This window comes from Vibrio sp. CAU 1672 (assembly GCF_029223195.1).
GTDB lineage: Bacteria > Pseudomonadota > Gammaproteobacteria > Enterobacterales > Vibrionaceae > Vibrio.
On sequence record NZ_JARHUF010000008.1, the window covers coordinates 1 to 57,671 of the forward strand.

Below are 57,671 nucleotides of genomic sequence, written 5' to 3' on the forward strand. Positions count from 1 at the left end.
TAATACTGATCGTCAAATCGATCCATAAGTCATTGCATTTTTTATGACATCACTGTAGAAATGAGTAAAAGTAGGCTCTCACTTAGGCCTTATTCCACAAGAGTTTTTCATGATCTTGCCCTGTTTTGAGACAGCTTAATTTACCTATCCCTCTGTGGTTGTACGTTTCTTCTAATTTTTCAAATCACCCCAAATACACTCTAAGAAGGCTGATTCAAAACCTAAGCCTTAGCCTCGAGAACTACAGTTTCTGTATCATCCTCTTTTCGAAACGCAAATAGGACTAACACAATCGCAATCCCAGACACACCGCCCAGTAGCGTACCTAAAACACAAATTAGTGCACGCTTAGGACCATCTTTAATTTCAGGCACTACAGCTGGGTCTACAACTTTGAAAATAAACTCTTCTTGCACCTCTGCCAACATCAAGCTTTTCGTTTGCTCTTCAATTAACTTATAAAAGGTGCTTTGCATATCAGCAACGGCTGTTTTTTGTAGCTGAGCGTTCAAATAAGCAAGGTTTTGTGAAGTTTCTGCAATCGTCCGCTCACGCATCACTTTATTTATATCTTCAACCAGCCAATTCACCCATAGCTGGGCAATGTATGGTGAGTAATGTTTTATCGACACAGTGTATAAACCACTCTCTTTATCTTGGCTTATACTCAACACCTCTTTATTGAATACTTCAGATGCTTCCTGGGCAGTTGGTTTTGCACCGCGCAAGCCTTTTGGCTCACGTAACCATATATCTTTGTTTGAATCATAAATCTCATCATCCAAAATAAGTTTATTATTCGCAAGATCCCACCCTTTCACTGCCATAAGTGGCACGAGCAAATCATGTTTATTAATAAAAGCTTCAACAAATTGACGAGACTTCATTACTTGTACCGCAAGATCAGTTTGAGATGTTTCACCTCCACCAATATTTACACCAGCAAGCGCAGCTAACCCACCCAGTTGACTTGCCATTTTGGCCAAACCACCACCGTTTGAGCTTTCCGCTGGAGCAAGTAGTGTATCTGCTTTGTAAATATTTGGTAAGTTCAATGCATAAACAACTGAAGCTACAATAAAAACAATTGTGGTGACAATTATGACCCATTTCCCTCTCCAGAGTGCTTTAAACAGTTCACGGAGATTAATTTCGCCATCTGTAAAATGAGTTTGTTGTTGCGAGGGGGGCGATATGTAATGTTGATGTGGCTCTTTTTGTAATTCCATACGTTTTAGATCCTAAGCTCCGAACTTAGTACCAAAGCTCTAAATTCGGAGATTTGTGAAATTTGATAATACGTTTGTACAGCAGTTAATAATTGAAGAGTAATATCATCCAGCAATCGGGTTGTAAGTACATTCCTCTCCTCCCCTCGGCTTGCGATGTAATGTCGGAATTAAGCTAACTCCTCCGTAAACAAAGCACTCTGCAATGTTTACTCTTCCATTTTAATCTTCTGTATCTTCTGAGTTCTAGGGCTTTCGTATGCTTACTTCAACGCATTAATCGCTACACCAGTCTGGTAAAGTATCTGTGTAGCGGCAGTCCAGGTACTCAGAGCATCACGGTAATCTGTGTCGATTGGTACAACGATCGTATCACCAGCTTTAAGCTCTTCCTTGTTGTTGCCAAACCAGTAACCCGAAGCCGGTTTGTAAACCGAACCATCAGCTCGTACCACAAAAATACGATCTTCGTCTGCCTGCTTCTTCGCACCACCCGCTTTATTGAGGTAATCATCCACACCGAGTTTGTTGTCTAACAGGTAAGTAATTGGTACCTGAACTTCACCCATGATGGATACCGTGTTGCGGAAGGTTGGGACAAACAGGAAATCGCCATCCTCGAGCATAAAATCAGCAGAACGCTCTTCTTGTAAGATGCGGTTAAGCTGCACTACCATTCGGCCTAATGCTTTACTGCGGCTTGCTTCTTGGACAAATGCTAATGTCTTGTCTGGGTCAGATATGACTGATCCTAAATTGCTGTCTGCGCGGAAGGTTTTCTTCGCTGTTTCTTTACGCATGTCTGCTGCGTATTGATTTAGCAGCTTCTGCTCTTGCAGGCGCAGTGCCTCACGCGTGAAGATCGCTCCTTGCGGGTGCGCAAATTCTGTCAGGCCGCCGGCTCGTTTCAACAGTTCATTCAGGGTTTCACCTTGGCGCACGGTATAGGTACCCGGAAAACGTACTTCTCCCTGCAGAGTTACCGTACTTTGCAGTTTCACATTGGGCTTTTCCAGAATGTTCAAACGGTCACGCCCCACAATGGCAATAGCATCTGCATCACCACGTATCGCTTTACGCAGGTCTATCCGTTCCACTTCGACGTAAGCTCGCTGATCAAGATTGCTGATCGCCGTACGGGCTAATTCGGCATTAATGGTAAAGGCGTTGTAAGTCAAACCACCGGCGGCGGCTATCAACGTCGATACCGTCATATCCGCTGTAATAGGGTAACGACCGGGATGCTTAACTTCACCAAAGACTTCCGCAATTTGTGGTGCTAACCCTAAGCGAGACTGCTGTTGCAACTGCAACAATACTGGTGCCAGTAAAGAGCGACGTGTGCTCTGTTTCATAAGTTCAAACTCTTCACGAGTCAACTCTTTACCTCGGAAAACTAAGATATCTTTTGCAGCACGGCCTTGCTTATCAAACTGCGCAGAACTAGTCGTGACCGATTTTTCAAGAACTCGCTCTTGTTTTTGCTGCTCTTCTTGGGCTTGGGCTTGGGCTTGCTCCAGCGTTTTCGCTTTAGTTACCACCTCTTGCTCTGCAACCGCATCCAGATCTTCATTATTGAAACGGTTAAACACCAGTAGTCGGTCGCGAGATTTTAGCTCCAGATTATCTTCACTAGCGGGCTCCAAAATAGCCTTCGCCAGGTTGATTTGCTGAACCTCAATGTCGCGCTGCGGGTTGATCTCCCGCACCACCACCGCGTAGTTTACGTCTGCAGTCGATTTGAATGCGGTATCAACCGACTTAAACAAATCAGCAACTTTAAGCCCAGCTCGCCACTCAACATATCCCGGATGACGAACATCACCTTCAATATGCACGTATCGTGTCAGCTCTTCGCTCTTCTTCAGCACATTAACTACGTCGCCATCCTTAACCTTAAGCTTCTGATCGCCAGCCTGGCTGAAATTCAGCGTCAACGCTTCACGGTGCCCTTTTACCGCATAGCGTTTAACTTCAACCTGACTAGTGTAGGCGTTGGCAGAGAACCCTCCGGCCATTTGAATCGCTTGCTGGTAACTCTGACCCGGCTTAACTTCATAGATCCCTGGTCGGTTGACTTCACCGCCGATAGAGATGGAACTCCCCAACGAGCCGATAAAGACCACATCCCCGGACATAAGACGCACATCGTTGCTTGTATCTCCCTTCAGCAACAGATCATACATGTCCAACTGACGAATAAGCTTACCGTTACGTTTCAGTTGAACATTACGCAGTGCACCGCCCTCGCCAAAGCCGCCACTGTAGTAAATGGCTTGTGAAATCGTGGTCAGGGCACTCACCGTATACGCACCTGGCTTATATGCATCACCCATAACAAACACTTGCATGGTTCGCAGCTCGCCTAGTGAAATATCACTGCGAACACCGATCATTTGCTCTTTGACTCGCTGGCTGAGTGACTCACGCACTTCTGAGAACGTCATACCCGCGACTTGCACCGGACCGAGCGAAGGAAAGTTAATCACTCCCTCGCGGTTCACGCGTAGACGATGGGTGGTATTCTCTTTACCAAACAGCTGAATAACAATTTCATCCCCTGCTCCTACGGTATAGTCAGCCGGGACAGGGACATCACTGATCGGGGCGAAAGTGGTTGGTGAGCCGGCAAACAGCTCCAGACCAAAACGTTTTAGCTCTTTACCGGCCTCCTGTCCTGTTGCATCCTGATTTTCATCAACTATACCAGCAAGCTTCTCAGAGCGAGGCGCAACGACCTGCGGATTATCATAACCCGCAGATTTGGATGACGAACTTGGCAGGGTAATGCCATACTTACTCGCCAGCGCTTGCTGTTGGCTGGCTGGTAAGCTTTGAAACATTTGGATTTGTTCTGGTGTCGGAGTTTGTGCCAAAGCAGCCGTTGGCATCAATGCGCTTGCCAGCATACAAGCGGCAAGGGAGAAGTAAGCTTTAAGCATGGTATTTCGCTATCAAAATAAGAATGAGAGGGTGCAGGTGAGAGTTTTCGCAGCTCAAATTGCAGCAAACGAAACTACGGAATTAAAATTTATGTTGAAAGCCAAGTGATATGGCATTAAGGCGAGCTCGCGTTTCTGAAACGCTGTCCACAAATTCGAATACCACAGCATTGTTTTGATCAAGTGCGTAGTGCATTCCGATACCAAAGCTAAAGCCTTGGTCTTTTCCTGAGCCAGCCTGTTGCTTGTCGATGGTCAGGCTGGAATATCCGGTCAGCCCATACAAGGCAACACGCTCGGTCACAGGCATATTGAACTTGATAAAACCGCTCGCGAGGCTATCGACCGCCAAACCACCAGAGCGTTCTACTGAGGTCCCATAGCGGGCTTCCACGGCAACATAGTCATTAATGAAATAACCTGCCTGTGCCTGTAACAGGAAAGGATTACCTTCTGAGAAAGATGATGAGGTGGTGTCTTGGTACTCTGCATTGGAATAACTCGTTAATACACCGGCATAAAAATCAGCCGACGCAGAAACAGAGTATAAACTAAGACCTAGCAAACCAAGCCTTTTTAGCCATAACCGTTGTTTTGTCACGTAAATGTTCCTTAGAAAAGCTTCATTGAAACCGTAATTAAGTCATCCAAATTTGCGATACGATTGTGCTGGCACGCATACCTGTACTCTCCTGTACTCTCCTGTACTCTGCCAAGCTACCGCCCTGCGGCATTGCGCGTTAGCCACTGTTCGCAAGATGTTCAACTGTGTATCTCGACAACCTATTTTATTTATAAATCCGTTTGCTTTAAGCAGTACTTTTGAGGTGTTAATGCCGATAATTGCAGATAATTTCTCTGGTACAAAAGCTCGCAAATTATGCATGGATTGGGTTTAAACGGCAAGGAGGAAAATCGCCCTGTCAGCTTTCATTCCCCTTAACTATAGAGATCAAACAAATACGAAACTATTTACATGCAGGCTGTTTTTTATCTAAAATATGGCTAGATGTGTCTCATAGACGCATCTAACATCGATGTTAGAAAAATGAATATTCAAGGATCAATAATGAAAAACACAGCTCTAGCTATTCTTATGGCTCTAAGCGCATCTACTGCATTCGCAGCATCTGAAGCTGGTACTACTGGTACTGCTGCAGCAAGTGCAACAGGTACTACAGCAGTGGCTGTAGGTACAGTAGCAGCGGTAACTGTAGTAGCGGTGGCAGCGTCAGACAGCGACTCTACTTCTACTTCTACTTCTACTTCTACTTCTACTTCAGTAGCTAAGTAAGAACTCCAGTAGATTGCTTATATTTCGCCCTGATTTATTCAGGGCGATTTTATTTGTACGAGGAAATAATGGATCGCACTCGAATCAATAGGTTGGTGCACTTTGGGTTAGCCCTTCCAGTTTTTTGCCTTATCGCAGGTTGTACTCAAAAGTTTAATGATGTTTCTGCAACGGTTCAGGAAGCTTACAGTAACTATGTCGATATCGAACTAACAGAGCAAGAAATTGAAGCGGTTCCGTATGCCAGCGCCTACTTGAAAATTGGCACTCAAAAACAGGTTTTTGTTGTTCTCGCTTTTGCTGAGCCCAATCCAAAAACGGGCCACACTCAGCTAAAATGGGTTAGCGCCGACAAAGCTATGATCGTGACCGAAAATGGCCGGATTGTAAAAACACTGGGACTGCAAAAAGAGAATTTAGCTGGTGTTTATGGTGATGTACCGGAGTACTCAGAGTTAAACACTCCATTTTCACTCTCCTATGACTGGCCACAACAATATCGCTACGGTTTTCCGGCCAATGTAACCCGAAAACTCGTAGGGGCAGAAACGGTGATTACACCAATATCGTCAACAGAGACGCGCGTTTATCGTGAGCACATCTCCTTCCCAACCCTATCTGCCGATATAGAGAATACCTACTGGGTCGATGACAACAATAAAGTAGTTAAAACTGTGCAATTTTTGGGGCCAAACATGACTCCGATAGAGTTAACGATTCTGAAAGGGTACAGCAAGTCATGAAAAATCGAGTCCTATTTTTGCTGAGCGTGTTTTGGCTCACGCTGACAAACAGCTATCCTATTTGGGCAAACGAGCCCCCGCTGCGCGTTAATTTAATTGGCACTGGCAAGCAATTACAATTTGATGCTCCAGCTCGCCTAGCAGATATAATGCAAGCCAGTCAAGGAAATGGGCTGTCGCTGTCTTACCCTATCGCGACAACACTCTTTGATGAATCTAAAACAGCCAAACAACAAAGTGAGACTCTTAAAAACGCGGTGTTGAATCAGATGATGCAACACAACTTGGTATCACACCCATTATACAAGTTCATTAAACAGCAGCAGTTTGCTCCGCGACTGATGTCTGAGCTGGATCTGGACAAGGTACGCCTAGATAAGTTTAATAACCCGCTATTGCATGGCACACTATCGCTGGCCTCACCAGAACGGAACCAATATGTGTTCTATTTAGGTAACACCAACACTGTTCATAAAATAAAGTCACAGCAAGGAGTATCACTTTACCAACAGCTCGATAATCTGGAGCCGGTTATCGGTAGGGTAGCCCAATCACCAGTCATTATTTATCCCAACGGTCAAGTGGTATTGCCACACGACGGGGCATGGTTAACCACTCAGTACTATTTACCCCCCCTTACCATGGTGTACCTACCTTTTGAGCGTTATACCGAATCCGAACTGGATCAAAACATTGTCAGCCTACTGGCTCAGCTCAAACTAACCCAGAGATAAATACCCATGAAACTTATTAAAAACAGTGTATCTCTCGCGTTGATGACTCCAACATTAGTTTGGGCACAGGATATCCCCTTTGAAGCACCGCCGCTGCAACCATCACAAATGGACTTTGGCGGTGTCGGCCTTATGCAAATGCCGACCGGACGGATGGCTCCCGAAGGTGAATTTAACTTTGCTGTCAACAGCAACAACGAATACTCATTCTATAATGTAACTCTGCAAGTTTTGCCTTGGTTAGAGACAACTATCCGGTACACAAAAGTACACGACCTGCTCTATCATCCATCATTTCCTGTTGATAACGAGTACACTGACAAGGGCATAGATTTTAAGATTCGCTTGCTAGAGGAATCACGCTATCTACCTGAGCTTTCTGTCGGTGTGCGTGATTTCGCTGGCACAGGGCTGTTTGATGCTGAGTTTGTCGCCGCAACTAAACGTTATAGCATGCGCCATCTGGGTACTCTTGATATCACCTTAGGCATGGGCTGGGGATACTTGGGAACCCGAAATAACATTTCTAACCCCATGTGCAAACTCTCCGATAAATATTGCTCCAGACCTGCTGATTTTTTATCCACAGGGGGCACCACAAACTTTGACCGCGCCTTTAAAGGTCCGGCAGCACTTTTTGGCGGTATTGAATATCAGACCCTACATGAACCGCTGCGCTTTAAGCTCGAGTATGACAGCAATAACTACAGCGAAGATTTCCCAGTGGTTGACGGCAATGTTGATATGACCCCGCATACACCGTGGAACATCGGTTTTCTATACCGCCTCGGAGATATGGCCGACCTGCGCATCAGTTATGAGCGCGGTGATACCCTGGTTGCCGGGCTGAGCCTGTATACCAACTTCAACCGCATGCCCTCTTTCTGGCGTGACACGCCAACGCCAGAAGTAACCGACCAACACCCTGAAGATATTTCTGATGTCGACTGGCAACGTGTCAGTGATGAACTGGATAAAATCGCCGGTATTGAGGCAAACCAGATTTTTGTCGATGATAACCTGGTCGCTGTAGTAGGTGAACAGAAAAAATACAGGGATCGGGATGAGGCATACGAGAAAGCGGCAGCGGTGCTGTATAACCAACTGCCCGAAAGCATCAACTCGTACTCCATTAGCGAACGCAATAAAGGCCTGGGGACAGCGCCAACCACGATTTCTGCTGAGAAGTATGCTGATGTGGCTCAGGTGAACTACATCAACCCAAGTATTCAGGATGCACTATTGCAATCAACCCACATTCCGGGTGGCACTCCGGTATACGATGGCTTCAAACGTTTTGACTGGGGCTTTGCACCTAAGCTGGCACAAACTTTGGGTAGTGCAGAAGACTTCTATTTATTCAGTCTTGGCTTAAGTGGCAGTGCGTCATACTGGTTAACCGATAATTTGGAACTGGGTGGTTCGCTGTACTGGGACTGGTATAACAATTACGACAAGTTTATTTACGTAACTCCACCAGACGGCACCAGCGTTCCCCGTGTGCGCACTATGTTCCGGGCTTATCAGAATGAGCATAACGTGACCATGTCTAATTTGCAGCTAACCTGGATGCAAAACTACTCCAACAGCATGGATCAGCAATTCTACGCGGGTTATCTGGAAAGCATGTTTGCCGGTATCGGTACGGAGTTCTTGTACCGTCCTCAAGGAGCGAACTGGGCTATCGGTGCCGATGTAAACTTGGTGTCGCAACGCGACCCACAAAGCTATTTCGGGGTATACGATGAACAATGGCAGTATGTACCCGAGTACGGTGCGCCTTTCCAAGTTATCGACAAGGGTTTCACCGGCTTTGTTTCCGGCTACTACTACCCGCAGTGGAGCTTTCTGTCAGATTTGATGATTCAGGTTGATGTAGGACAGTTCCTGGCAGGTGATGTGGGCACTCAGGTGAATGTATCTAAACAGTTCAAGAGTGGTGTGATTGCCGGCGCCTTTGCCTCGTTTACGGATTTGTCAGCCGATGAGTTTGGCGAAGGCAGCTTCACCAAGGGGTTCTACATTTCGATCCCTTATGACATCATGACGGTGAAACCGAGCAACAACCGGGCTAACTTTAGCTGGCAGCCTCTTACCCGTGATGGGGGGCAAAAGCTGGGACGGAAATACAACCTGATTGAATTGACCGATCAACGTAACCCTTGGTATCAAAGGCCAAACCGTTCTGACCTGAAGTAACCATGCATTGCTGTCTTGAAGTAGCAATGCAATTAATACAGGGAGCTTAGGCTCCCTTTTTACTATTGAAAAACGTAGGTAACTGATATCAGTAAGTGTAAAGAATTCTGGTTTACGCCACTAGCCCCGCAATATTGGCAGGCAAACTCTGAATCACCAATCGCTATCTTTTCCTGCCACCCGATAGCACCGTAATGCGTTTCTTGCTAAAATTCCGGGGATAATTTTAACCTATGGTGGAAGTTCTATGATCATCGTAACTGGTGGTGCTGGCATGATCGGCAGCAACATTGTTAAGTCACTCAATGCAATTGGTATTAACGATATTCTGGTTGTCGACAACCTGAAGAACGGTAAAAAGTTTAAGAACTTGGTCGATCTGGACATCACCGACTACATGGATCGCGATGACTTCCTGACCCAAATCATGGCCGGTGATGACTTTGGCCCGATTGAAGCGGTTTTCCATCAGGGTGCCTGCTCTGCAACCACTGAATGGGATGGCAAGTACATGATGCTCAACAACTATGAGTATTCCAAAGAGTTGCTGCACTACTGCCTGGATCGTGAGATCCCATTCCTGTACGCCTCTTCGGCGGCCACCTATGGGGATACCGAAAGGTTTGTCGAAGAGCGTGAGCATGAAGGAGCATTAAACGTCTATGGCTACTCCAAGCAGCAGTTCGACAATTATGTGCGCCGCCTGTGGCAAGATGCGGAAGAACACGGCGAGAAGCTGTCTCAAATAACCGGCTTCCGTTACTTCAACGTCTACGGCCCGCGTGAAGATCACAAAGGCAGCATGGCATCGGTTGCCTTCCACCTTAACAACCAGATCCTGGCCGGTGAAAATCCAAAACTGTTTGAAGGCAGCGGCCAGTTCAAGCGTGATTTCGTTTACGTTGGCGACGTATGTAAAGTCAATCTGTGGTTTATGCAACACGGTGTTTCCGGCATCTTTAACTGCGGTACCGGCCGCGCAGAAGCTTTTGATGAAGTGGCCAAGGCTGTCATCGCCCATCATGGCAAAGGGGAGATCGAATATATTCCTTTCCCTGAGCACTTAAAAGGCGCGTACCAGGAATTCACCCAAGCAGATCTGGCCAAGCTGCGTGCGACCGGTTGTGATGTTGAGTTCCAGACTGTCGCCGAAGGCGTCGCTGAGTATATGGCGATCCACAACGCGTAAATCCAGTGTTAGCTGACGGATTTTAGGCTCTCCTCGGTGTAGCCTAAAATCCTGTCCCTCAAAATATCGTCTGAATTTATCGTGCACTCGATCTTATCGCCCAGTAAGGTAATTTAAATTTTTCATGACCACTCAACGCGACGACTACGATCCGAAAGCCTATCAGCCAAAGTTTAAACGCGAGTTTCTCGCTCCCAAGCATTGGGGAACCTGGCTGGGTGTCATACTGTTTTTACCCGTGACCCTGCTACCTCTGAAGCTACAAAAATGGTTAGCCCAACTCATCGCCGCCAAAATGGCCAAGTCGCATACAGGACCGGCCCACCGTTCTCGGGTGAACTTTGAACTCTGCTTCCCTGAAAAGAGCTTTGCTGAGCGTGAAAAGCTGATCGAAAAAACCCTGTTCACCGCCACGTTGTTTTTCCTCCGCTTTGGCCTGTTAAGCCTGCGATCTTCTCAGTGGTTACGTAAACGCTGCAAAATTAAAGGCATGGAGATATTGCAGCAGTATGTCGACAAACATGAAAATGTGATCCTCCTGACCCCTCACACCTGGGCGATTGACGTGCCGGCCATTTTGCTGGCGTCCATGGGAATGCCGGTCACTGGATTTGCCAAAAAACAGAAAAACGAAGTAGCCGACTGGCTGATGCACCGCCAACGCATTCAGTATGGCGGACGCATCTATGAGCGCTCGGTGGGCATCAAACCCTACCTGAAAGCTATCCGAGAGGGCTACATTGGCTATTATCTTCCCGATCAGGATCACGGACCGGAAGGCAGTGTTTTTGTAGACTTTTTTGCAACGCGAAAAGCCACCCTGCCCGGTTTAGGCAAGCTCGCAAAACTGACCAAATCTACCGTTTTGCCACTGTTTGTCGCGCTCAATCCAGACAATGGCGACTTCGAGATTGAAATATTACCGGCCCTCGAAGTAGGCCAGGGCGAAGAACAAGATGCCCGCACCTGCAACCGAACGATTGAACACTTCGTCGGGGCACAGCCTGAGCAGTACATGTGGGTACTGCAACTGCTTCACTCCCAGGAAGACGGTAACAACTACTACAACCTGTTTAAGCCCCGATACAACACCGACTGGCGAATTGAAAAATGAAAAAAATCCTTGTAATTGGCCCTGCATGGGTCGGTGATATGGTGATGTCACAATCACTTTACACCACTTTGAAACAACAGCATCCGGATTGCATCATTGATGTCATTGCGCCAGGGTGGTGCAAACCCATTCTGGAACGGATGCCGGAGGTCAACCAAGCGATTGACATGCCCATCGGCCACGGCGAATTCAATCTGTTAGGCCGGCGTGAAATCGGTAAGTCACTGCGAGAAAAGCACTACGATCAGGCCTATATATTGCCGAAATCAGCGAAGTCTGCCCTAATCCCCTGGTTTGCTAACATTCCTGTTCGCACCGGCTGGAAAGGTGAAATGCGCTATGGCCTGCTGAATGATCTGCGCCCGAACATGAAATCGTTCCAATATATGGTTGAGCGCTACGTTGCGCTGGCCTACCCTCAGGCTGAGATGATTGATTCAACCTCACTGGGTGGATTAGATACCCTGCCCCGCCCAAGCCTGACGATTGTGCCCGATGCACAGCAAAAAACACTGCACAAATTTACTTTATCGACCGACGAGCCAGTGCTTGGCCTTTGCCCCGGCGCTGAGTTTGGCCCGGCAAAAAAATGGCCTGAGCACCATTACGCGGAAGTCGCAACCAAGATGAGCCAGTCTGGTCACCACATCTGGCTGTTCGGCTCACAAAAGGATCTTGAGACCTGTAACAATATTAAAGCGCAGGTGCCTGAAAACTTACACCAGCGCATTCACGTACTAGCCGGGCAAACCAGCTTGATTGAAGCGGTCGACTTATTGGCGGCATGTCAAACGGTGGTGGCCAATGATTCCGGCCTGATGCACGTAGCGGCAGCCGTCGGTTGTAATGTAGTGGCGGTCTACGGCTCAACATCGCCGAAATACACCCCACCGCTGGCAGAAAAAGTGGCAATCGTCCATACCGATATTGAGTGTCGCCCGTGCTTTAAGCGCGAATGCCAATACCAGCATTTGAAGTGTCTGACGGAACTGGCTCCCTCTCAGGTTCTGGCCAGTATCCAAAAACTGGAAGCCATCGCGGTAGACGCATGCTGATCCGTGCCTGTTACACCCTGCTGCTAACCTTAGCCGCACCGCTGCTGTTATTCGGCTTATACAAACGTAAGCCGAATAAGCCCAGATTTGGTCGGCGCTGGAAAGAGCACTTCGGGATTACACCAAAATCAGAAGCCCGCGAGCGCCCCATCTGGATTCATGCGGTTTCCGTCGGTGAAAGCATTGCAGCAACGCCCCTGATCAAGGCTCTAAAAAAGCAAAACCCAGAACAACCAATTTTGGTCACCACTACGACCAGTACCGGCGCTGAACAGATTGCGAAATTAGGTGATTTAGTCGAGCACCGTTATATGCCGATCGATTTCAGCTTTGCGGTAAAAGGGTTTCTTCGTGCGGTCAAGCCGAAACAGATGCTGATCATTGAAACCGAACTGTGGCCAAACACCCTGCATACGGTCAACCAGGCTGGCATTCCGATCACTGTGGTCAATGCCCGCCTTTCAGAGAAATCCTGCCGCAACTACGCCAGAGTGCAACCGCTGTTTGATCTGCTGCATCCCAATTTGACCCAATTGCTGTGTCAAACCGATGCCGATGCCGAACGCTTTGCCCGCTTAGGCGTCGCAAGCGACAAACTGCAGGTCACCGGCTCAATAAAGTTTGATATCCAGATATCAGATGACGTCAAAACACAAAGCCAAACGCTGCGTGGCACGCTGGGAAATGAGCGCCCGGTCTGGATCGCAGCCAGCACCCACAAAGGCGAAGACGAGCAAGTCCTCAATGCCCACAAACAAGTTTTAACCTCCCACCCTGATGCATTACTGATCTTGGTGCCACGTCATCCTGAGCGCTTTGATTCAGTATTTGAATTGTGCCAACAGCAAGGGTTTGCCACAGCCCGACGCACCTCCGCGCAGCTGGTTACGCCGGAAGTCCAGGTGTACCTTGGCGATACCATGGGTGAGATGCTGGTACTGTTAGGTGCCGCAGACATCTGCTTTATGGGCGGCAGCCTGATTGGCAACAAGGTTGGTGGGCATAATGTACTGGAACCGGCGGCGCTGGGCGTACCGGTGATCACCGGGCCAAGTTACTTCAATTTTGAGGCGATTGTTGAGCTATTGGTACAACACTCGCTATGCGAAGTCGCGGAAAACCCGGATGAGCTCCAGGCCAAACTATGCCAGCACCTGGCGGAAGAGCCGGCTCCACAATCCACGCAGAAAAAAAATGCCGAGTTCATGTCCAAGTATACCAACGTCGCCAATAATGTGGCCAAGATGATCTTAGAGAAATAAAATGAAAAACATCATTACGTATAAAAGAGTCACTTCTGATTACAATAACGTTTGTTACGTAAACTCTATTTTTGCTCTGTTCCTTTATTTGTATATTAATAAAGGGGATAAAAACACATTGTTTGTCAGCCATGTAGACTTTGAAGGCTTGCTGAAAGAAAGCCGTTTAGACAATGTCATTATTGTTGATACCAAGAGAAACAGAAACTGGGATTCACTACTGCATAAGTTTGGCTTGCTAAAATATGACCTGACGGAGTTTATTCAAGGCAAGTTGTTCTTTGGTCATGACCATCTAACCTTTGCGTTTCTTTTTGATTTCGATAACGCGTCCGTACTGGAAGATGGTACCGGTAATTACGGCGGCCCAATTGCCTTGAAAAAGAGAATCAGGCGGGCGTTAAAAGGAAGAGTGGTGTCCCCGCTCGGCTATGGCAAACAGGTCAAAACCGTTTACCTCTCCAAGCCAGAGCAAGCTGACCGCAGACTGCAAAAGAAAGTCGCGGCGTTCAGTGTGGTGGATCTCTTAGACTACACGCGCAACCACAGCCTGAAAAAAGTACTCACCCATGATCATCAGTCTCTGAGCAACCAGAATATTTTATTCACCCAGCCTATCAGCGATCTGATCACAGAAGAAGGGAAAATCAAGCTATACCAGCAAATCGTTGATGAGTACCAGATCAGCGTAATCAAACCCCACCCAAGAGAAACCACCGACTATGCAGCACATTTTTCCTGTGAGGTGCTGGATAAATTCATCCCGGCTGAAGCGTTAATCGCGCCGGATGATCAGAATATCAACCTCTACACATTAAGCTCAACGTCGGTCTTAAACCTAAAAGAAGTGAACAATAACCTTCATATTGAATTGCTGGCGCCAGACTTACACAACTACTTATCTCAATGGCAAGCGAGAAATCATAAGTAAGCGCTGTTCTGCCCACTAAAATAAGCCAGAGCCTTCCCAATCGGAAGGCTCTGGCCCGTTCACTTATTCGCTAGCACTGGTATTTTTGTGCATAAAAAATTCCGCCAACTCAAAATCCAATTGGGTATCGATATCGAAAGAGTATCGATTTTCCATGAGGTAAGCGAACGTTTGATTACTGTAGCAAATCTGTTTTTGCGTTTTCAGTATTTGAGCATCAAAGACATACACCGCCCCATTAAGACGGTAAAATTCACCGAGATCCTGCGAGCGATTCAACGCTTCAGGCTTCAGGAAACTCCCCATAGAAGCATCTGATGGCAAGGTGTTGGCCCACAGTGGTGAATGCTCACAAGGGGTAACCGACACCACCGAATCGGCCTGCTTTTCAATAAAGAGCTCTAATGCTTCATCAATATGCTGCGCCGTTCGCAAAGGTGATGTTGGCTGGAGTAAAACCAAAATATCGGCATCACTGGCCAACGTTTCTAAAGAGTAAACCAGAACATCTTCCGTCTTTGCCGTATCTGAAGCCAGATGAGCTGGCCTGAGTTCCGGCACCTCTGCCCCGAGCCCGACCGCCACATCGGCAATCTCCTGATCATCGGTACTCACCAGCACCTGATCGACATATCGACTGTTTGAAGCGGCATCAATTGACCAGCCAATGAGTGGTTTACCATGCAGTGGTAACACATTCTTTCTCGGTAAGCGTTTGCTGCCGCCTCTGGCAGGTATCAGGGCAAGTACTTTTTTACCGTCGATCACTACAGCATCCCCAAGGTATGAATATCCGCTTGTGCCCGGTTAAAATCGTCCATACGGCCGATATCAAGCCAGTACTCATGAATCGGGAACATTAACACTTTTTCACGTTCAATCATGTGTTGCTCAAGCAAGGTTGGCATATCAATACGATGGTTCTTCGGTACCGACTGAACGACTCGAGGAGATACGACGTAAATACCAGCATTGACAAAAAAGCGCTGAACCGGCTTTTCGACCATGCTGGTGATTTTGTTGCCTTCGCCGTTGATCACACCATAAGGGATCTGGTAGTCATACTCTCGCACACACATGGTCGCATCCGCTTGGTTTTCTGTATGAAATTCAAGTAAACGCCGGAAATCCACTTTAGTTAATACATCACCATTCATCATGATTAACGGCAGGTCTTGCGGCAGATCTTTTGGCAACAAACCCAAAGCACCGCCAGTACCAAGTGGTGATTCCTCATGAACATACTGGATGCTGACCCCCAGTTCGGAGCCATCCCCAAAGTGCGCTTCGATCTGCTCTGGCATGTAGTGGGTTGAGATATAAAAGTTAACAAACCCCGCTTTAATGAAGCTGTGGATCACCGTTTCCAGAATCGGTTTATTGCCGATTTTCAGCATCGGTTTGGGGCAGGTATCAGTTAAAGGACGCAGACGAGTACCAAACCCACCAGCCATCAGGAACACTGGGTTTTGATAGGTCGGCTGACGAAGCACACCATGTAGGGTTTCCAAACCCACTACTTTGCCTTTATCTATCAGCGGAATAGATAAAACACTTCTGTTTTCCATCGCCTCGATCAAATCTTCACGCGGCGTGTTCACGTCTGCCGTCAGTGGGCTGGTGTTCATCACTTGCGCGACATCGGCGGTTAACGGCAGGTTCTTGAGCAAACCACGACGGATATCCCCATCAGTCACGACGCCCAATAACGCACCGTCATCATCCACCACCAATACGACACGCAGTGCCTCATTGTTAATGATTTCCAATGCATCACGTAGTGTACTGGTTGGTTTAATTAATACGTTTTTCCAACAATGACTCATGGTAAACCTATATCTTGTGTAATTATTTAGAGCTTTTGAATGTCACGCGACCCGGGTAGCAAACCTGGCTTGGCAACACGTTCTGGTTAATCACCGCGCCAGCACCAACCACGACATTTTCCGCTAGATTGATATTTTGAATAACCGTGGCACCCGCGCCAATATAAACATTGCCGGCGGTTTGGACCTGGCCACATAACGTCGCCCGTGGTGCGAGATGGTTGAACGGACCAATCACACAATCGTGTTCCACGATCGCGCCGGTGTTAATAATGCTATGACTGCCAATCATAACACCAGCCTGGATGACTGCGTTGGGGAAAACCTGCACGCCTGCTTCCAGTTTTGCATACGGAGAGACCTGTGCGCTCAGCGCAACCACCGTTTCGAATCGATAACCATGCGCGATAAAATACTCGCTGAGCTTTTGTCTCAGGGTTGACTGCGGAAGCGCCCCAATCCCATTGACCAGCAACACCTCTTCAGGTGAAAACTGAAAAACATCATCATCGTCGGTAAAATGAGTCAGCCCGGCAAACGCCGCCCGGGCGCCTAAGTCATCAGGGCAGATAACTGCGCGTATTTCTCGCTGCTGGGCGCGCAACAGATCCACCAGCACACTGGCGTGACCACCACCACCAAGCACCACCAGCGGCTTCAAGTTGGAGTTACTCAACGATAAGGTCTCCAAGCTGATAAACTCGACTTGCGGGCTTATCAAGCAAATCCCAAAAACGGTAGGGTGACATCCCCGTGCCCGGACGCTTGATAGTCAGGTTATCCTCCGTGAACACTTCACCGGCCTGGATTGACCTGGCGGCAACCAGACTCTTACGGGCGACTGCTTTATTTTTAACCTCTGAAACCGTCGGGCTTTTGACCCCGCTCCCCAGCGCGACTTCAACCTGGCGGATCGCGCTGACCATCGCTGCCAGCTCATGCGGCTCCAGTGAGGCTTTATGATCCGGGCCTTCCATGTTTTTATCCAGAGTGAAGTGTTTTTCAATCAGGACCGCGCCACGCGCAACCGCAGCAACGGGAATGGTGATCCCTTCACTATGATCCGAGTACCCCGCCGGCAGTTCGAATGCTCTGGCTAACGTATCCATCGCCTTGAGGTTAATCTCAGCCATCGGGGCCGGATACTCGGTGGTACAATGCAAGATGGTCACTTTTTGCTTAAGGGCTTTTTGCCCGACCTCAGATGCGTAGGCTTCCTGAAACGCCACTTCGCTTGGCAAAGCATTTTCATCCGCAGTGTAACCAAAGGCAATCACCCCAAGTACCGATTCAATTTCAGACAGTGTCGCCATGCCGGTTGATACAATCAAATCACAGCCGGTCCGGGCATGTTCAAGAACCAAAGGTGCATTGGTGATTTCACCGGATGGGATTTTCAGGCGGGTTAAACCGAGATCATGGACTAGAAAGTCCAGGCTTTCCGAATCAAATGCCGTCGACAAAAATTCTATCCCCAGAGACTGGCAGTGCTCGACCAGCTGATGATGCACATCATAGGAGAGCTCCAACCGACTGAGCATCGCTAACTGAGACTCTTGTTTCTGAGTATTGGCGACTTGATATTCAGCCTGCTCAGCCTCAGCGGTGACCAGATTTTTGGCTTTAAAGGTTTGGAATTTAACGATGTCAGCCCCAGCTCTGTGCGCGGCATTAACCAGTTCAAAAGCCAAATGTTCATCACCATTGTGGTTTACGCCAGCTTCAGCAATTATTAACGTCATAGGGTCTCTTTCTATCGTCAATTGGTCTGTATAACGGTCATTATATATCATCGACATTCAAGTCAAAAAAGGCTTTGCAGCGCTCAAAGCGCAGGGATTTGATCATCTCAATAACTTGACCGCTCGTATCCCCCTGACCGTATGGGTTATGAATGGTTTCGTTATCCTGTTGGTAAGTACGGTTAACCGCTGCGCTTATCGCCTGAGCAATATCTCTCCGGTTTGGCTGGCAGTTTAAGACACTTTTTGCCGCCAAACGGCCTTTTTGCCGGGCTCCGATGTTGACTGTCGGCACGTCAAAAGCGGGCACCTCGATAACCCCGCTTGAGGAATTACCGATCACCGCGCTGGCATGCTTAACAGCACTTAAATAACGTACTTGTCCGAGCGAAGGGATCGCCAGTACACGTTGCGGGTTATCCTGTGCATACTGCTCCAGCAACGGAATAATCCGCCGCCCGCCATCATCCGCATTAGGATAGGTCAGGATCACCTGATGATCCGGAAACTCATCCAGCGCTGCCAATAATGCCTGAAAACTGGCTTCCGGCTGCTCTTCACCCAGCGTCACAGGGTGGTAAGTGACGACAAAGAAAGGCTTTTCAAGCTTAAAATCCAAAGATTGAGCCAACTCATCCACACTCATGAAGGTTGCTCGTTTTAAATGATCTAAGCCAATCGCCCCGACATTTTTCACCCGCTCAGGAGCTTCGCCTAACTGGATTACACGCTGGCGATACTGCTCGGTTGAAGTGCCGTGTAAATAGCTAAGCTTGGTAATCGCATGACGAATCGCATCATCATAAGCGCCTTCCGTGATCTCTCCGCCATGTAAATGGAGGATCGGGATACGTAAAATCATAGCGGTCTGCGCTGCAGCTAGCGCTTCAAAACGATCCCCTAAAATCACCAGCACGTCAGGCTGTAAACGAGCTAACGCATCGGCAAAGCCAAGTACGCCCAGCCCCATGCTTTTTGCGGTACCAACGGCCGAATCCGAAGAGAGTAAAATCTCAATTTTCTCGTCGATGACAAAGCCATCGCGCTCAATCTGCTGATAGGTTTCGCCAAACTCTGGAGACAAGTGCATACCGGACACGAGCAACTGCAGCTGCAAATCAGGATCAGTTTGGATGTCTTTTAGCAGCCAGTAGAGCAGTCCATATTCTGCCCTTGTACCGGTGAACACCGCGACTTTTTTAAGGGTCTGCGTCATGATATCTGTTCCTGCTTTAACCATTCAGGTCGATAGGAGTGCTGGGTAGGTTGACCAAATGTGCCTCAATACGCTCAGAACAACTCAGGTCCCCACGCAACGCATGTGCGAACATCGGCAAGCGGTGCATCAGTTGCCAGATTGGCCGGGTCATCACACCAGCATCATTGGTTTTTTTCAACAACTCATCACGAGCAGCCACAGACGGACAGATCACGGCATTTAACCAGTAGTTCGACTGTGCATACTCCGGTTCAACCACAAACTGAAAATCGCTGCCGGCAAACAACGCCTGATAACGAGCCGCCAGCGCTCTTTTTTGTTGCAGATATAGTGGCAGGACTTCCATCTGGGCACAGCCTAATGCAGCGTTGAGATTAGGCATACGGTAATTAAAGCCCGCCTCATCATGATAAAACTCGTAAGGGTGAGGCACTTTAGCCGTAGTGGTCACGTGCTTGGTGCGCTGGCCTAGCTGCTGCGTTTTGCACAGCACCATACCACCACCACCCGTGGTGATGATTTTGTTGCCGTTGAAGCTCACCGCACCAAAATCGCCAATGGTCCCGGTGTGCTGTCCTTTATAGAAGGAACCCAGGCTTTCAGCGGCATCCTCAACCAAAACCAGATGCCATTTGAGGCAAACGGCCACGAGTTCATCGAGGTCAACCGGGTGACCAAAGGTATGCATTGGCACCACCGCTTTAATCCGCTGACCGGTAACTTTATGCACACACCCTTGTTCTGTCACTTGTGCGTGCTCGGCAAGATAGGCCTCGACCGCCTGCGGACACAAACCGAGGCTGACCGGCGAGACATCGACAAACACTGGTTCTGCCCCCATATGGTAAAGCGCATTACATGTCGCAACAAACGTTAGGGCCTGAGTAATAACCAGGTCACCACGCGTGACGCCGGCCATATAAAGTGCCGCGTGCAATGCAGCCGTACCGTTAACGGTGGCTACCGCCTTGGCAGTCCCGGTAAAGGCTTCAATTTTGTGCTCAAAGTCATCGACGAACTTACCCACACTGGAAACGAAGGTGCTGTCAATCGTCTCGTTCACATAGGCTTTTTCATTACCAGTGAACGTCGGTGCGTGTAAAGGAATGAAATCTTGGCTTTGATAGGTATCGCGGACAAACTCCACAATGGTTTCAGGTTTCATCGTATTCCCTTACATCTTGCTATCAAGATATTTACCCGTTTCTTTATGGCCGAAATCAGGAATCATGGTGAAAAACAGCTCAACCAGCTGCGCTTTAGTCCAGGCTCGCTGCGTCTTCATCCCGGTAATCTGTTGTTCAAACAGCTCCAGCAACTTCTGCTCGTACAAAGGATCATTTTTGATGATACCCAGGTTATCAAAGCGCGCCATATCCAGCGTTTCTTTGTCGGTAAAGAACTCTTCAAAGTCTTTTTCCCCGGTGGTATCACTCTCGGTAAACAGGCATGGCCACTTACCCTGTTGAGGCAAAGTTTTTGCCAGCTCACGGGCTTCATCTTCGCTGCTGCATAAATGTGGCTCATAACCCAGTTGGGCCAGGTATTTCACGGCGATGTCGGCAAACGAAATAAGGTGCAGCGCTTCACTCAGTTTCGGGAAGAAAATATCGCGGTTTTCACCAAAAATACACGACATCAGGCACAGTTCACCGGATTCTTGCGGTGTGACGAAATAGCGTTTGATGTCATTCGGTGCCACGATAGGCTGACGCTTTTGAATGCGCTGGTTAAAGCCATGCAGTAGCGAACCATCAGAGAAAGCGACATTGGCGAAGCGTGCGGTTGAAATCGCAATCTGCTCACTCTTACGCATTAAGAACATTTCCATAATGCGCTTTGAGGCACCCATCATATTGACCGGGTTGGCGGCTTTATCGGTGGAAACACAGAAGTACTTCTTCGCTCCGGCATCAATAGACTGCTGAATCGTTTTATCGGTATTAAACACGTTAACATCGATCATGCGCATCAAGGTAAACGGGTCTTTTTCACTGCGGACATGTTTTAAGGCCGACAGGTTTAACACGTAGTCAAACTGACCATCCGCTTTAATAAAAGCGTCGTACTCCAAAGAGCCGATGTCTAAAGCAAAGGTTTGAAAATCCCCGTCAATATAGCCAAAAGAGCTGCGGATATCGCGCACCAGCTCAACCATGTTGTTTTCACTAATATCAACAACATGCAGTTTTTTAGGATTACGTTTAAAGATTTCTTTGGTGACGGCCTGGCCAATAGAGCCCGCCCCGCCCAAAACAAGAAAGCGAGATTCCGAAACGATTCGTGATAACTCCGCTTCATGCGTGGAAATATCTTGGGTAAACAGGGGATCGGTACGACCGATGAGAGAGAGTATGTTGCTCATAACAAAGCCTTAGATAATTTCGGAATTCAGATTAACTGTACAACGCAGCCAGGACGGTAAGTGAACGCTGTTCTTCCTGATTAATTTTAACCGCGTTGCCCTCGACATCAATATGTTTATCAATGTTATCTGCCAGCTCTTCAAACGTTACAAAGCTCAGCAAGTCGATGGCCTGGGCATCTTTAAAAAACAGCTCATTGTGGCTGTTCTTAGCAACGCAGACTTTCCCCTGCCCCCACTTCATTAGTTGGCGAGCGCTACTGGCTCCACCTCTGGATTGAAGAATGAGATGAGTACAAGACATGATCATCGCTGTATAAGCAAGTGGCGGTAAAGAAGTGATGATGGACAGATCGAGTATTTGCTTTTTCACCTTACACAGATACAACAGGTGCAGTTCCAGCAACACTCTTTTCTTCCATTGCTTATACGGCCACATGACAATGAACTTGTATCGAGTGTGTAGCCCCCGATCAATAAACGCATTCAGCAACGCTTTCACATCTCGGAACTTAAACGCACTGGGCTTAGTCCCTAACAGTATCGTTGGTTTTCGGTTAGAAGATTCCGTTGCCACCGATATCGCCAGAGCTTCAGCAGCCTTGGTCGGCAGCGTATCAAAGATCACACTGGCATCGACAGCACAAAAGTCTTGATGACCCAATACGCGAGCAAGCTTATCTTGAAAAGCACTTTTAAGCGCAATAAATCGGCACTGCTGGCTTAATACCCAAACATCATCTTGGGTGAGATTAAAGTGGGGATCGGGAACCAGATTTCCATGTTTTTTCTGGCACGCCAGCCATCTATCCACCTCATCATCAGTGATAAACATGTAGGCCTTATCCTTCATCGTCGGACTAAGCTCAAGTACCTGGCGAACCGGTTTTGAGTTTAGCGCACTTAACGAAAAATAAGTCACACTTAACGCGTTGATAAAAATAGATTTGTCGACTATCTGATACGCCAAATAAGTGACACCGTCCACCGTCTTAGTGAAGGTCTCGTCAGCACCATTGATACCAAAAACCACCACACACAATGACTGAGCATTCACGCCTGCTTTGCAGATAAGCGCATCAAGAAACAAGGGAGAAAAATAGTCGCTGCTGGACACCAAAAACACATGTCTGAATTCATTCTGTTGCATAGCCACTATTCCATTTCATCTAGCACGAGTTTTACCACCTCAATAATCTGAACTTGCTCATCTTCGGTCAGATTAAAAAACATAGGTAGTCGCACTAAACGCTCACTTTCTTTGGTTGTGAAGCGATCTTCACCCGAAAACTCACCAAACTGTCGTCCGGCCGGTGAACTGTGCAATGGGACATAATGAAATACAGACAAAACCTCCCTCTCTTTTAACTGCTTAATAAAATAGCTTCGCTGGTTGATATCTCGCAGTTTTAGATAAAACATATGGGCATTATGTTGGCAGCCTGCAGATAATGATGGTAGTTCAACACCATGAGTACGCGAATACGGCATCAACGCATCATAATATCTCTGCCAGTCTTGTAATCTCTTTTGATTTATTTGTTCGGCATTCTCTAGCTGCGCCCACAAATAAGCGGCTTGTATTTCACTAGGCAGCAAGCTGCTCCCCAGATCAACCCAGGTGTATTTGTCGACCATACCTCGAAAAAACTGGCTGCGATTGGTGCCTTTTTCACGAACGATTTCCGCACGCTCGACAAAGCGTTGATCATTAATAAGTAGTAAACCACCTTCACCACCGGAGGTGTAGTTCTTGGTCTCGTGAAAACTGTAAGCGGCTAAGTGGCCAATGGCTCCCAAAGGACGCCCCTTGTACGAGGACATTACCGCCTGCGCCGCGTCTTCTATTACCCACAGCCCATACTGATCGGCAAGCTGCATGATAATGTCCATTTCACATGCCACACCCGCATAGTGCACAGGAACAATAGCTTTTGTTCTAGCCGTGATGGCAGCTTCTATCTTCGACTCATCAATATTCATTGTGTCCGGACGAACATCAACAAAAATTACCTTTGCACCACGCAAGGCAAATGCATTAGCAGTACTGACAAACGTGTAGCTTGGCATGATAACTTCATCGCCCGGCTGAATATCTATCAGCAACGCCGCCAGCTCAAGCGCATGGGTACAAGAAGGAGTGAGTAAAGACTTGATACAGCCGGTTTGAGCTTCAAACCATTTCTGGCATCTTTGCCCAAACTCACCATCACCACTCAACTTCCCGCTATTAATCGCTTGTCTCATGAACTCAACTTCACTACCAACAACAGGAGGTTTATTAAAAGGGATCATTACGCGATTACCTTACAAAAACATTAATGACTATATTTGCTGACTCTGACTTTTTTGAATCGCTCGTTAATACCTGTATCTGTACTGAAATTGATTTTGGTCGGCACTTTATAAGCATCAAGCTGGTTTCTGCAGTATTTCCTGATTTGTTTTTTCAGTACTTTGAGATCGCTGTCACCTGAAGCTGTTACATTCGCCACCACGGTTTGGCCAGTAATCGCATTAGCCGCAGCATAAACTACACAGTCTTCTACGCCCTCGACTTCCAGCAAAACAGACTCAACCTCACTAGGTAATACTTTTTCGCCTCCGACATTGATTACCTCTTTCGCCCTGCCAATAATTTTCAGATAACCATCCCCAGACTGCTCGACAAGATCACCAGTCTGGAACCAACCATCATCAGAAAAACTGCTCATATCGTGATTCAAATACCCCAATATTTGAGTCTTACTCCGCAACCACAGTTCATTGTTTACAATTTTATACTCTTGGTTAGGATCATCGATTCTGATCTCGAGGCTGCTTGATGAGCGGCTAGAAGTTTGTGCAATGCCCGTTTCACTGGTGCCAAACGTCTGTAATAGTTTGACTCGTGGCATCGCAGATTTTAAGCGATGGAGCAGGCTTTCAGGCATAGCCTCAGTACCATACGTGATCATTCTTAATGATTTGAGGTTATATTGTTGGTGCGTATTAGCAATCAACATCATGTTCAAAAAGGTCGGTGAAGCAGGCAGCAAGTTCACCCGCTCACGCTCAATGAGCATTGCGACATGCTCTGGTTCTCTTTTACTTGGGATCACAATTTTGGCTCCCATTGCCAGAGAATTAAGTAGCGTGTTCAAACCACCAATATGGTCAAACATTAAAAAAACCATTATGGATAACGACTTGGCTCGCTTGTCTACGTAAGTACTTAGCAAGTTATCCAAATTGTGGATCATCGCCTTAGGCTCACCTGTACTTCCGCTACTAAACAGAATAAGGCCAGAATGACCATTCTTGACAATATTGGCGATCAACTCATGCCTGTCAGTAGAGCAAGACTCGGAAAGTTTCACTTCTTGGCTGCTGTTGTTTCTTAAATTAATCACCGCATCAGGAGATACAACCGCCAGACGTTTATCAATTTCTTCCTGATTTTCACTCACAATAGGAACGATGACGCACTTCTTTTTCACCAGTGCAAAAAATAATGCTATCGCATCAAAAGAATAATCACTGATAATACAAACCACCTGACCTGATTTGACGTCATCAAGGTTGGTATAAAAGTGATTAATCTTCTCATTTAATTGCTGATAGCTAAATTGCGATTTTTCAAAACACAAAGCCGTCTCATCAGAAAATTGTGATATTTTATTCAAGTACTCAATCACTTAAAAACCCCTCCCAAGTAAATAACCTGGCCAGTTATAAAGTCACTTTTGGGTGATATAAAGAAGTCAATAACATTAATTACATCCTCTTCTTTCCCCAGTCTCTTTATAGCTTGACTTGAGATAAGTTCATCAATTTTATTTTTAGGTATGGCCTTAATTAAGTCAGTCGGTACTGGGGTTGGCCCTACGGCATTCACGCGAATACCGTAAGGAGACAATTCTTTTGCTGAAATCCGGGTTAAAGACTCCACCGCAGCTTTACTTGCTGCGTATATTGCTTCACCTTCTAAATCCAGCGGTACCGCAACCGTTGAATAGTTAACAATTGAGCCATGTTTCTGCTTCATCATCAACTTAGCAACCTCTCTTGAAAAGAGAAATGTACCAAACACATTGGTAGCCATTACCTTTTCCGCACTACTCAACGGCGTAGTTAAAAAATGGTTCATTGCAGCCATACCTGCATTATTTACCAGTACATCAACCTTGCCCAAAGTCTTGCGGATGCTGCGTACCATAGATACGACAGCCTTTTCATCTGTCACATCTAATTCAAAGTGATGATAGTTCTCATGCTCAATGGAGCCCGACTGTCGGCTACAGCCGACAACCGTATGACCAAGGGCGAGATAATGCTCAGCTAAGGCTTTACCCAACCCTTTGCGGGTTCCTGTAATCACAATATTCAACGGCATAGGACTGTTTTACCCTTCAACTAACTGCGCAATGTATTTGGCTAGTGTTTCAACATTACGGAATGGCGAAGTTACCTGGCTCATGGCTTTTTCGTCAGCCAATGTCACATCAACGTCAAACTCATCACTGATTTTTTCTTCCAGTTCTGTAATTAAAAACACAATACCGACACTGTCTAAAACACCATTGGTTCCAAATAGCTTAGTTTTCGCATTCGCTTCAATTAAAGCAGCATTATCATCGTCTTCGCCCATTTCAATTAGGGTTGACAATACTAAATCAATATATTTATCCACTATTTCAATCTCTATTCATTCGTTCCCAGTGTCACTCCACCATCAACTACCAAATCAGTGCCTGTAATCCACTTAGCTTTTTCTGATAGTAAAAATGTCACTGCATCTGCAATATATTCAGGTTTACCCAACCCTAAAGGGTAAGCTTTATCAAGGCGGGCAAAAAAATCTGCATCATGGTTGCTCTTTGTTAGATCAGTTTGAATCAATCCGGGAGAAACTGTATTCACTCGCACATTCTGCTTTGCTAACTCTCTTGCCAAAGATTTGGTAGCGCCGATCAAGCTTGCCTTGGATGCACCGTAGTTAACCGTACCATTCGCACCAACATTCGCAGCGATGGATGCAATAAATACGATCGAAGCTCCAGCTTGATGGCAAACTCTTTTATCTGAGACCCCTTTTGCCAGTGCCAAGGCACTGAAAAGATTTAGATTAAAAGTCTCCAACATTTTTTCATGCAGATTAAAGCGATTTGGCAATATGCATAAAAGACCTGCCGCATGCACAAAACCCGATAATTTACCGTGCTTTTGAGCTAACATAAGGACCCATCTAGATAAGCAATTAATATCTGAAGACAAATCTTTAGGATAAAAATAAAAAGAGTCAGGATACTCAGAACAAAGCCTTGGAACATCAGATTTTTCTGTTCGGGCAACACCTATAACTCTATGGCCAGCGGAGAGTAAGCTTTGACAAACCGCTAAGCCAATCCCTGAACTCGCACCGGTGACCAAATATAGCTCAGACACACCAGCTCCTTACAGTCCAGCTAAAACTATCAGCTCTGATACTGTACCCACCTGCTTGAGATCCGTATTAGTGATGCTCTTAGAAAACTCCATATCAAAGAAAGAGATCACCCCTAAGTGAGCCATAGAGTCCCATTCTTCTAAGTCGCTCAAGACGGTTTGCTCATCGACCAAATTTTCTAACTGAAGAATTTCTGTTAGTTCTTCTAAAAACTGCTCTTTATTCATACTTAGATACTCACTTTTCTAGGACGAAAACTTCTGAAACATGTGTGTTCTTCAAAGACAATACCGCGCTTGCCCAAGATAAACCAACACCAAAACCTGATAGTACTACATCATCGACGGGCATGTCCTTACCTCCAAGGGTATGACAAATAGTGCACGGAATGGATGCGCTGCTTTGATTACCATATAAACCCACAATATCACTTGGTGCTTTGCTTTTTGACACTTTTAACCGTCTGATAATATTTGAAATAATATACTGATTGGCTTGATGGAAGAATATATAGTCAATGTCATCTGGAGACTTACCACTAAACTCCAATATATCTTTAATCGCTTGAGGCTCTGTTTTGATAGCAAAATTGAAAACTTCTGCACCATTCATGTACAGATCATTATCACTCCGATAATTACCATCATCATCAACAGATTCTTTTTGAGTCTCTTCAGACATTGGTTTTCTAAAAGCACCCGCAGGTTGGACAATGTGCCCACTTCCACTCCCGTCGGTATGCAGACTAAAATAACTGTCGCTTGACCCTGAGACACCTTGAACTAAGGTTGCAGACCCAGCATCTCCAAACAAGGGAGCGGTAGAGCGATCTCTCGGATTAACACATTGACTCAACGTGTCACCAGCCAGTAAAAGAACGTTTTTACAAGCGCCTGCTTCTATCATCATGTGAGCCAACCACAAACCATATACATATCCTGAACATCCCAAAGACACGTCAAATGAGGCAACTGAAGGTTCTAAGCCTAATTTGCCATGTAAAATAGCGGCGTTTGAAGGTTGAAAATGATCTGGTGTTTGCGTTACAAATATCAGCCCGTCGATAGCTCCCTTGTCAATATTCAAATCATTGAATAGCTTCAAAGTAGCAAATAAGCATAAGTCTAAACTGGTCAACCCACCTGTGACTACATGGCGCTTATTTAAACCTATAGCCTTTTTTATACGAGCGATTTGTTTCTCGTTACCGCCATACAACTCAACTTCATCATCGATAGATTTGACCATAGGTGGTACGGCTGTGGTAACACCTGTAATTTTTGCTTTTTTAAAGCTTGAGGTTGTCATTTGTAACCCTTACTTAACCTAGAATTTTTTTTATTTTCTCGTATCGATTATTAAACGATTCGTGTGTTAAAGTTGCATAAGTGATTCCTTCAGCCACTCTGTCCACGATGAAGCCTAAGCCAGCATTAAATCTAATCGCTCGTCTATTATCTGAACGGATTTGCGCTTTTATATAGTTCACGCCTTGGTGCGCAAAAGCCCATTCATACATAGTACAAACAGCCTTAATCGGAGTTAGGCTGTTCAAGCGGCTCTCTTCTGCGGCAAAAACACCACCTTCTGCACACAATCGTCCTTCATCATCAACTTCAAGATTTAAGTTACAACAACCATACTCTCCGTCTTCATCTGATATTATGAAATAGTACTTTTGAGCATCTTTAAGCTTGGAGAACCATTTTATTTGAGCATCTTCAGATATATCATCTTGATAAATCATAAAACCACGAACAAACTCACTGTTTCGCCAGTTACGTAACATTTCTAAGTGTGAGGCATCCAGCGGGGTCAATACCACCCCATGCTTCTTAAGACTCATTACATTAATCACCATTATTAAATATCAATTTATATAGCTTCCTAACAGGCCTTTTAGATACTGAATGTAGTCGTTTTTTAGCCTTGAACTCGCTAAGTTTGGCCGCTTCTGCTGGGAGTAACCGCTAATCACCTCAAGCAGAGAATGGAAGCTATCTTGGCCTTCAGATAAGTGTATGATCAGAAGGCCAACAATACCTGCCGGCATAATTGCCGATAACAGTCAACAAATCATAAGCTTATTGTATACGACTACTGCTGCTCTGAGATGCCGGAATCGCCAAGACTATGCCTATCCGCTAGTCACCTGAGCCCAGTCGCTCTAAACTATACGAACCATCTAAAACGCGCTGCCACCATTTCTGGTTGTTCAGGTACCATTCCACCGTTTTGCGGATACCACTTTCAAAGGTTTCTTGCGGTACCCAACCCAGCTCCTGAGCGATCTTAGTCGCATCAATCGCGTAGCGAACGTCATGCCCCGGGCGATCTTTAACGTAAGTGATCAGTGACTCGTAAGTTTCTACACCAACCGGTTTTTCTGGGCGCAGTTCTTCAAGCAAAGTACAAATGGTTTTCACCACTTCAATATTGGCTTTTTCATTGTGTCCACCGATATTGTAAGTTTCACCAATCTCGCCTTCCGTCACCACTTTGTATAGTGCTCGCGCATGATCTTCGACGTACAACCAATCGCGGATTTGCAGACCGTCTCCGTAAACCGGCAGTGGTTTACCATCCAGGGCATTCAAAATCATTAGTGGGATCAGCTTCTCCGGGAAGTGATACGGGCCATAATTGTTTGAACAGTTGGTAACGATGGTTGGCAAACCATAAGTGCGCTGCCAGGCGCGTACTAAATGGTCGCTGGATGCTTTGGAAGCCGAATAAGGACTGCTCGGCGAATATGGGGTGGTCTCAGTAAACAGATCATCTGTCCCCTCTAGATCTCCATAGACTTCGTCGGTAGAAATATGATGGAAGCGGAAAGCCGCTTTACGCTCGTCTTCAAGCGCAGACCAGTACTGGCGTGCCGCCTCCAGCAGGTGATAAGTGCCCATGACGTTAGTTTCAATGAACGCCGCCGGTCCGTCAATCGAACGATCCACATGTGATTCCGCAGCAAGGTGCATCACCAAGTCTGGTTGGTGTTCAACAAATACGCGGTCTAACTCCGCTCGGTCACAAATATCGACCTGTTCAAAGTAGTAACGGTCGCTGTCTGCCACATCAACCAACGACTCAAGGTTCCCTGCATAAGTCAATTTATCCAGGTTAATGACGGTATCTTGGGTATCACGGATGATATGTCGCACTACAGCAGAGCCAATAAACCCAGCTCCGCCTGTTACTAGTATTTTCATGACGAATATTACCTACTTTAAATTGAGCTCCACCATGGAAGCATATGAATATTTTGTTTAATTGTATTTTATCATCTGGACAAAACATTGCGCTGCAATCAAAACACGCATGTCAGCTCTTTAGTAACAGATGTAAATTTCACTTTTCACAACCGTGGATATAACTCTCATGCAAATGCACAAAGTCGGACTCACTCCAGTTGATTTGCCGATTATGCAACTCTTTGCTAAATGAGCGCAGCAACCTGTCTAGGTTCTGCTGTTGCCACTCACCTGCCGATTGCTGGCGGCACTTATCAAAATCAATGATCCACACCCTTTGTTGATCATCCAGCAAAATATTGTGGATATTAAGATCGGTGTGATTAATGCCAGCATTATGCATTTTGGCAATTTGTTGACCAATTTTTTGATACATTGCTTCCGGTAACGCATTTTCCTGCAAAATACTTACCAAGTCCTGCGCATTGGGGATCCGCTCACTGAGCAAATCCGCCTGATAGCTCAAGCCGGATTTTACCGCCCGCGCTGCTACCGGCCGGGGCACGTTGACCCCCGCTTCTCGCAAATGTAACAGCAAATGAAATTCTTCGGCACTGCGGGTCTGTTCCCAGCCGCTAAACCAGTAATGGTCCTTGACCAGTTTGCCAAATAACCCGCCGCGACGATAATGGCGCAGTGCGGCCTGCATCGACGCCAGTTGTACAAACCAGGTGGTGCCGCGCCCTGTCGCGCTGCCAACCACCTTGCCTTGTTGTTGCCAGTAATCAGGCTCAAACAGTGGCAGCGAAGGATCGCTAATAAACGTGTCATCAAACCAAATGGTGCAATTGCCATCATGATAACGCTGGATCATCCGTTTTGCCTCTTTCGTTCAATACTAGCCAAGGTAGTGTTCGGCCAAAATAGCCAGCCAGGTAAAACCGGCAAACAATAACGAGACCAGTACCGCCGCCGAACCAATATCTTTCGCCCGGCCACTGAGCTCATGCCGCTCTAACCCCACCCGGTCAACCACAGCTTCAATCGCAGAATTAAGCAGTTCCACAATAAACACGAGTACCACCACTCCCAACATAACGATACGTTCCACCATGGTGATATCAAACAGCCACACCAGAACAGCAGCCAGGATCAACAAACACAATTCCTGACGAATGGCCGCTTCATGTCTAAACGCTGCTTTGAGGCCCTGTATTGAGTAACCCGTAGCGTTGAAAATGCGCTTTAAACCGGTTGTACCCGGCTTACCACACTCCGAAGGTTGGTCGTGTTTTCCTTGTGTCATAGAATTTACTTTCGTTGGTCTCACTGTTAAAGGCGCCCATTTTACATTTATTGGGGATGTCTGCATAATTTAACCGCCTCAAATTCTTACACCTGATGAAAACTATGTTCACTTCTGCTCCTGCTTCAATCTGTATACTGCGCCTGTCTGCGATTGGCGATGTGTGCAATACCATTGCCACTGTTCAAGCCATCCAGCAACACTGGCCAGAGACTCATATCACTTGGATCACCGGAAAACTGGAAGCGCAGCTTCTGGCCGCAGTAGATGGTATCGAAGTGATCGTATTTGATAAGAGCGCCGGCTTTGAGGGTTATAAAGCGTTGTGGTCACAGCTTAAGGGGCGAAGGTTTGATGCCCTGCTGCACATGCAGTATGCCATCCGGGCGAGCGTGGCAACGCTGGGGATTAACGCCAGATACAAACTGGGCTTCTCTGCCGACCGAAGCCAGGACTTCCAGACCTGGTTTACCAATGTCAAAGTCCCGTCGCCAACGTCACTGCATGTCGCCGATGGGCTGATGGCATTTGCCCGGCAAATCGGAGTACCGGAAACCGAGCTAAACTGGTCTCTCTCCTACTCCGAGGCCGATAGAACGTGGGCCAAGGCCAATACCAGCACTGACCAGCCGAATTTATTGCTGGTTCCCGGTGCCAGCAAAGCCTACAAAAACTGGCATGCCAGAGGCTATGTGGATGTGATTAACCATGCCCGGGCCAAAGGCTGGAACGTCATCCTTGCCGGCAGCCCCGCCCAGGTCGAAGTCGATCTCGCCCAGGATATCCAAGCGTTACTGTCAGAACCTTGCCTGAATCTGGTCGGGCAGAGTAGCATTTTACAAATGCTGGCGTTGATCGATAACGTCGACATGGTGATCGCACCCGATACTGGCCCTGCACATATGGCCAGCGCGATGAACACGCCGATCATTGGCCTGTATGCCCACCACAATCCGGAGCGTGTCGGGCCTTACCGTTACCTACAATATGCGGTCTCTGTTTATGCGGAAGCCATCCTGGCGGAAACCGGAAAAACCAGCCAGGAACTAAGCTGGCGCACCCGGGCGAAAGATAAAACCGCCATGAGCCGCATTACCAGTGAGCGTGTGATCACAATGTTTGATCATGTTGTGGAAGATTTGTACCCGCAATACCAGTAAACTCAGAGAAATACTGATCATCAATAAGGAAACGTCACCTTGTCAAAACCGACTTTAGCGGTTGCCTTAATCGTCAAAAATGAAGCCAAGCACCTGCGTGCCTGCCTGGAAACGGTACACGGATGGGTAGACGAGATTGTCATCCTCGACTCAGGCAGTAACGATGACACTCAAGCGATCGCGTTGGAATATACCGACAAGTTCTTCACCAACCTCGACTGGCCGGGCTTTGGTAAGCAGCGTCAACTGGCACAAACCTATGTAGAATCAGAGTTTGTCTTGTGGCTGGACGCCGACGAGCGAGTAACACCGGAACTCAAAAACGAGATATTAGCTGCGATTGAAAAGCACCAGCCTAACCAGGTTTACCGGATCAATCGCCTCACCACCGCCTTTGCCAAAGAAATCCGCCACTCTGGCTGGTCTCCGGATTGGGTAGTGCGCCTGTACCGTACCAGAGACACCCGTTACAACGATGCCTTAGTGCATGAAAGCGTGGTTATTCCGGCCGGTTTTAACGTCGTGTCGCTCAAAGGGCGGCTAAAACACTTTACCTATGAGAAGCTGGGCGAATACACGCGTAAAACTCAACTATACATGCAGGCGTGGGCCGATCAGCGCGAGGGGAAAAAACGCGCTTCCCTCTCTGGCGCCATTGCTCACGGTTTTTTCCGTTTCTTTAAAATGTATATCTTAAAGCGTGGCTTTATGGATGGCCGGCACGGCCTGCTGCTGGCAATACTCAGTGCCAACACCACGTTTACCCGTTATGCCGACCTTTGGCTACGCGATTATGTAAAACGCCACCAGCAGGAGGACTAAGTATGAAGATCTGTCATGTCAATTTGGCCTCTGGCTATCATGGGGGGGAAAACCAGACCCTGCAACTGATCAAACAGCAAGTGAAACTGGGGTATGACCTGACCGTCGTCGCGAATCCCAAGAGCCCGTTTGCTGATGCCGTTCGAAACCTTCCGGTAAAACTGGTACTGGCCACGCATTTTACCCGGGGACATGCCAAATCAGTCACCCAGGATTGCGCGCTGATCCATGTCCACGAAGGGCGTGCGATTTACTGGGCACTCATCCAGCACCTGCTGTATGGCATGCCTTATATCGTCACACGCCGCATTGACAATAAACTCAAGAAAAAATGGTTAGCCAACCTGGCCTACAGCAAAGCGTCAGCCGTGGTTGGGCTGAGCTCAGAAATCGTTCAGCGCGTACAGGATGCCTACCCGGCGCTGACCACGTATAAAATTCCCAGCTCACCGGTCTCATACCAAGTCAACGCTGACGCAGTGCAGGCTCTGAAACAGCGTTTTGCTGGCCAATTTTTGGTGATACATGCCGCCAATATGCTTAAACATAAAGGTTTTGATGTCACCATTGCGGCGGCGAAGAAACTGGCACAACATGATGAGCACATCCATATTTGCCTGTTGGGTGATGGGCCTGAACGCCAGGCTTTGGAAACACAAGCCGCCGGGCTGACCAACCTGACCTTTGCCGGCAAACAGAGCAACATGGGTGACTGGTTTGCCGCCGCAGACTTGCAAATCCATCCGTCCTACACGGAAGGGCTCGGGTCGGTGATCCTGGAGGGCATGGCCGCTGGCTTGCCAGTTATCGGTACCCGGGCTGGTGGTATCCCTGACATCATCGAACATAACCACAACGGACTCTTAGTGGAACCGGGGAATGCACAGGCCTTGGCGGACGCCATTTTAACCGTGGCCCAAGATGAAACGCTTCGCCACAGGTTTATCCAACACGGGCAAGAGAAGCTGAAGTTGTTCGATATTAGCCACACAGCTCAACTGTATGTTGACGTTTATCAGAAAATAATACAATGAAAAAAGTAATCTACCCGGGCACGTTTGACCCCATCACTAACGGGCACCTGGATATCATTAACCGCGCTGCCGCCATGTTTGATGAAATCGTGATCGGTGTGGCCGCCAGCCCGTCAAAAAACACCATGTTCACCCTCGAAGAGCGTGTTCAATTGGTCGAGCAGGCCACCTCGCACCTGAAAAACGTCTCAACTTCCGGGTTCAGTGGCTTGCTGGTCGACTTTGCCAAACAAGAACAGGCGCATGTTTTAGTGCGTGGGCTACGGACCACTGTCGACTTTGAGTATGAATTTGGCCTGACCAATATGTACCGTAAACTGTTACCCGGACTGGAAAGTGTCTTCCTCACACCGGCGGAAGAGTATGCATTTCTCTCGTCGACCATCGTGCGTGAAGTGGCTATTCACGGCGGAGATATCAGCCAGTTTGTCCCTGCTCCCGTTAACCAAGCCATTCAGGCAAAACTCAAAAAATCATGAAGAAGATCAAGTATTACCTTAAGAATGTGCTGCTTGCTTCGCTGCCGTCATCTTGGTTTCGCTGTTATGGTAAAAACCTGATGAGCAACACCCACGAGTATGATGAAACGTATTTGCAGCAACGCGTCAACTATTACAATCAGCTCGATTCCGGCTTCAGCCTGACACAACAAGAGCTTACCCGAATACAGGATTTCAAGAAAACGGGTGGCAGTGCTTACTACTATGACTTGCTCAAAGTGATTAAGTGCTTCCCCAAAAGCCATGCCTTCAAATACATCAATGGTGATGTCATCGACGTCCCTTCTGAGCCGAGTTTTTTAAAAAGCCGCCCAATAGCAGGCAACAACACCAACTCAGTGCTTCTGAAACTAAATGCGGTGCGTCACTATTATTTTATTGATAGCGATAAACCCTATCGTGACAAGAAAGATATGCTTGTTTGGCGCGGTACCGGCTTCAGGCCCAACCGCAGGACACTACTATCTGCTCACTTTCATAACCCGCGCTGTAATGTCGGACGTGTCGATACACAAGATAAAGATCCCGAGCAACTGAGCTATGTCACCCCACCAATGAGCATAAAGGAACAACTGGACTACAAGTTTATTCTCAGTTTGGAAGGAATGGATGTTGCGACCAATCTTAAGTGGATCATGTCGTCAAACTCACTGTGTTTCACACCGAAGCTGCGTTATGAAACCTGGTTTATGGAGGGTAAGCTGCAAGCAGGAGTGCATTTTGTCGAAGTCAGAGATGACTTTTCTGATTTAGATGAAAAGATGGACTACTACCTGGCGCATCCGGAAGAAGCGGAAGCCATAATCCAGAATGCTCATGAATGGGTAGAGCAGTTTAAGCACCCGAAGCGGGAAAGGCTCATTTCACTACTGGTCGCAGAGAAATATTTTGCCAACGCAAAAACACATAAGGTTACCTGATCTTCAGGTAACCTCTTAAGCATAAAATTTAGTACTTGTACTTAATTTTATTGATAACTCTTTGCACCATATTGGCAGGGTTAAAGGTTTTTTTGCCTTTGCGCTTATTCGCAATGCTGGAAAGGTTATCCTGTCTTTTAGCCACCACAACTGGGCTGATGTAGCCATAACAATTGCTGAGCTTGGGAATCGACAACCATTTATCAATCGGCATGGCATAGGCGGTTTTTTTCATGCCGTTGCGTAAATCTCTGGCTCTTAAAGGTGTAATGCCATAACACACCGTCGGGAAAGGTTTTTTTTCTTTTACATCAGAGACTTTAAACGGCTTATCCGGGTCAAGGATGTAGTTAAAGTTAGTAAAATTGACTAAGCCACAACGGCGGATATATTCCAGCACGTCATTTTCCAGCAATCTCGATGCGCTGCAGATAAATTCAATATTATCTTCAATGATAATGGCAGGCTGGCCAGACTCAATCACCTTGTCCCATGCTTGCGAGTGGGTTTTAAAACAGCCAATCTCACCGGCCATGATCGCTTTTTGTCTGAATTTATGAGAATAACTCTCGTATTTTTTTTCTAACTCCTGTAAGTCTGGATAGGAGTCAGAATGGACAAATTCAAAGTCAATTCCTTTCAGGTATTCAGAAACTCGATTAACTCGTTCTTCGTCACCAGTCGTAATCACAAACACTTTCAACTGCGTGTTATTACTTGCTTCCACCTTTAAGGCCCTCAGCTATTTTTGTGCAAGCCAGTATAGTATCTACCCATATTCTGATTAGCAAGCATACTCAACTGGTGTAGCGTTTTCCCCGCAGACCCCGAGATCCGTTAGGTACCGGTCAAACAGAATAAAAGCCCGTACCCAACACGCTCAGAGCTATTGTCACCAGCGAGGATAGCCGTTCTTACTGCTGGCACTGATCACAAAAAACACTATTGCGCTGGCCGATTTTCAGCTCTTGCAAAATAGTCCCACATTCCGGGCACGCCTCTCCGCCCTTACCATACACCAGCAGTTCCTGGGCAAAGTAACCGGGCTTACCATCGGCCTGGGCAAAGTCTTTTAAGGTGGTACCACCCTGCTCAATGGCCACTGCCAATGTGGCTTTAATATGGCTCACCAGGCTTTGCCATTCTTTATTAGTGAGGCTGCCCGCCGACCGGGTGGGATGCAGGTGAGCTTTAAACAGCGACTCATTGGCATAAATGTTACCGACGCCGACCACCACCTTGTTATCCATGATGAACTGTTTGACTGCCACTCGTTTGCTCCGGGCTTTCTCCGTCATGTATTGGGCGTTGAACTCGTCAGTCAAAGGTTCCGGCCCCATATGATTAAGTACCGCATGAGACTCACCTGGCGCACACCACAACCAGGCGCCAAAGCGGCGCGGATCGTTGTAGCGCAGTACTTTGCCATTGGTTAACTTAAGATCGACGTGATCGTGTTTAGTCGGGGGAAAGTCAGCATCCAGAATCCGTAATGATCCTGACATGCCGAGATGAACAATGGCGCTACCGCCAGCCGTTTCTATCAGCAAATATTTGGCGCGCCGCGTGATCGCCAGAATCGTCTGCCCTTCCAGCTGCTTAAGCTCGGCGGGGATCGCCCAGCGCAACTTGGCCGTGCGAAACACCAATGACTGAATTTGCTGGCCAATCAGGTGCGGGCTAATGCCCATACGGCTGACTTCTACTTCCGGTAATTCTGGCATGGTACCTCCTCAATCACATCGCACCTCATCCGAACCGCTAGCATAATCGAAAAAGAAACGGGTAAACACGGACTAAAGCTAGGGCGTTATGCTTAGTCCGGCATCAGGTAACTGCCATCGACGGAGATGGCAATCCACTTGTCTTGCCAGTTTTTGAACAACCAAAACTCTCCCATTCGATAGAAGGTGACCCGCTGTGGCTCTTCCATCCCTTGATACCAGACTTCAATACTCTCCGGTCTGGTCAGGCGTGGTCGTAAGGTCTGGTACTGCTCAGCAGACAGCTCTGTCCCTTGCAACGACTGCCAACGCTGAACCAGCTCCGCTAACGGCACCTCGGCTTTGACACTCGAGGTCCACTGACCATTTTCCTGAGCCAGTTCCCAGCCATGAAAGTAAATTGCCCTGATCGTATGATCCGAACGCAGTAAGCTTGGGTAGGGAGCCGCGTCGTCTGGCAACAAGTACATTTTGATCCAGGCGGGCGCATTTAACAGCACAATAAAAGCAATAATGCCCAAAATAAGAATGTTGTTCCATCGGCGGCGACGAGCCGGACTAACACGCATAACCGTTCCTAATCGCTGGTAATTAAGCACAAATTAGCAAAGAGTGGAGAAGTTGACTAGGACATCAGCCAGCCAATCGGGAAAGTAGAGGGGAAAATACAGAAAAGGCAGATAACAAAAAACCCAACTCGAAAGCTGGGTTTTTTAATTCATCAAAGAGATCAAATCAATTATTTGATTTTCGCTTCTTTGTACATAACGTGCTGGCGTACTACTGGATCAAATTTCTTGATCTCAAATTTGCCTGGCATGTTACGCTTGTTCTTATCAGTTGTGTAGAAGTGGCCAGTACCTGCAGAAGATACTAGACGGATTTTCTCACGAACGCCTTTCTTTGCCATTGCCTATTTCCTCTTAAACGTTTTCGCCACGTGCACGGATGTCAACAAGAACAGCGTCGATGCCTTTCTTGTCGATGATGCGCATACCTTTTGCAGTAAGGCGTAGTTTAACAAAACGTTTTTCGCTCTCTACCCAGAAACGATGAGTTTGTAGGTTCGGCAGAAAACGACGCTTAGTAGCATTTCGTGCGTGTGAACGGTTGTTACCCGTTACTGGACGCTTACCAGTTACTTGGCATACTCGTGACATGAATGTCTTCTCCAAAATCGTTTCAGCTCGATATCAACCTTGGTGGCCGAACCTCTCTATTCCTCGGAAAGAAGTTAGAGGTTAAAAACCGCTATGGAAAATCCATACAAGGCTATCAAAGGTCGCGCATTATACTAACTTGACGTGCATTGCTCAAGACCCGAACAGATCCTTTTTACAGGTTTTCGTGATCTTTTTTTCGCCAGCAGATGATTTCAAGCAGTCCAAGCTGAATTCAGTTAAAAATTTAGTGGCGTGGATGATAGCAGATTTTTAGCAACTAACAACCTAAAAAACGCTCAGTTATAGCCACCCTCTTTCAGCAAAAGAGACGCTTTGCCCGTCGCCAATCACGAAATGGTCCAGAATACGGATATCAACCAGAGCCAGGGCATCAATTAAGCGCCGGGTAATCCGCCGGTCGGCCTGACTTGGTTCAGCAACCCCTGAGGGATGGTTGTGTGCCAGTATCAGCGCGGCTGCATTATGGTGTAAGGCCCGTTTCACTACCTCGCGCGGATACACCGACGCACTATCTAGGGTGCCTTCAAACAGCACTTCATCTTTAATTACCCGGTGCTGGTTATCCAGAAACAGGATGTAAAACACCTCCCTTTGCCGATCACGCAGCTGAGCAGAGAGGTACAACTTAGTCTGTTCCGGACTGGTGAGCGCATCGCCACGCTGCAGGGTCTCAGCCAGATAGCGCTGGGTCATCTCCAGGATCGCCTGCAACTGCACGTATTTGGCCTGTCCGAGCCCCTTATGGCGGCAAAACTCCTGCTCTGTAGCCGAAAACAGGCGGCGCAAAGAGCCAAAGTCGCGCAGCAAAAAATCGGCCAGCGCCAGTACGTTCATGCCCTGGGTACCGGTGCGGAGAAAAATCGCCAGCAGCTCGGCGTCCGATAACGCCTGAGGTCCACGCTGAAGCAGTTTTTCGCGCGGCATAGAGTCATGTGGAAGAGGTTTCATCAATTGGTCGCTTTAGCAGATGGATATTGGCTCTATTCCACAAAATAAAAAGCGAAAGTCGAGGGCAACTTTCGCTTTCTTGGCTGTCAGTAAACAACCGGTGTAACTGAGCGATCCATCAGAGCTTAAAATGCCCCACCAGATCCTGCATTTCACCACCCGATTGCGACAGTTGGTGACTGATCGCCCCGGCGTGTTGCAACGTGTCATTAATGCGGTTGACGATCTGTTGGATTTCAACCAGGTTCTGATTGATGTCTTCCGCTACTGCACTTTGCTCTTCTGCTGCTGAGGCGGTTTGCACCCCCATATCGCGTATACTGCCGATGGCCTCATGCACGCCAACAAGGGATTGCTGAATGTGCGATGACTCCTCGGCCGTCTTGGCGCCACGCTCCTGGCTGACCGTCATCGTAGTTACCGCGCGCGCCACCCCGCTTTGCAGCTGCTTGAGCATGTCGCCAATCTCATGGGTGCTGTTTTGTGTGCGGCTGGCAAGTGAACGTACTTCATCGGCCACCACGGCAAAGCCGCGTCCTTGCTCACCCGCCCGGGCCGCTTCAATCGCGGCATTCAGCGCCAGCAGGTTGGTTTGCTCTGCAATCTCCCCTATCACATCCAGCACTTTGGTGATCTGGTCTGTCTGCTGACTCAGTTCTGAGATCGCCGCTGAGGAGCTGTTCACTTCCTCCACCAGCTGGCTGATACCGCTAATGGCCACATTAACCTCTGCCTGTGCTTCGGTGATCTGGTGATTGGCGTCCTCGATCGCCTGGGCAGTGGCACTCGTGTTGCTGGCGACCTCTCGGGCCGTCATGCTCATTTGCGTCACCGCCGTGACTACTTTTTCTGTCTCCAGGCAATGGTTTTGCATCTGCCCGCTGGCTTGCGAGGTTTGCTCATCCAACGCTCCCGAGGCGCTTTGCACCGTATTTGCCGAATGGCGGATGTCTGTGATCAACGGGTGCAGGGTGTCCATAAACTGGTTAAAGGCCGTGGCCACCTCGCCCACTTCATCCTGACTTTCTACCTGCAAACGGGCGGTCAGGTCTCCGCCCTCGGCTGCCACATCCTGCAGCGACACCGCGATACGCTGCAGTGGACGGATGCCTTTCGATACAACCACGCTGGTCAATGCACCAGTAATGATCAAACCAACCAAACTGATCACCAAGGCTGAGAAAGTATGCTGATGCAGCTGCTGTGTCCGGGCCTCACGGTACAGCGCTACTTGCTGATCGATATCGTCAATGTAGATCCCTGTGCCCAGAACCCAGTCCCACTTGGCCAGATACTCGGCATAGCCCAACTTCGGCGCCTGGGCATCTATCGTCGGCTTATGCCAGGAAAAAGACAGGAAGCCATCCCCTTTTTGCGAGGCATCAATCAAGCCGGCAATCACCGCCACTCCATTTTTATCTTTGAGTCCGTAGAGATTTTTGCCTTCCAGTGACGGTTTAATCGCATGCAGGGTGTTCACCCCTTGTGAATCATAGGCAAAGAAGTAGCCATCCTGGGCAAAACGCATCGCTTTGAGAATTTGCTTGGCCGCCGCGCGGTTTTCACCATTCACATCACTCTCATACAGCGGTTTGATCGCCGTGACCCCCATCATCATGTAAGCCTTGAGCTCACTTTGACGCTGTTCAATCAGCTCATGGCGGTAGCGCTCAAGCTCCTCCTCCAAACTTTGTGAGCCATTGGCGTAATACACCGCCGAGATCAAGGCAGTGATCACCACCAACGGAATTAAAGTCACCAGCAACAGCTTTGTTTTACTTTTAAACAACATCTATATCCCACCAAATTATCCTTGTTTTGCCCTCTATCATCCAGAGCTCAGTCCATTTGTCTGTGAGCTATACGGGGGTTTTTTTATATCATTGACCGGCAAAATAACCGGAGTTTGATTTATATTCATTTCTGCCCGGCTTTGCACCCGTGCGCGGCTCAGCAGATGTGATAAAATCCTGGCCAGAAAATTTGGAGATCACACATGCAAACACTCGCAGGAAAGAAAATTCTCTTGGGCATCAGTGGTGGTATCGCCGCCTATAAGTGTGCCGAGCTAACCCGCCGCCTGATAGAACGAGGCGCCCAGGTGCAGGTTGTCATGACCAAAGCCGCCAAAGAGTTCATCACACCGCTGACCATGCAGGCTGTCTCCGGACGCCCGGTATCAGACAGCCTGTTGGATCCGGCGGCAGAAGCCTCAATGGGCCACATCGAGCTGGCCAAATGGGCCGATCTGGTGTTGTTGGCACCTGCGACTGCGGATCTGATCGCCCGTATGGCGGCAGGAATGGGCAACGATCTGCTGACCACACTGGTGCTGGCGACAGACTCTCCGGTAGCAGTATCACCGGCCATGAACCAGCAAATGTATCGTAATGTCGCGACGCAGGAGAACATTGCCACCCTAAACCGCCGCGGCATGCAGATATGGGGACCGGCAGCAGGCGAGCAAGCCTGTGGCGATGTGGGCCCGGGACGTATGCTGGAGCCGATGCAACTGGTCGAGATGTGTGAGCAGTTTTTCCAGCCCAAATTACTCGCCGGCAAGTCAGTGTTAATTAGCGCAGGCCCCACGCGTGAAGCCATCGACCCGGTGCGCTACATCTCTAACCACAGCTCAGGTAAAATGGGCTATGCATTAGCCAGCGCCGCAGCGAAACTCGGGGCAAACGTCACTCTGGTGAGTGGCCCGGTCAGCCTGGCAACTCCACTCGGCGTAAAGCGTATTGATGTCGATAGCGCTCAGGCAATGTATGACGCCGTGATGGCGCACGCGACAAGCCACGATGCGTTTATCAGCTGTGCGGCGGTCGCCGACTACCGCCCGGAGCAAGCGGCTGAGCAGAAACTGAAGAAAACCGCAGACAATGAGCAAATGACCATCCAGATGGTCAAAAACCCGGATATTGTCGCCTCCGTGGCCGCCTTGCAAGACCAGCGGCCGTTTACGGTAGGATTCGCCGCCGAAACCCACGATGTGGCCAGCTATGCCCGTGGAAAACTGGTGAACAAAAATCTGGATATGATTTGTGCCAACGATGTCTCCGTTGCCGGGCAGGGCTTCAACAGCAACAACAACGCGCTCACTCTGTTCTGGCCGGATGGCGGCGAGCTGACTCTCACACTGGACAGCAAAGAAGCGCTCAGTTTCAAGATTTTAGAAAAAGCGCACCAGCTGATGAAAAAATAACGCACTTTTAGGAAAAACCTGACAAGTGAGGGTGGTAAAGCTCCCATTCCACCCTCAGCCATCTAGTTTGATCGGCGATAGCGTCTTATAATCCCCTCCGCTCAACTTTGTATTTTGAAAGGAAGTAACCAATGGCCGGCAGTAAAAAATCCAACCGTCGTGAAGAGATCTTGCAAGCCCTCGCACAAATGCTTGAATCCAATGAAGGTGCTTCACGCATTACTACGGCAAAACTGGCCAAGCAGGTCGGTGTCTCTGAAGCGGCACTTTACCGCCACTTTCCCAGCAAAGCCCGGATGTTTGAAGGTTTGATCGTGTTCATCGAAGAAGCCCTGATGACCCGCATCAACCGCATTCTGGATGACGAAAAAGATACCCTGGAACGCATCCGCCTGGTCATGCATCTGATTTTGGCTTTCTCTGAACGTAACCCTGGCCTGACACGCATTCTGTCCGGGCATGCTTTAATGTTTGAAAACGAGCGCCTGCGGGAACGCATCAACCAGTTGTTTGAGCGCATCGAAACTCAGCTACGCCAGATCTTGCGCGAGCGTAAGCTACGCGAAGGCAAATCTTTCCCGGTTGAAGAACGCATTCTGGCCGCGCAAATGCTCGGTCAGGTAGAAGGAAGCCTGAACCGCTTTGTGCGTTCTGATTTCAAATACCCGCCGACGGCAAACTTTGAAGAATACTGGGCCCTGCTCAGCGCGCAAATTAAATAGTCATTATGAGTACAGATAAATACGCAAAACCTGAGTTTTCTTTTTCCCTCCTGCACCCTCGTAACTGGGGGGTGTGGCTGGTGTTTGGCCTGCTGGCGGTAGTCGTCAACCTGCTGCCTTACCGCATTTTGCTGGCATTGGGACAAAAACTCGGCCAGATCGGGATGCGTTATGGCCAAAAGCGCGTTCACGTGGCAACACGCAACCTGGAGCTGGCTTTTCCCGACAAACCGGCCGCCGAGATCCAGCAGCTAGTCGAAGAGAACTTCAAAAATACCGGCCTGGCGTTGATCGAGACCGGCATCACCTGGTTCTGGCCGACCTGGCGTTTTAAAACCCTGATCGTGGAAAAAGACCTGCAGGCACTGCGTGATAAAGCTGACGAGGGCAAAGGCGTCCTGCTGTGCTGTGTCCATGCGCTTAACCTGGAAATCACCGCGCGGGCCTTTGCCGTGCTTGGCGTTGCCGGATATGGCGCATTCCGCCCGCACGACAATCCAGCGTATAACTTTATCCAGTACTGGGGCCGCACCCATAACGGCAACAAACTGATTGACCGCAAAGACGTAAAAAAAATGATCCGGGTACTCCGCCGGGGCGAGCGGCTGTTCTACCTGCCCGATCATGACTACGGGCGCAATAAATCGGTGTTCGTGCCTTTCTTTGCGGTAGAAGATGCCTGTACCACCACCGGTACCAGCATTCTGGCTTACACCTCCAAATGTGCCATCATCCCGGGCTCGGGGTTCCGCAATGATGAGGGCAAATATGACATCATCGCCGATAAATGTATTGAAGCCGGTTACCCTAAGAAAGACGAAGTAAGCGCAGCCGCTTACATGAACAAGTATGTCGAAGAGGTCATTCTGCGCGCGCCGGCGCAATGGATGTGGCTGCACAAACGCTTTAAGACCATGCAAGATGAGCAGGTACCAAAAGGCATTCGCTACCAATAAGCAGATAAAAGAAAAGGTATCCAATCGGATACCTTTTTTAATCAGACACGGAAGGCGGTTAAATCCCGTATTCCGCGCGGTACGCTTTCACCGCTGCCAGGTGCTCTGTCGCATCACCTTTCTCTTCCAGGTAAGTGATTAAGTCACCCAGGCTGACAATCGAAATGACCGCACAGCCAAAATCGCGCTCCACTTCCTGAATCGCAGAAAGTTCGCCTTTGCCTTTTTCCTGGCGGTCGATGGCGACCAGTACCCCTGCCAGATCAGCACCGTTGGCCTTGATGATTTCCATCGATTCACGGATAGCGGTACCCGCGGTGATCACATCATCCACCAACATGATACGCCCTTCCAGCGCCGAGCCGACCAGGTTGCCACCCTCACCGTGATCTTTAGCTTCTTTGCGGTTAAAGCAGTATGGCGTGTCGATATCATGGTGATCCGCCAGAGCAACGGCGGTCGTGGTGGCGATTGGGATCCCCTTGTAGGCCGGGCCAAACAGTACATCGAAATCAATGCCAGAATCGGCCAGCGCTGCGGCGTAAAAGCGGCCCAAACGCGCCAGATCCCGACCCGTATTGAAAAGACCAGCGTTAAAGAAATAAGGGCTCTTACGGCCAGACTTCAAAGTAAACTCACCAAACTTCAGTACTTCTTTCTCTAGGGCAAACTCAATAAATTCACGCTGGTATGCTTTCATTACTTTCTCTCTAAATAAAGGGCCTAGTTTCCCAGGCGGTTCATAAACAATAATGAGCCTCCTCCCAAAAAGATGGAGGTAAAAAAATAGCCCCCAAATTGGGAGCTACTTAAAATCAATCGGCTAACGCCGCCTTCTGCGCCGTGACAATTTCGCTAATGCCGACTTTCGCTGACTCCAGTAACGCCATCAGCTGTTCATGACTGAACGGTTCACCTTCTGCGGTGCCCTGGATCTCAATCATCTTGCCTTCTTCGGTCATTACCACATTCATATCGGTGTCGGCTGCCGAGTCTTCAACATATTCAAGGTCACAGAGAACGTCATCCCCCAACAAACCAACCGAGACCGCCGCAACATGGCCTTTCATCGGGTTGGCTTTGAGTTTGCCTTTAGCGACCAGGTGCTGGAAAGCATCGGCCATTGCCACGCTCGCACCAGAGATAGACGCCGTACGGGTGCCGCCATCTGCCTGGATCACATCACAATCAACGGTGATCATCATTTCGCCCATGGCGTCCAGATCCACTACCGCACGTAAGCTGCGGGCGATCAGGCGCTGAATTTCCATGGTACGGCCACCCTGTTTACCGCTTGCGGCTTCGCGACGGGTACGCGAGTGGGTCGCACGAGGCAGCATGCCGTACTCGGCCGTTACCCAGCCTTTACCCTGACCTTTCAGCCAGCGAGGTACGTTTTCTTCGACGGTCGCATTACACAATACTTTGGTGTTGCCGAACTCAACCAGTACTGAGCCTTCAGCATACGCGGTGTAGTTACGGGTCATTTTAATTGGGCGAACTTGATCCGCCTTGCGATCGTTTGGACGCATGGACATCTACCTTAAGTTGAGGAGAAGACGATTTGGATTGGGCGGAGATTATAGCGGAATCGTTTAAATAAAGCTATCCAAGACATAACTGCTTGATATCAGCACAGCCAGCGCAGTCAGGCTGTGCTACTATAGCCAGGTAATTTTCAGCAAAAATGAAGACAGGAAAATTCAATGATCTACAGTATGACAGCCTACGCGCGTAAAGAAGTCAAAGGCGACTGGGGCAGCGCCGTTTGGGAGATTCGCAGCGTCAATCAGCGCTACCTGGAAACCTACTTCCGCCTGCCTGAACAGTTCCGTGCCCTTGAACCGGTGCTGCGTGAGCGTTTTCGTAAACGCCTGGCACGCGGGAAAGTAGAGTGCGCGTTACGCTTCGAAGCCAACCCTGCAGCGAAAGGTGTGCTGACCATCAATGAAACCTTAGCCCACCAGGTGATCAAAGCGGCCGAACAGGTGATGCACATGACCGGAGAACTCAGCCGCATCAATCCGTTTCAGGTGATGCAGTGGCCGGGCGTGATGGAAACTCCAGAGCAGGACATGGACAGCGTCAATCAAGATTTACTGGTTGCCTTTGATGAAGCGCTGAGCGAGTTCATCGAAGCCCGTGGCCGCGAAGGCGATAACATGAAAGCACTGATTGAGCAGCGCTTAGCCGCCATTTCAGAGCAGGTGACCAAAGTACGCGCCCGTATGCCGGAAATCCTCGACTGGCAACGTGAGCGACTGCTGAGTAAGTTTGAAGAAGCCAAGATTGAACTGGACGCGTCCCGCGTGGAACAGGAGCTGATCCTGTTGGCACAAAAATCCGATGTTGCGGAAGAGCTGGACCGCCTGGATTCACACGTCAAAGAAACCACCAACATCCTGAAGAAAGGCGGGGCCGTCGGTCGCCGTCTGGATTTCATGATGCAGGAGTTTAACCGTGAGTCCAACACGCTGGCGTCGAAATCAATCAGCACCGATATCACCGCCTCCGGTGTGGAACTCAAAGTGCTTATCGAACAAATGCGTGAGCAGATCCAGAATATCGAATAAGGTTTTTCTGTTTAGTTAAGCTTAGCAAAATATCACCAAGCCCCTGTATTAAGGGGCTTTTTTAAAGACCACAGCCTGAAGATACCGGACTGTTCAGGCCGCTTGCGTCATATGGCAAGCGATCACATCGCCGATGCCATTCTGGCATAATCCGTCTAAAGCTTATAAACCGCGTTTAAGTTAACCCCGCTCACTTCCAGGCCTGAGTCATCATAGAGTTTCATCCATTCGACTTGCAGTTCCCAGTGTTTGGCACCGCCATTGCTGAATGCCAGACCGACTCCGTACTGCAGCCCCTGATCATTGTAGGACAGGCCCCCGGCAGAAGCCTCTACATTACCAAACCCCAGCAGGCCATATAGCTCGACATAATTCCCCAAAGGAGCCACACCCCGGGTTAACAGGGCAATATTCTGGTTCGTTTCAACCGCTACACCCTGTATTTCATCATCAGTCACACTGCCATAACCACGAAATTCAAATCCAAAATTCTGGTGTGGCCGGTAGCCCAGAATCAAACCAGCCAGCGAGTTGTCGAACGAGTAGTTCCCGGCGGTACCGGCATTGACATTCGTACTGGCAAACTGAAGCCCAAGACCAGCATACCCATAAGGCGAAAATGGTGCTTCATGGGAAGCTTCCTCAGCCAACGACATGCCTGAAAATGTCATCACTAAAAAAGCGAACAGAACACTACTCTTTTTCATCGTTATTATTCCTTTCCATATCGATTGCAAGCCGCTTAACAATTAAACAGCGCGCTCAACATAATCAAACGCCAACGCAATTGCAATGCAAGCTTACACTTATTGGATGTGGCTTTTCCGCAAACTGATATCGTGAGTAATCCATGTGAGATGATGTACAATTATTTACAAAAACAATCTTTTCCAGGCCAAACCATCAGCCCGGAAAATCTGCCGCAGCTTAGGTTTAGCCGAAAAACCAAACCATAAGAAAATCAATAAAAACAAACATTTAAACCACTTCACTTAGGGCATTACACACATCGGGCTCGACGCCTTGTCGGCCTGGCATAAACGCGCCAGCTAATTACATTCATAAATCAAACCAAACCATTTACATAGCATTCATTTACTGACCTATTCCATTCATAGTTCTTGTATATAATCCGGAGGCTCTTTCATTTGCAAAAATAAAGCCGTAAGGCAACGACGTATAGAGGTACGCATGTTTAACAGTGTACGGACCAGAATTGCTGTCAGCACCGGGATAGCAATGGCCTTTACCCTCCTGATTGCAATGGGCATGACCACCAATGCATTTAACAAGATTAATCAACAAATTACGACCAAAGTTAAAGCGCAGTTAACTGAAGAAACCATAACAAACCTGAAAAATACCGCGCGAGAGCAGGGCCAGACCATCTCTAATCAGCTCAATCCGGTGTTAGCCACCCTGACTCAGTTACGTTCGATTATTGAACTGAGTGCCGAGAACCATTCAGGGGCGAAAACCATCGTCGATCAGTTTATTACCGCGCTGGAAGCTCAAGATGAAGCGGTGTTTGCCGGCTACATGGTGTGGGAAGAAAAAACCTGGCCACTGGAGTCTGAAGCGGCCGCCCACGAGGCATTCAATAAAAATGGGGTTCTGGCTCCCTTCTTCTCACCCAAGCCGCAACAAAGCTTTGACGCCGTGGCGATGGACAGTTTCCGCAATACTGAGCTCAACAATAACGGTGAGCGTAAGGATGACTGGCATCTGATCCCGTTTGAAACCGGCCGGACATTTGTCATGGAACCCTACATGTACCCAGTGCGGGGCAAGGAAGAGCTGATCACAACTATCAGCCAACCGATCAAACTGAATGGCACAATCATTGGCTCACTCGGTTTTGATCTCGCCTTAAATGAACTACAGAGCCAAAGTGTCGGGCTGGCACGTGACCTGTTTGATGGTGAAGGCAACATCATCATCACCTCATGGAAAGGGGCCGTGCTGGCCAACAGCAGTAACGCCGGCATTATCGGCCGAAAAGTCCCGCTGGAGCTGGCTTCTCAATGGCCGAACATCCAGTCCCTGTCGAAGCAGAGTGATATTGGTATTGTGACCATTGGCCATCAGGAATATGCCATCACTTCTATCGACACCAGCGATGCACCGTGGATCGTGATGGTATCGGTACCAACCAGCAAACTGACCAAAAGTGTCGCCGACTACGAAAACTGGAGCCAGGAACATAATTCACAAGCGATTTCTCAGGGCGTCTGGGCCGGTATTATTGCGGCCGCTATCGGTATCACCGTCATGACGCTGATCGCCAACTCAATCGGCAAGGCACTTTCCAATCTGGTCGAGCGCTTCAAAAATGCGGCTCAGGGAGAAGGGGATTTAACCTACCGTATTGAGGTAAAAGGAAAGGATGAAACCGCACAACTGGCCCACTGGTTTAATACCTTCCTCGCCCGCATGCAGGAGATGCTGGGCGTGGTGATGACCACCGCGGTTCAGGTTGAACAGAGTGCCAACGAAGGCCAGGCGCGCGCCGAGGACTCTAAAACGCAGCTCAACCAGCAAGTGGGGGAAGTCAACTCACTGGCTACCGCGATCAACCAGATGAGTGCCACCGCGCACGACGTGGCCAATTCAGCGGTACAAGCGGCAACAGCAGCCAATCAGGTGCAAAGTAACCGAGAGCATGGAATGGCCTGCATGGATAACGCCGCCAGTGCCGTCGATGCGCTCGCAGGCCAGGTCAATGACGCACAGTTACAGACACAAAATCTCGCGGCATCGAGCAACGCCATTCAGGGTATTTTAAGTGAAATTGGTGGCATCGCAGAACAAACCAACCTGCTGGCACTGAACGCAGCCATTGAAGCGGCACGTGCCGGTGAAGCCGGCCGGGGGTTTGCCGTGGTGGCCGACGAAGTACGTAACCTGGCAACCAGAACGCAAGGGTCAACCGAAGAAATCCATGGCATGCTGGCGCGGCTGGAACGCGAGACCCAGGCGATCGTCGAACTGATGCAACAGAGCCAGCAACAGGCAGCCGGTACCAAAGAAGAGACCAAAGCCGCGCAGCTTGCTCTGGCTGAAATCAGCCAGGCCATCGAAGTGATTAACGATATGAACAACCAAATTGCTTCCGCGGCGGAAGAGCAGAGCTCCGTGTCTGAAGAGATTAACCGCAATGTGGTGATTATTAACGATACCGCCATGGATGTGATGAACAGCATGACCTCTTCGGTCGAGATCAGTGGTGAACTCTCAGGCAAAGCAACCGAGCTACACGGTGAACTGAACAAATTTAAACTATAACTACCGCCTGGCAGACCTGTCCTGCCGTACAAAAACAGCCTCACTAGTGAGGCTGTTTTTTTATCCGCCACCTGGCATAAAAAATCCCGCTAACCTGGACCGTTAGCGGGATTGGTCATTTCCGGTTAACTCACCGAAACGTCAGAGCATTACGGCTTGCGGATCCAGACAGAAACACTGCCTCCCTGCGCTTTAAACTCGGCACGGCCTTCGCTATTGGTACAGACGGTATCATCTGCAGCATAGCCGCCCATGACATCGAAGTAACAGACGCTGGCATTGCTGGCTCCCATATCCATCCACTTAGTGCCGCCATCTCTGTCAGTCATCAGTACCGCCACACCTTGCGGATGCGCGCTGTCGCCTTCCCGGGTCCAGCCGATCACATCGCTGTGATCCAGATAGCTGTGCTGAGTGCCGTAGGCGTACTGCTTACGTACATCCAGCAGGGTATCGATAACCTCTTTGTGCGACTTAAGGGTGATATCATAATAGTTCCCGTCACGTCCTTTATCACGGTAGCTCGCCCCATAGTAGTCGGCATAGAAGATATTCGGGTAGCCCTCTTCACGCAACAGGATAAAGGCATAACCCAGCGGCTTAAACCAGTCCATAACCGGAGACTCCAGCGACTGCAATGGCTGGGTATCATGGTTCTCCACCAGCGTTACCGCCTGAGCCGGATTTGACTGCATCAGCGTACCGTTCAGCAGGCTGCCCATGTCAAAATTACCGTTACTGCTTGAGGCCTTATGGAAATTAAGGTGCAGCGGCGCATCAAACAGCGACATACGATAACCGGTTCCCTTCAGGTACCCCTGCAGGGTACCCAGGTCGTAATCCCAGTACTCGCCGACGGTAAACAGGCTCTTATTGGTTTCAGCGCGCACGGCATCCAGCCAGTCATTAAAGAAGCCCTGTTTGATATGTTTAATCGCATCCAGGCGGAAACCGTCCAGATTGGCAAAATTCACATACCATGCACCCCATTTCTTCAGTTCAGCCACCACATCCGGATGATCCATATCCAGATCAGCCCCCATCAGGAAGTCATAGTTACCGAACTCGCTGCTTACCTGAGAATCCCAGGCCTTACCTGTGCCACGGAACTTAAAGATACTGAAATCATTGTTCGCCTGATCCAGATCCACCCCATCAAAATGGTACCAGGTCCATTTGAAGTCAGAGTAGGTATCACCCCGGCCCGGGAACTCAAATTTCGTCCAGGCACTGATCTTCTTCTCATCCAGCTCCTGGTTGCGGTTACCTTTATCCACCCGTACTGCATCCACTTCTTCGGTCTCATCGGCACCAAATTTGTGGTTCAGTACGACATCCGCGTAAATCGCGATACCGGCGTTATGGGCACTCTCAATCGCAGCCAGGTATTGGTCCTTATCACCATAACGGGTACGCACCGTGCCCTGCTGGTTAAACTCACCCAGATCGTACCAGTCATAAGTGGCATAACCCACACCAAGGGTACCGTCATCACGCTTCATCTCTTTGTAGGCCGGCGGCAACCAAAGTGCCGTGATGCCCTTATCAGCCAGAGACTGCGCGTCATCTGCAACCTTGGTCCACAACTCATCCGCAGTACTGTTATACCAGTGGAAATACTGCATCATGACACCGTTGACGGCGGCAGATTCGATCACCTTGACCACCAGGGTTTTGCTGACCGGATCCAGCTCAAACAGATACTGACCCGGTGTCGTCACCTTAATCCGGATCTGACCATCATTACCGGAATCATCCAGGATCAGGCCGCCATCAGTAGATGACAAATCACCATACTGCAGTTTGACCGTCGTCCAGTCAGCAGAAGCAATCTTGAAGTCGTAGTCTCCCGGCTGCAGATGTACCTTAGTCTGATATTTGTTATCACCGGCGTAGCTCATCTGGCTGCCGCTGCCCCAGTCGGTCAGCGTACCGCGCAGATAGATCGCTTCATCGCCATATGGTGGTGCCGTGACAACCTCAACCCCTTCCGGCGCAATGATGGTCAGTCTGGCATTGCTGGTATTACTCAGATCAAGAGCAAAGGTGTAGGTTCCGCCGGTGATGACGTTTACACTCAGGTTGTTGTCTTCATCATAGAGTTTGTTCCAACTGACAGAGCCTCCGCCCTGATTCAGGTTGGATGCCGTATAGCCCGGATCCCAGTCGCTGGCGGCGATCTTAAACTTAGTGGTACTGTTGTCAGGCAGATCCAGGGCTACCTCATAAAGCCCCTGACCTTTGTAGACCATCTCAAGTGACGTATCCCAAGCAGTTTCTGAAAAGTCGCCGCGCAGGAAAATCTTCTCACCGAGGGGGCCGACATCCATCCCCACCCCTTGCTCGTCACCCTGTGGTTTAACAAATACCACCGCCGTCAGGCCTGGCAGAACAAATTCACCATTCTCCACACGGGCATACTTGATACGCTCTTCATTACCGGCTTTCAGTACCGGATGCAGTTCAAACTCATCAGCACCGGCAACGCTCACCCGTTGCTCCCAGATACTGGAGTTAATCGCCACCACCAGTGCCTGATAAGCCGGATCCAAATCCGCCCCTACACTGACACCATCGTCGATACTCATGACTATCGTGCCAGGACGCGCTTTATCACCCAGAGCATGGAAACGCAGACGTTTTAGGATCTGATCTTTTTCGCCCAGACGCAGCAGTTCACTTTGTGAACGAATCGTCAGCAGCTCTTTAAAACGGGCATCGGCCCACTGGATCTCCGCAGACGTGACCTGAGTTTTCGGGTTGGCAACAATGCCTTTGATCCAGTCCCAGTTTTTGCCGTCTTTGTCCTCGCGTGGCAGGCCAACATTCCAGTTGTTGGTTTGCTTGCTGAAGTCAAGCCGGTTGTACCAGTCACCGGAGTCGTAACTATCGCGCTCCATCGATTTGGAACGCAGCAGTTCCGTTCCCATATGCAGGAAGGGAACGCCCTGACCAAGCATGACCGGTGCCAGACCGAGGATCTGCATGCGGGCGCGATCCAACGGCTCGACATCACCTTTGGCTTTATACTGGTTAATGTCCCACAGCGTTTGGTTATCGTGTTTGGAGACATAGTTAACCGCTTCCTGCGGATCGGCTGCGTAGCCTGCACCATGGCCGCCAAACTGATAGTCCCGTCCCATCACTACCGCACCGGAGGTGGTCGGGATTGGGTACTCCTGCAGGTTACCGGCCATACCCAGACGGATCAGATCCAGCTTGCCACCCATGGCATCGAAACGATCTCCGGCGTTCGCGAATCCCGGAGTGCCGTTCATTGGGTCGGAGTGGTCGCCGCGCACGGCATCACGCAGGCGGTCGTTATAGGTACCGATGCCGGTACCAGCCATGTTCCACTGAGAAGAGTTCACTCCCCGGGCATTCTGATAGACCTCACCAAAATCCCAGCCTTCGCCATAAAACCAGGTGTCAGTGTCGACTTTCTTCACTTCCTCCAGCGCTTTTTCGACGCTGGATTTCATCAGGTGACCCATCAGATCGAAACGGAAGCCATCGATCTTGTAATCTTTGGCCCAGCCGACCAGGCTGTCCGCCACCAGCTTCTCAAACATACGGTGTTCAGAAGCGGTGTTGTCACAACAGGTCGAGCTTTCGACATAACCACTGTCCGGGTTGTAGCGGTGGTAATAACCCGGCACAACCTTGTCCAGTACTGAGGTGTTATACAGTCCCGATGCGCTGGTGTGGTTGAACACCACATCCTGAATGATGCGGAAGCCCATATCATGCAGGGTTTTAACCATCGTACGGTATTCACGGATCCGTGGCATACCATCGCTGTCATGTGCATAGCTGCCTTCCGGGGCGTTATAGTGGAGCGGATCATAGCCCCAGTTAAACCCGTCACGGCTACGCAGATCTCCCATCAGATCCTGTACTTCAGCGCTGCTGCTATCCAGCCCGGCAAACACCGAGGCAATCGTGCCGCTGCTTGCCTGAGCACAGATTTTGGCATCAGGATGAAGGCCGGTATCCGCATCACACAGCTTGCTGATGTCATCAGAGAGATCGACACGTTTCGACTGGTCTTCCTCTACCGAAGAAATGTCAAAGCTCGGCAGCAGGTGAACCGTATTCAGGCCGGCATCACGCAGTGCTTGCAGATGTTGAACACTTGCGCGCTGCGCCTCGGTAAAGGCTAGGTACTTACCGTTGTATGCCGGAGTACCATCAAGATCAGAACCGCTGAAATCACGGACATGCATCTCATAGATGATATTGTCTTCCGGCTTGCCTATCGGCGGGATCGTCTGTGTATCCCACCCCTGCGGCTTGGTCTGCTCATCAGCCATATCCACCAGCTGGGAATAAAGACTGCCGGTACTCAATGAGACCGAGTACGGATCGGTGGTCATCACCCACTCAAGCAGGTTGGTCTTTGGATGGTAGACCTGGACCCGGTAGCGGAAAAAGCTGCCTTTCAGGGCAGCATCGCCGCTATAGGACCAGATACCCGTCTGAGTATTTTCGCTCATCGCCAGCGGAGACTGTGCCAACGGCTTTTTCTGCTCATCGTACAGGTAGAGTTCAACCTGCTTGGCGGTCGGTGCCCACAAGCGGAACTCGCTCTGGCCGTCAGCAATCCAGGATCCCAGTTGCGCTTCATCCGCGTCATTGTTGCCTGCGGTATACAGTGCATCCACCACAAACGGGAACTGAACCCGGGACACAGCCAGAGGCTTACCACCCGCATCCAGAGCCACTGCCATTGGATACTGTTTAAGTAATGCTTTAGCCTGCTCCGTGGTGATATCGGTCGTAAAGGTTGTTCTGCCGTTCAGGTGTGGATAGCGGCCGTCACTCAGCGATCCACTCTGAGTCAGTTCATAACGGGTAAATGCCTGCGCATCGCCAAGCAGTGTTTTACCGTTCGGGTTTACCCATACAGCATTACTGTCGCTAGCGCCCCACAACTGATAACTGGCCGCTCCCTCTGTGGTCTTCCAGGCGACCTGATCCAGTGCCAGCCAGTGCGCGGAAGCCTCTTTCAGTTCCACCGGAGTTTCAATCACCGCCCGGTAATAGGCCGTCGGATCACTATCCAGGGTATAAACGGTATTGCTCTTATGCAGCTCAACACGCAGATCGTCTTCACCAAGCGCTCGCTCATCGGCCTTATGCACAACAAAGTTCATACAGCCATTGTGGTCGCCCTTGAGCGGCACACGGAACAGCACCCCATTCTCTCCGGCATCTTCGGTTACGCTATACGGCGCATTCCATTCTGTCGCGCTCGCAACTGCATCACAGGTTTCGTTGTTCCACAGATGCAACCCCCAGCCGTCATAATTGCCGTCAGCACGCTTATAGTAAACCAGCGCCTCCGAATAACGTGGTGCCGCGACATTTGCGCCTGCTGCTGTCAGGTCAACGGAATCCGGCTGGCCGTCACCGTCATCATCACTGGAGGCAAAATCGCCCCAACCATCCTGGTTAGTGTCGCGGTTTTCAAAACGATCCAGCGGGAATGCGTCTTCACTATCAGCGACAAAGTCACCATCCTGATCCGCAGGTTTGCTGGCCGCCGCTTTAGGGTCGGAACCTAAACGTATTTCGTCCGTATCGCTCCAGCCATCGTTATCATCATCCGCATCCTTCGAATCTGGGATCTGGTCACCATCTGTATCCAGGCTTTCAGATTTATCATCCGGAAAGGCATCGAGATCGTTCGCCACCCCATCGCCGTCACGGTCATCGTCTTCGCTGTCGGCGATGTGGTCGCCATCCAGATCGGCTGGCTTCGAGGTAGCACTCAAAGGGTCAGTACCCAGGCGCACTTCATCACTGTCTGACCAGCCGTCATTATCGTCATCCGTATCGGCGTGGTTACCGATACCGTCGCCATCGGTATCGACGCTTTCCGCCTGGTTGTCCGGGAAGGCATCGCGATCGTTCGCCACTCCGTCGCCGTCACGATCATCATCTTCGCTGTCAGCAATGTGGTCGCCATCCAGATCGGCTGGCTTCGAGGTAGCACTCAAAGGTTCAGTACCCAGGCGCACTTCATCACTGTCTGACCAGCCGTCGTTATCATCATCGCTATCAGCGTGGTTACCGATGCCATCACCATCCGTGTCGGTACTTTCCGCCTGATTGTCCGGGAAGGCATCGCGATCGTTCGCCACTCCGTCACCGTCGCGATCATCATCTTCGCTGTCAGCGATGTGGTCACCATCCAGATCCGCTGGCTTGGAACCTGCCTTGAGCGGATCGCTGTTCAGGCGCACTTCGTCGCTGTCTGACCAGCCGTCGTTATCATCATCGCTATCGGCGTGGTTACCGATACCGTCGCCATCGGTATCGATGCTTTCCGCCTGATTGTCCGGGAACGCATCACGAGCATTCGCCACTCCGTCACCGTCGCGGTCATCATCTTCGCTGTCAGCGATGTGGTCATCATCCAGATCGGCTGGCTTAGAGCCTGCCTTGAGCGGATCGCTGTTCAGGCGCACTTCGTCGCTTTCTGACCATCCGTCGTTATCATCATCGCTATCGGCGTGGTTACCAATGCCATCACCATCCGTGTCGGTACTTTCCGCCTGATTGTCCGGGAAGGCATCGAGATCGTTCGCCACTCCATCACCATCGCGATCATCATCTTCGCTGTCAGCGATGTGGTCACCATCCAGATCGGCTGGCTTGGAACCTGCCTTGAGCGGATCGCTGTTCAGGCGGGTTTCATCGCTGTCTGACCAGCCGTCATTATCGTCATCGCTATCAGCGTGGTTACCGATACCGTCACCATCCGTGTCGGTACTTTCCGCCTGGTTATCCGGGAAGGCATCGAGATTGTTCGCCACTCCGTCACCGTCGCGATCATCATCTTCGCTGTCAGCGATGTGGTCACC

General features: G+C 49.0%; 52 protein-coding genes (1 of these 52 running past the window's edge). 19 read left to right on the forward strand and 33 right to left on the reverse strand.

Annotated elements, in window-relative coordinates; all coding sequences use genetic code 11:
* Positions 1-221: 221 nt before the first annotated feature.
* The 3 genes from P2G85_RS09325 to P2G85_RS09335 form a co-directional block, all read right to left on the reverse strand.
* Positions 222-1,229, reverse strand: coding sequence for a Wzz/FepE/Etk N-terminal domain-containing protein (locus tag P2G85_RS09325; RefSeq protein WP_275863832.1), 1,008 nt, complete (start codon positions 1,227-1,229; stop codon positions 222-224).
* Between the two features lie 263 nt (positions 1,230-1,492).
* On the reverse strand, positions 1,493-4,171 hold the full coding sequence (locus P2G85_RS09330; protein ID WP_275863833.1) for an SLBB domain-containing protein: 2,679 nt from the start codon (positions 4,169-4,171) through the stop codon (positions 1,493-1,495).
* Between the two features lie 82 nt (positions 4,172-4,253).
* Positions 4,254-4,772 (reverse strand): outer membrane beta-barrel protein, encoded by a 519-nt coding sequence (locus P2G85_RS09335; protein ID WP_275863834.1) that lies wholly within the window; start codon positions 4,770-4,772, stop codon positions 4,254-4,256.
* Between the two features lie 468 nt (positions 4,773-5,240).
* On the opposite strand from P2G85_RS09335, the gene P2G85_RS09340 reads away from it, so the two are divergent.
* From P2G85_RS09340 to P2G85_RS09380, 9 genes are all read left to right on the forward strand, one after another.
* Entirely contained in the window at positions 5,241-5,465 is a 225-nt protein-coding gene (locus tag P2G85_RS09340) for a hypothetical protein (protein ID WP_275863988.1), read from the forward strand.
* A gap of 68 nt (positions 5,466-5,533) precedes the next feature.
* A complete protein-coding gene (locus P2G85_RS09345) occupies positions 5,534-6,208 on the forward strand; it encodes a YjbF family lipoprotein (protein ID WP_275863989.1) in 675 nt (224 codons plus the stop codon).
* 149 nt (positions 6,209-6,357) lie between these two features.
* Positions 6,358-6,942: a YjbG polysaccharide synthesis-related protein gene (locus P2G85_RS09350; RefSeq protein ID WP_345795427.1), complete on the forward strand. Its 585-nt coding sequence runs from the start codon at positions 6,358-6,360 to the stop codon at positions 6,940-6,942.
* 6 nt (positions 6,943-6,948) lie between these two features.
* Positions 6,949-9,141 carry a YjbH domain-containing protein gene (locus P2G85_RS09355; protein WP_275863836.1) on the forward strand — a complete coding sequence of 731 codons (2,193 nt, stop codon included), beginning with the start codon at positions 6,949-6,951 and terminating at the stop codon, positions 9,139-9,141.
* 247 nt (positions 9,142-9,388) lie between these two features.
* Complete coding sequence (gene rfaD / locus P2G85_RS09360; protein WP_275863837.1) at positions 9,389-10,330, forward strand: ADP-glyceromanno-heptose 6-epimerase; 942 nt, start codon at positions 9,389-9,391, stop codon at positions 10,328-10,330.
* A gap of 124 nt (positions 10,331-10,454) precedes the next feature.
* Complete coding sequence (gene lpxM / locus P2G85_RS09365) at positions 10,455-11,444, forward strand: lauroyl-Kdo(2)-lipid IV(A) myristoyltransferase (protein ID WP_275863838.1); 990 nt, start codon at positions 10,455-10,457, stop codon at positions 11,442-11,444.
* Entirely contained in the window at positions 11,441-12,499 is a 1,059-nt protein-coding gene (gene waaF / locus P2G85_RS09370) for a lipopolysaccharide heptosyltransferase II (RefSeq protein ID WP_275863839.1), read from the forward strand. The genes lpxM and waaF overlap by 4 nt, the downstream gene beginning before the upstream one ends.
* Positions 12,493-13,761, forward strand: coding sequence for a lipid IV(A) 3-deoxy-D-manno-octulosonic acid transferase (gene waaA / locus P2G85_RS09375; RefSeq protein ID WP_275863840.1), 1,269 nt, complete (start codon positions 12,493-12,495; stop codon positions 13,759-13,761). Before waaF ends, waaA begins: the two co-directional genes overlap by 7 nt.
* Position 13,762: 1 nt before the next feature.
* Positions 13,763-14,692 (forward strand): glycosyltransferase family 52, encoded by a 930-nt coding sequence (locus tag P2G85_RS09380; protein ID WP_275863841.1) that lies wholly within the window; start codon positions 13,763-13,765, stop codon positions 14,690-14,692.
* Positions 14,693-14,755: 63 nt separating this feature from the next.
* Here the strand turns inward: P2G85_RS09380 and P2G85_RS09385 are convergent, their stop codons facing one another.
* The 19 genes from P2G85_RS09385 to P2G85_RS09475 all read right to left on the reverse strand — a co-directional run bounded on the left by P2G85_RS09385 (position 14,756) and on the right by P2G85_RS09475 (position 31,769).
* Positions 14,756-15,460 carry an acylneuraminate cytidylyltransferase family protein gene (locus P2G85_RS09385; protein ID WP_275863842.1) on the reverse strand — a complete coding sequence of 235 codons (705 nt, stop codon included), beginning with the start codon at positions 15,458-15,460 and terminating at the stop codon, positions 14,756-14,758.
* The gene (locus P2G85_RS09390) at positions 15,460-16,518 is read right to left on the reverse strand and encodes a nucleotidyltransferase family protein (RefSeq protein WP_275863843.1); all 1,059 of its coding nucleotides are present in this window, start codon (positions 16,516-16,518) and stop codon (positions 15,460-15,462) included. Before P2G85_RS09390 ends, P2G85_RS09385 begins: the two co-directional genes overlap by 1 nt.
* 22 nt (positions 16,519-16,540) lie before the next feature.
* Positions 16,541-17,194 carry an acetyltransferase gene (locus tag P2G85_RS09395; RefSeq protein ID WP_275863844.1) on the reverse strand — a complete coding sequence of 218 codons (654 nt, stop codon included), beginning with the start codon at positions 17,192-17,194 and terminating at the stop codon, positions 16,541-16,543.
* Positions 17,187-18,260, reverse strand: a complete 1,074-nt coding sequence (neuB, locus tag P2G85_RS09400) for an N-acetylneuraminate synthase (protein WP_275863845.1) — start codon at positions 18,258-18,260, stop codon at positions 17,187-17,189. The genes P2G85_RS09395 and neuB overlap by 8 nt, the downstream gene beginning before the upstream one ends.
* A gap of 40 nt (positions 18,261-18,300) precedes the next feature.
* Positions 18,301-19,476: a UDP-N-acetylglucosamine 2-epimerase gene (neuC, locus tag P2G85_RS09405; protein ID WP_275863846.1), complete on the reverse strand. Its 1,176-nt coding sequence runs from the start codon at positions 19,474-19,476 to the stop codon at positions 18,301-18,303.
* Between the two features lie 16 nt (positions 19,477-19,492).
* The gene (locus P2G85_RS09410) at positions 19,493-20,644 is read right to left on the reverse strand and encodes a LegC family aminotransferase (RefSeq protein WP_275863847.1); all 1,152 of its coding nucleotides are present in this window, start codon (positions 20,642-20,644) and stop codon (positions 19,493-19,495) included.
* 9 nt (positions 20,645-20,653) lie between these two features.
* Positions 20,654-21,844, reverse strand: coding sequence for a UDP-N-acetylglucosamine 4,6-dehydratase (locus P2G85_RS09415; RefSeq protein ID WP_275863848.1), 1,191 nt, complete (start codon positions 21,842-21,844; stop codon positions 20,654-20,656).
* A 31-nt stretch (positions 21,845-21,875) separates the two neighbouring features.
* Positions 21,876-22,994, reverse strand: a complete 1,119-nt coding sequence (locus tag P2G85_RS09420) for a hypothetical protein (RefSeq protein ID WP_275863849.1) — start codon at positions 22,992-22,994, stop codon at positions 21,876-21,878.
* A 5-nt stretch (positions 22,995-22,999) separates the two neighbouring features.
* Complete coding sequence (gene rffA, locus P2G85_RS09425; protein WP_275863850.1) at positions 23,000-24,139, reverse strand: dTDP-4-amino-4,6-dideoxygalactose transaminase; 1,140 nt, start codon at positions 24,137-24,139, stop codon at positions 23,000-23,002.
* Positions 24,140-24,162: 23 nt separating this feature from the next.
* Positions 24,163-25,521 carry a fatty acid--CoA ligase family protein gene (locus P2G85_RS09430; protein WP_275863851.1) on the reverse strand — a complete coding sequence of 453 codons (1,359 nt, stop codon included), beginning with the start codon at positions 25,519-25,521 and terminating at the stop codon, positions 24,163-24,165.
* Positions 25,518-26,219, reverse strand: coding sequence for an SDR family oxidoreductase (locus P2G85_RS09435; RefSeq protein WP_275863852.1), 702 nt, complete (start codon positions 26,217-26,219; stop codon positions 25,518-25,520). The genes P2G85_RS09430 and P2G85_RS09435 overlap by 4 nt, the downstream gene beginning before the upstream one ends.
* 9 nt (positions 26,220-26,228) lie before the next feature.
* A complete protein-coding gene (locus P2G85_RS09440) occupies positions 26,229-26,516 on the reverse strand; it encodes a hypothetical protein (protein WP_275863853.1) in 288 nt (95 codons plus the stop codon).
* A gap of 11 nt (positions 26,517-26,527) precedes the next feature.
* Complete coding sequence (locus P2G85_RS09445) at positions 26,528-27,271, reverse strand: SDR family oxidoreductase (protein ID WP_275863854.1); 744 nt, start codon at positions 27,269-27,271, stop codon at positions 26,528-26,530.
* A 9-nt stretch (positions 27,272-27,280) separates the two neighbouring features.
* Complete coding sequence (locus P2G85_RS09450) at positions 27,281-27,499, reverse strand: acyl carrier protein (RefSeq protein WP_275863855.1); 219 nt, start codon at positions 27,497-27,499, stop codon at positions 27,281-27,283.
* Positions 27,500-27,509: 10 nt separating this feature from the next.
* Positions 27,510-28,580, reverse strand: coding sequence for a 3-oxoacyl-[acyl-carrier-protein] synthase III C-terminal domain-containing protein (locus P2G85_RS09455; protein ID WP_275863856.1), 1,071 nt, complete (start codon positions 28,578-28,580; stop codon positions 27,510-27,512).
* Between the two features lie 13 nt (positions 28,581-28,593).
* On the reverse strand, positions 28,594-29,118 hold the full coding sequence (locus P2G85_RS09460) for a GNAT family protein (RefSeq protein ID WP_275863857.1): 525 nt from the start codon (positions 29,116-29,118) through the stop codon (positions 28,594-28,596).
* A 298-nt stretch (positions 29,119-29,416) separates the two neighbouring features.
* Entirely contained in the window at positions 29,417-30,481 is a 1,065-nt protein-coding gene (rfbB, locus tag P2G85_RS09465; RefSeq protein WP_275863858.1) for a dTDP-glucose 4,6-dehydratase, read from the reverse strand.
* A gap of 139 nt (positions 30,482-30,620) precedes the next feature.
* Positions 30,621-31,337, reverse strand: a complete 717-nt coding sequence (locus tag P2G85_RS09470) for a 3-deoxy-D-manno-octulosonic acid kinase (protein ID WP_275863859.1) — start codon at positions 31,335-31,337, stop codon at positions 30,621-30,623.
* A gap of 24 nt (positions 31,338-31,361) precedes the next feature.
* Positions 31,362-31,769: a diacylglycerol kinase gene (locus P2G85_RS09475; RefSeq protein ID WP_275863860.1), complete on the reverse strand. Its 408-nt coding sequence runs from the start codon at positions 31,767-31,769 to the stop codon at positions 31,362-31,364.
* Between the two features lie 104 nt (positions 31,770-31,873).
* Here P2G85_RS09475 and P2G85_RS09480 point away from each other — a divergent pair, with 104 nt between their 5' ends.
* From P2G85_RS09480 to P2G85_RS09500, 5 genes are read left to right on the forward strand one after another with little or no spacing between them, the layout of a single operon-like run.
* A complete protein-coding gene (locus P2G85_RS09480) occupies positions 31,874-32,929 on the forward strand; it encodes a glycosyltransferase family 9 protein (protein ID WP_275863861.1) in 1,056 nt (351 codons plus the stop codon).
* 39 nt (positions 32,930-32,968) lie between these two features.
* The gene (locus P2G85_RS09485) at positions 32,969-33,751 is read left to right on the forward strand and encodes a glycosyltransferase family 2 protein (protein ID WP_275863862.1); all 783 of its coding nucleotides are present in this window, start codon (positions 32,969-32,971) and stop codon (positions 33,749-33,751) included.
* 2 nt (positions 33,752-33,753) lie between these two features.
* Positions 33,754-34,785, forward strand: a complete 1,032-nt coding sequence (locus tag P2G85_RS09490) for a glycosyltransferase family 4 protein (protein WP_275863863.1) — start codon at positions 33,754-33,756, stop codon at positions 34,783-34,785.
* Complete coding sequence (gene coaD / locus P2G85_RS09495) at positions 34,782-35,264, forward strand: pantetheine-phosphate adenylyltransferase (protein WP_275863864.1); 483 nt, start codon at positions 34,782-34,784, stop codon at positions 35,262-35,264. The genes P2G85_RS09490 and coaD overlap by 4 nt, the downstream gene beginning before the upstream one ends.
* Positions 35,261-36,205, forward strand: a complete 945-nt coding sequence (locus tag P2G85_RS09500; protein ID WP_275863865.1) for a glycosyl transferase family 90 — start codon at positions 35,261-35,263, stop codon at positions 36,203-36,205. Before coaD ends, P2G85_RS09500 begins: the two co-directional genes overlap by 4 nt.
* A 28-nt stretch (positions 36,206-36,233) precedes the next feature.
* On the opposite strand, the gene P2G85_RS09505 is transcribed toward P2G85_RS09500, so the two are convergent.
* The 7 genes from P2G85_RS09505 to P2G85_RS09535 all read right to left on the reverse strand — a co-directional run bounded on the left by P2G85_RS09505 (position 36,234) and on the right by P2G85_RS09535 (position 41,853).
* Positions 36,234-36,932 (reverse strand): glycosyltransferase family 25 protein, encoded by a 699-nt coding sequence (locus P2G85_RS09505; protein ID WP_275863866.1) that lies wholly within the window; start codon positions 36,930-36,932, stop codon positions 36,234-36,236.
* 187 nt (positions 36,933-37,119) lie between these two features.
* Positions 37,120-37,929 carry a bifunctional DNA-formamidopyrimidine glycosylase/DNA-(apurinic or apyrimidinic site) lyase gene (mutM, locus tag P2G85_RS09510; RefSeq protein WP_275863867.1) on the reverse strand — a complete coding sequence of 270 codons (810 nt, stop codon included), beginning with the start codon at positions 37,927-37,929 and terminating at the stop codon, positions 37,120-37,122.
* A gap of 92 nt (positions 37,930-38,021) precedes the next feature.
* Positions 38,022-38,498: a hypothetical protein gene (locus P2G85_RS09515; RefSeq protein WP_275863868.1), complete on the reverse strand. Its 477-nt coding sequence runs from the start codon at positions 38,496-38,498 to the stop codon at positions 38,022-38,024.
* 170 nt (positions 38,499-38,668) lie between these two features.
* Positions 38,669-38,839, reverse strand: coding sequence for a 50S ribosomal protein L33 (gene rpmG / locus P2G85_RS09520; protein ID WP_004410866.1), 171 nt, complete (start codon positions 38,837-38,839; stop codon positions 38,669-38,671).
* 13 nt (positions 38,840-38,852) lie between these two features.
* Positions 38,853-39,089 (reverse strand): 50S ribosomal protein L28, encoded by a 237-nt coding sequence (gene rpmB / locus P2G85_RS09525; RefSeq protein WP_004728407.1) that lies wholly within the window; start codon positions 39,087-39,089, stop codon positions 38,853-38,855.
* Positions 39,090-39,392: 303 nt separating this feature from the next.
* Positions 39,393-40,061, reverse strand: a complete 669-nt coding sequence (radC, locus tag P2G85_RS09530; RefSeq protein WP_275863869.1) for a DNA repair protein RadC — start codon at positions 40,059-40,061, stop codon at positions 39,393-39,395.
* A 118-nt stretch (positions 40,062-40,179) separates the two neighbouring features.
* Entirely contained in the window at positions 40,180-41,853 is a 1,674-nt protein-coding gene (locus tag P2G85_RS09535; protein WP_275863870.1) for a methyl-accepting chemotaxis protein, read from the reverse strand.
* A gap of 204 nt (positions 41,854-42,057) precedes the next feature.
* On the opposite strand from P2G85_RS09535, the gene coaBC reads away from it, so the two are divergent.
* The 3 genes from coaBC (at position 42,058) to P2G85_RS09550 (ending at position 44,944) form a co-directional block, all read left to right on the forward strand.
* Positions 42,058-43,266: a bifunctional phosphopantothenoylcysteine decarboxylase/phosphopantothenate--cysteine ligase CoaBC gene (gene coaBC, locus P2G85_RS09540; protein WP_275863871.1), complete on the forward strand. Its 1,209-nt coding sequence runs from the start codon at positions 42,058-42,060 to the stop codon at positions 43,264-43,266.
* Positions 43,267-43,397: 131 nt separating this feature from the next.
* On the forward strand, positions 43,398-43,988 hold the full coding sequence (gene slmA / locus P2G85_RS09545; RefSeq protein ID WP_275863872.1) for a nucleoid occlusion factor SlmA: 591 nt from the start codon (positions 43,398-43,400) through the stop codon (positions 43,986-43,988).
* A 5-nt stretch (positions 43,989-43,993) separates the two neighbouring features.
* Positions 43,994-44,944 (forward strand): Kdo(2)-lipid IV(A) acyltransferase, encoded by a 951-nt coding sequence (locus P2G85_RS09550; RefSeq protein WP_275863873.1) that lies wholly within the window; start codon positions 43,994-43,996, stop codon positions 44,942-44,944.
* Between the two features lie 58 nt (positions 44,945-45,002).
* Here the strand turns inward: P2G85_RS09550 and pyrE are convergent, their stop codons facing one another.
* Both pyrE and rph read right to left on the reverse strand, forming a co-directional pair.
* Entirely contained in the window at positions 45,003-45,644 is a 642-nt protein-coding gene (gene pyrE, locus P2G85_RS09555; RefSeq protein ID WP_275863874.1) for an orotate phosphoribosyltransferase, read from the reverse strand.
* Between the two features lie 115 nt (positions 45,645-45,759).
* A complete protein-coding gene (gene rph, locus P2G85_RS09560; protein ID WP_275863875.1) occupies positions 45,760-46,476 on the reverse strand; it encodes a ribonuclease PH in 717 nt (238 codons plus the stop codon).
* A gap of 174 nt (positions 46,477-46,650) precedes the next feature.
* Between rph and P2G85_RS09565 the strand changes: the two genes are divergently transcribed.
* On the forward strand, positions 46,651-47,517 hold the full coding sequence (locus P2G85_RS09565; protein WP_275863876.1) for a YicC/YloC family endoribonuclease: 867 nt from the start codon (positions 46,651-46,653) through the stop codon (positions 47,515-47,517).
* Positions 47,518-47,672: 155 nt separating this feature from the next.
* On the opposite strand, the gene P2G85_RS09570 is transcribed toward P2G85_RS09565, so the two are convergent.
* Complete coding sequence (locus P2G85_RS09570; RefSeq protein WP_275863877.1) at positions 47,673-48,224, reverse strand: outer membrane beta-barrel protein; 552 nt, start codon at positions 48,222-48,224, stop codon at positions 47,673-47,675.
* Between the two features lie 484 nt (positions 48,225-48,708).
* Here P2G85_RS09570 and P2G85_RS09575 point away from each other — a divergent pair, with 484 nt between their 5' ends.
* The gene (locus P2G85_RS09575; RefSeq protein WP_275863878.1) at positions 48,709-50,802 is read left to right on the forward strand and encodes a methyl-accepting chemotaxis protein; all 2,094 of its coding nucleotides are present in this window, start codon (positions 48,709-48,711) and stop codon (positions 50,800-50,802) included.
* Positions 50,803-50,951: 149 nt separating this feature from the next.
* Here the strand turns inward: P2G85_RS09575 and P2G85_RS09580 are convergent, their stop codons facing one another.
* Positions 50,952-57,671, reverse strand: the 3' portion of a protein-coding gene (locus P2G85_RS09580; protein ID WP_275863879.1) for an alpha-amylase. It continues 1,599 nt past the right edge of the window; the window shows 6,720 of its 8,319 coding nt (coding positions 1,600-8,319); its start codon lies off the right edge, out of view — the gene reads right to left on this strand; the stop codon is at positions 50,952-50,954.

Bases quoted from the DNA above. Each gene is read 5' to 3' on its own strand.
- P2G85_RS09415 (WP_275863848.1), bottom strand. From the start codon at position 21,844: ATGAGCAACATACTCTCTCTCATCGGTCGTACCGATCCCCTGTTTACC.
- rph (WP_275863875.1), bottom strand. From the start codon at position 46,476: ATGCGTCCAAACGATCGCAAGGCGGATCAAGTTCGCCCAATTAAAATG.
- P2G85_RS09460 (WP_275863857.1), bottom strand. From the start codon at position 29,118: ATGAGTCTTAAGAAGCATGGGGTGGTATTGACCCCGCTGGATGCCTCA.
- P2G85_RS09340 (WP_275863988.1), top strand. From the start codon at position 5,241: ATGAAAAACACAGCTCTAGCTATTCTTATGGCTCTAAGCGCATCTACT.
- rfbB (WP_275863858.1), bottom strand. From the start codon at position 30,481: ATGAAAATACTAGTAACAGGCGGAGCTGGGTTTATTGGCTCTGCTGTA.
- coaBC (WP_275863871.1), top strand. From the start codon at position 42,058: ATGCAAACACTCGCAGGAAAGAAAATTCTCTTGGGCATCAGTGGTGGT.
- P2G85_RS09325 (WP_275863832.1), bottom strand. From the start codon at position 1,229: ATGGAATTACAAAAAGAGCCACATCAACATTACATATCGCCCCCCTCG.
- P2G85_RS09570 (WP_275863877.1), bottom strand. From the start codon at position 48,224: ATGAAAAAGAGTAGTGTTCTGTTCGCTTTTTTAGTGATGACATTTTCA.
- P2G85_RS09575 (WP_275863878.1), top strand. From the start codon at position 48,709: ATGTTTAACAGTGTACGGACCAGAATTGCTGTCAGCACCGGGATAGCA.
- slmA (WP_275863872.1), top strand. From the start codon at position 43,398: ATGGCCGGCAGTAAAAAATCCAACCGTCGTGAAGAGATCTTGCAAGCC.
- P2G85_RS09535 (WP_275863870.1), bottom strand. From the start codon at position 41,853: ATGTTGTTTAAAAGTAAAACAAAGCTGTTGCTGGTGACTTTAATTCCG.
- pyrE (WP_275863874.1), bottom strand. From the start codon at position 45,644: ATGAAAGCATACCAGCGTGAATTTATTGAGTTTGCCCTAGAGAAAGAA.
- P2G85_RS09480 (WP_275863861.1), top strand. From the start codon at position 31,874: ATGTTCACTTCTGCTCCTGCTTCAATCTGTATACTGCGCCTGTCTGCG.
- coaD (WP_275863864.1), top strand. From the start codon at position 34,782: ATGAAAAAAGTAATCTACCCGGGCACGTTTGACCCCATCACTAACGGG.
- rffA (WP_275863850.1), bottom strand. From the start codon at position 24,139: ATGATCCCTTTTAATAAACCTCCTGTTGTTGGTAGTGAAGTTGAGTTC.
- P2G85_RS09420 (WP_275863849.1), bottom strand. From the start codon at position 22,994: ATGCAACAGAATGAATTCAGACATGTGTTTTTGGTGTCCAGCAGCGAC.
- P2G85_RS09330 (WP_275863833.1), bottom strand. From the start codon at position 4,171: ATGCTTAAAGCTTACTTCTCCCTTGCCGCTTGTATGCTGGCAAGCGCA.
- P2G85_RS09345 (WP_275863989.1), top strand. From the start codon at position 5,534: ATGGATCGCACTCGAATCAATAGGTTGGTGCACTTTGGGTTAGCCCTT.
- P2G85_RS09355 (WP_275863836.1), top strand. From the start codon at position 6,949: ATGAAACTTATTAAAAACAGTGTATCTCTCGCGTTGATGACTCCAACA.
- neuB (WP_275863845.1), bottom strand. From the start codon at position 18,260: ATGACGTTAATAATTGCTGAAGCTGGCGTAAACCACAATGGTGATGAA.
- rpmG (WP_004410866.1), bottom strand. From the start codon at position 38,839: ATGGCAAAGAAAGGCGTTCGTGAGAAAATCCGTCTAGTATCTTCTGCA.
- P2G85_RS09565 (WP_275863876.1), top strand. From the start codon at position 46,651: ATGATCTACAGTATGACAGCCTACGCGCGTAAAGAAGTCAAAGGCGAC.
- P2G85_RS09470 (WP_275863859.1), bottom strand. From the start codon at position 31,337: ATGATCCAGCGTTATCATGATGGCAATTGCACCATTTGGTTTGATGAC.
- P2G85_RS09390 (WP_275863843.1), bottom strand. From the start codon at position 16,518: ATGAGTCATTGTTGGAAAAACGTATTAATTAAACCAACCAGTACACTA.
- waaA (WP_275863840.1), top strand. From the start codon at position 12,493: ATGCTGATCCGTGCCTGTTACACCCTGCTGCTAACCTTAGCCGCACCG.
- lpxM (WP_275863838.1), top strand. From the start codon at position 10,455: ATGACCACTCAACGCGACGACTACGATCCGAAAGCCTATCAGCCAAAG.
- P2G85_RS09515 (WP_275863868.1), bottom strand. From the start codon at position 38,498: ATGCGTGTTAGTCCGGCTCGTCGCCGCCGATGGAACAACATTCTTATT.
- waaF (WP_275863839.1), top strand. From the start codon at position 11,441: ATGAAAAAAATCCTTGTAATTGGCCCTGCATGGGTCGGTGATATGGTG.
- rpmB (WP_004728407.1), bottom strand. From the start codon at position 39,089: ATGTCACGAGTATGCCAAGTAACTGGTAAGCGTCCAGTAACGGGTAAC.
- P2G85_RS09475 (WP_275863860.1), bottom strand. From the start codon at position 31,769: ATGACACAAGGAAAACACGACCAACCTTCGGAGTGTGGTAAGCCGGGT.
- P2G85_RS09500 (WP_275863865.1), top strand. From the start codon at position 35,261: ATGAAGAAGATCAAGTATTACCTTAAGAATGTGCTGCTTGCTTCGCTG.
- radC (WP_275863869.1), bottom strand. From the start codon at position 40,061: ATGAAACCTCTTCCACATGACTCTATGCCGCGCGAAAAACTGCTTCAG.
- P2G85_RS09350 (WP_345795427.1), top strand. From the start codon at position 6,358: ATGCAAGCCAGTCAAGGAAATGGGCTGTCGCTGTCTTACCCTATCGCG.
- rfaD (WP_275863837.1), top strand. From the start codon at position 9,389: ATGATCATCGTAACTGGTGGTGCTGGCATGATCGGCAGCAACATTGTT.
- P2G85_RS09550 (WP_275863873.1), top strand. From the start codon at position 43,994: ATGAGTACAGATAAATACGCAAAACCTGAGTTTTCTTTTTCCCTCCTG.
- P2G85_RS09450 (WP_275863855.1), bottom strand. From the start codon at position 27,499: ATGAATAAAGAGCAGTTTTTAGAAGAACTAACAGAAATTCTTCAGTTA.
- P2G85_RS09435 (WP_275863852.1), bottom strand. From the start codon at position 26,219: ATGCCGTTGAATATTGTGATTACAGGAACCCGCAAAGGGTTGGGTAAA.
- P2G85_RS09380 (WP_275863841.1), top strand. From the start codon at position 13,763: ATGAAAAACATCATTACGTATAAAAGAGTCACTTCTGATTACAATAAC.
- P2G85_RS09455 (WP_275863856.1), bottom strand. From the start codon at position 28,580: ATGACAACCTCAAGCTTTAAAAAAGCAAAAATTACAGGTGTTACCACA.
- neuC (WP_275863846.1), bottom strand. From the start codon at position 19,476: ATGACGCAGACCCTTAAAAAAGTCGCGGTGTTCACCGGTACAAGGGCA.
- P2G85_RS09410 (WP_275863847.1), bottom strand. From the start codon at position 20,644: ATGAAACCTGAAACCATTGTGGAGTTTGTCCGCGATACCTATCAAAGC.
- P2G85_RS09490 (WP_275863863.1), top strand. From the start codon at position 33,754: ATGAAGATCTGTCATGTCAATTTGGCCTCTGGCTATCATGGGGGGGAA.
- mutM (WP_275863867.1), bottom strand. From the start codon at position 37,929: ATGCCAGAATTACCGGAAGTAGAAGTCAGCCGTATGGGCATTAGCCCG.